The sequence below is a fragment of the Streptomyces sp. NPDC031210 genome (assembly GCF_055570395.1).
The window spans coordinates 748,265-804,203 of sequence record NZ_JBVIHH010000001.1 but is presented as its reverse complement, the minus strand read 5'-3'; the positions used below and the strand labels follow the sequence as shown (position 1 = coordinate 804,203).

At 68.9% G+C, this 55,939-nt stretch carries 52 protein-coding genes and 7 pseudogenes (1 of these 59 only partly in view); 26 read left to right on the top strand and 33 right to left on the bottom strand.

The window, feature by feature from the left end:
* The 5 genes from ACZ45Z_RS03790 to ACZ45Z_RS03770 form a co-directional block, all read left to right on the top strand.
* Positions 1–1,018 carry the 3' portion of a DUF1727 domain-containing protein gene (locus ACZ45Z_RS03790; RefSeq protein WP_468355458.1) on the top strand. 221 nt of this gene lie to the left of the window's left edge, so 1,018 of the gene's 1,239 nt are visible here — the last part of the coding sequence; its start codon lies off the left edge, out of view; it ends in the stop codon at positions 1,016–1,018.
* Positions 1,019–1,044: 26 nt separating this feature from the next.
* On the top strand, positions 1,045–1,773 hold the full coding sequence (locus ACZ45Z_RS03785; RefSeq protein WP_468355455.1) for a type 1 glutamine amidotransferase: 729 nt from the start codon (positions 1,045–1,047) through the stop codon (positions 1,771–1,773).
* 173 nt (positions 1,774–1,946) lie between these two features.
* A complete protein-coding gene (locus ACZ45Z_RS03780; protein WP_468355452.1) occupies positions 1,947–2,972 on the top strand; it encodes a 6-phosphofructokinase in 1,026 nt (341 codons plus the stop codon).
* Between the two features lie 106 nt (positions 2,973–3,078).
* Positions 3,079–4,026, top strand: a complete 948-nt coding sequence (locus tag ACZ45Z_RS03775) for a cytochrome c oxidase assembly protein (protein WP_468355449.1) — start codon at positions 3,079–3,081, stop codon at positions 4,024–4,026.
* A gap of 113 nt (positions 4,027–4,139) precedes the next feature.
* Entirely contained in the window at positions 4,140–4,298 is a 159-nt protein-coding gene (locus ACZ45Z_RS03770; protein ID WP_468355446.1) for a hypothetical protein, read from the top strand.
* Between the two features lie 15 nt (positions 4,299–4,313).
* Here ACZ45Z_RS03770 and ACZ45Z_RS03765 read toward each other — a convergent pair whose 3' ends face one another.
* Both ACZ45Z_RS03765 and ACZ45Z_RS03760 read right to left on the bottom strand, forming a co-directional pair.
* Positions 4,314–4,733, bottom strand: coding sequence for an SSI family serine proteinase inhibitor (locus tag ACZ45Z_RS03765; RefSeq protein WP_468355443.1), 420 nt, complete (start codon positions 4,731–4,733; stop codon positions 4,314–4,316).
* 189 nt (positions 4,734–4,922) lie between these two features.
* Positions 4,923–5,702: an SDR family oxidoreductase gene (locus ACZ45Z_RS03760; protein ID WP_468355585.1), complete on the bottom strand. Its 780-nt coding sequence runs from the start codon at positions 5,700–5,702 to the stop codon at positions 4,923–4,925.
* Positions 5,703–6,017: 315 nt separating this feature from the next.
* Between ACZ45Z_RS03760 and ACZ45Z_RS03755 the strand changes: the two genes are divergently transcribed.
* Entirely contained in the window at positions 6,018–6,842 is an 825-nt protein-coding gene (locus ACZ45Z_RS03755) for a TIGR02452 family protein (RefSeq protein WP_468355440.1), read from the top strand.
* Between the two features lie 90 nt (positions 6,843–6,932).
* On the opposite strand, the gene ACZ45Z_RS03750 is transcribed toward ACZ45Z_RS03755, so the two are convergent.
* Positions 6,933–8,570 (bottom strand): alpha/beta hydrolase, encoded by a 1,638-nt coding sequence (locus ACZ45Z_RS03750; RefSeq protein WP_468355437.1) that lies wholly within the window; start codon positions 8,568–8,570, stop codon positions 6,933–6,935.
* A gap of 405 nt (positions 8,571–8,975) precedes the next feature.
* Between ACZ45Z_RS03750 and ACZ45Z_RS03745 the strand changes: the two genes are divergently transcribed.
* From ACZ45Z_RS03745 to ACZ45Z_RS03730, 4 genes are all read left to right on the top strand, one after another.
* A complete protein-coding gene (locus ACZ45Z_RS03745; RefSeq protein WP_468355434.1) occupies positions 8,976–9,359 on the top strand; it encodes a hypothetical protein in 384 nt (127 codons plus the stop codon).
* Positions 9,360–9,364: 5 nt separating this feature from the next.
* Complete coding sequence (locus ACZ45Z_RS03740) at positions 9,365–10,237, top strand: hypothetical protein (protein ID WP_468355431.1); 873 nt, start codon at positions 9,365–9,367, stop codon at positions 10,235–10,237.
* Positions 10,238–10,298: 61 nt separating this feature from the next.
* Positions 10,299–10,679 carry a roadblock/LC7 domain-containing protein gene (locus tag ACZ45Z_RS03735; RefSeq protein ID WP_468355428.1) on the top strand — a complete coding sequence of 127 codons (381 nt, stop codon included), beginning with the start codon at positions 10,299–10,301 and terminating at the stop codon, positions 10,677–10,679.
* Between the two features lie 142 nt (positions 10,680–10,821).
* Positions 10,822–11,196 carry a roadblock/LC7 domain-containing protein gene (locus tag ACZ45Z_RS03730; protein WP_468355425.1) on the top strand — a complete coding sequence of 125 codons (375 nt, stop codon included), beginning with the start codon at positions 10,822–10,824 and terminating at the stop codon, positions 11,194–11,196.
* A 40-nt stretch (positions 11,197–11,236) separates the two neighbouring features.
* Here ACZ45Z_RS03730 and ACZ45Z_RS03725 read toward each other — a convergent pair whose 3' ends face one another.
* From ACZ45Z_RS03725 to ACZ45Z_RS03700, 6 genes are all read right to left on the bottom strand, one after another.
* Positions 11,237–12,082: an urease accessory protein UreD gene (locus ACZ45Z_RS03725; RefSeq protein ID WP_468355422.1), complete on the bottom strand. Its 846-nt coding sequence runs from the start codon at positions 12,080–12,082 to the stop codon at positions 11,237–11,239.
* Complete coding sequence (ureG, locus tag ACZ45Z_RS03720; RefSeq protein WP_468355419.1) at positions 12,079–12,774, bottom strand: urease accessory protein UreG; 696 nt, start codon at positions 12,772–12,774, stop codon at positions 12,079–12,081. Before ureG ends, ACZ45Z_RS03725 begins: the two co-directional genes overlap by 4 nt.
* A gap of 77 nt (positions 12,775–12,851) precedes the next feature.
* On the bottom strand, positions 12,852–13,526 hold the full coding sequence (locus ACZ45Z_RS03715) for an urease accessory protein UreF (RefSeq protein ID WP_468355416.1): 675 nt from the start codon (positions 13,524–13,526) through the stop codon (positions 12,852–12,854).
* 42 nt (positions 13,527–13,568) lie between these two features.
* Positions 13,569–15,290: an urease subunit alpha gene (locus ACZ45Z_RS03710; RefSeq protein ID WP_468355413.1), complete on the bottom strand. Its 1,722-nt coding sequence runs from the start codon at positions 15,288–15,290 to the stop codon at positions 13,569–13,571.
* Positions 15,283–15,594, bottom strand: coding sequence for an urease subunit beta (locus ACZ45Z_RS03705; protein WP_468355410.1), 312 nt, complete (start codon positions 15,592–15,594; stop codon positions 15,283–15,285). The genes ACZ45Z_RS03710 and ACZ45Z_RS03705 overlap by 8 nt, the downstream gene beginning before the upstream one ends.
* A 17-nt stretch (positions 15,595–15,611) precedes the next feature.
* On the bottom strand, positions 15,612–15,914 hold the full coding sequence (locus tag ACZ45Z_RS03700) for an urease subunit gamma (protein ID WP_468355406.1): 303 nt from the start codon (positions 15,912–15,914) through the stop codon (positions 15,612–15,614).
* A gap of 425 nt (positions 15,915–16,339) precedes the next feature.
* On the opposite strand from ACZ45Z_RS03700, the gene ACZ45Z_RS03695 reads away from it, so the two are divergent.
* Positions 16,340–17,287: a M28 family metallopeptidase gene (locus ACZ45Z_RS03695; RefSeq protein ID WP_468355403.1), complete on the top strand. Its 948-nt coding sequence runs from the start codon at positions 16,340–16,342 to the stop codon at positions 17,285–17,287.
* Between the two features lie 39 nt (positions 17,288–17,326).
* Here ACZ45Z_RS03695 and ACZ45Z_RS03690 read toward each other — a convergent pair whose 3' ends face one another.
* Positions 17,327–17,641 (bottom strand): type II toxin-antitoxin system Phd/YefM family antitoxin, encoded by a 315-nt coding sequence (locus tag ACZ45Z_RS03690; RefSeq protein ID WP_468355400.1) that lies wholly within the window; start codon positions 17,639–17,641, stop codon positions 17,327–17,329.
* Between the two features lie 342 nt (positions 17,642–17,983).
* On the opposite strand from ACZ45Z_RS03690, the gene ACZ45Z_RS03685 reads away from it, so the two are divergent.
* Both ACZ45Z_RS03685 and ACZ45Z_RS03680 read left to right on the top strand, forming a co-directional pair.
* Positions 17,984–18,127, top strand: a complete 144-nt coding sequence (locus tag ACZ45Z_RS03685; RefSeq protein WP_468355396.1) for a hypothetical protein — start codon at positions 17,984–17,986, stop codon at positions 18,125–18,127.
* Positions 18,106–19,510 (top strand): annotated as a pseudogene (locus ACZ45Z_RS03680) (SulP family inorganic anion transporter). The gene ACZ45Z_RS03685 and the pseudogene ACZ45Z_RS03680 overlap by 22 nt, the downstream one beginning before the upstream one ends.
* A gap of 97 nt (positions 19,511–19,607) precedes the next feature.
* Here ACZ45Z_RS03680 and ACZ45Z_RS03675 read toward each other — a convergent pair.
* A complete protein-coding gene (locus tag ACZ45Z_RS03675; RefSeq protein ID WP_468355393.1) occupies positions 19,608–19,772 on the bottom strand; it encodes a hypothetical protein in 165 nt (54 codons plus the stop codon).
* 35 nt (positions 19,773–19,807) lie between these two features.
* Positions 19,808–20,029, bottom strand: coding sequence for a hypothetical protein (locus tag ACZ45Z_RS03670; RefSeq protein WP_468355390.1), 222 nt, complete (start codon positions 20,027–20,029; stop codon positions 19,808–19,810).
* Between the two features lie 31 nt (positions 20,030–20,060).
* Here ACZ45Z_RS03670 and ACZ45Z_RS03665 point away from each other — a divergent pair.
* Positions 20,061–20,285: pseudogene (locus ACZ45Z_RS03665) on the top strand (IS5/IS1182 family transposase); the annotation flags it as partial.
* A 146-nt stretch (positions 20,286–20,431) separates the two neighbouring features.
* Here ACZ45Z_RS03665 and ACZ45Z_RS03660 read toward each other — a convergent pair.
* The 5 genes from ACZ45Z_RS03660 to ACZ45Z_RS03640 form a co-directional block, all read right to left on the bottom strand.
* Positions 20,432–20,773: a hypothetical protein gene (locus ACZ45Z_RS03660; RefSeq protein ID WP_468355387.1), complete on the bottom strand. Its 342-nt coding sequence runs from the start codon at positions 20,771–20,773 to the stop codon at positions 20,432–20,434.
* A 232-nt stretch (positions 20,774–21,005) separates the two neighbouring features.
* Positions 21,006–21,770 (bottom strand): barstar family protein, encoded by a 765-nt coding sequence (locus ACZ45Z_RS03655; RefSeq protein ID WP_468355384.1) that lies wholly within the window; start codon positions 21,768–21,770, stop codon positions 21,006–21,008.
* Positions 21,771–21,839: 69 nt separating this feature from the next.
* A complete protein-coding gene (locus ACZ45Z_RS03650) occupies positions 21,840–25,691 on the bottom strand; it encodes a polymorphic toxin-type HINT domain-containing protein (protein ID WP_468355381.1) in 3,852 nt (1,283 codons plus the stop codon).
* A 135-nt stretch (positions 25,692–25,826) separates the two neighbouring features.
* Entirely contained in the window at positions 25,827–27,920 is a 2,094-nt protein-coding gene (locus ACZ45Z_RS03645) for a glycerophosphodiester phosphodiesterase family protein (RefSeq protein WP_468355582.1), read from the bottom strand.
* Positions 27,921–28,081: 161 nt separating this feature from the next.
* Positions 28,082–30,499 carry a LamG-like jellyroll fold domain-containing protein gene (locus ACZ45Z_RS03640; RefSeq protein ID WP_468355378.1) on the bottom strand — a complete coding sequence of 806 codons (2,418 nt, stop codon included), beginning with the start codon at positions 30,497–30,499 and terminating at the stop codon, positions 28,082–28,084.
* A 244-nt stretch (positions 30,500–30,743) separates the two neighbouring features.
* Between ACZ45Z_RS03640 and ACZ45Z_RS03635 the strand changes: the two genes are divergently transcribed.
* Positions 30,744–30,893: a hypothetical protein gene (locus ACZ45Z_RS03635; protein ID WP_468355375.1), complete on the top strand. Its 150-nt coding sequence runs from the start codon at positions 30,744–30,746 to the stop codon at positions 30,891–30,893.
* A gap of 480 nt (positions 30,894–31,373) precedes the next feature.
* On the opposite strand, the gene ACZ45Z_RS03630 is transcribed toward ACZ45Z_RS03635, so the two are convergent.
* Positions 31,374–32,633 (bottom strand): hypothetical protein, encoded by a 1,260-nt coding sequence (locus tag ACZ45Z_RS03630; protein WP_468355372.1) that lies wholly within the window; start codon positions 32,631–32,633, stop codon positions 31,374–31,376.
* Positions 32,634–33,131: 498 nt separating this feature from the next.
* Between ACZ45Z_RS03630 and ACZ45Z_RS03625 the strand changes: the two genes are divergently transcribed.
* The 3 genes and pseudogenes from ACZ45Z_RS03625 to ACZ45Z_RS03615 all read left to right on the top strand — a co-directional run.
* Positions 33,132–34,012, top strand: a protein-coding gene (locus tag ACZ45Z_RS03625; protein ID WP_468355579.1) for an IS5 family transposase whose coding sequence is annotated in 2 segments (ribosomal slippage) — positions 33,132–33,492 and positions 33,492–34,012 — 882 coding nt in all. Because the reading frame shifts where the segments join, the coding sequence is not laid out codon by codon here.
* 123 nt (positions 34,013–34,135) lie between these two features.
* Positions 34,136–34,642 (top strand): DUF6624 domain-containing protein, encoded by a 507-nt coding sequence (locus ACZ45Z_RS03620; protein WP_468355369.1) that lies wholly within the window; start codon positions 34,136–34,138, stop codon positions 34,640–34,642.
* Positions 34,643–35,968: 1,326 nt separating this feature from the next.
* Positions 35,969–36,256 (top strand): annotated as a pseudogene (locus ACZ45Z_RS03615) (helix-turn-helix domain-containing protein); the annotation flags it as partial.
* Positions 36,257–36,695: 439 nt separating this feature from the next.
* On the opposite strand, the gene ACZ45Z_RS03610 reads toward ACZ45Z_RS03615, so the two are convergent.
* Entirely contained in the window at positions 36,696–37,046 is a 351-nt protein-coding gene (locus ACZ45Z_RS03610) for a DUF4333 domain-containing protein (protein WP_468355366.1), read from the bottom strand.
* A gap of 815 nt (positions 37,047–37,861) precedes the next feature.
* Between ACZ45Z_RS03610 and ACZ45Z_RS03605 the strand changes: the two are divergent.
* Positions 37,862–38,496 (top strand): annotated as a pseudogene (locus tag ACZ45Z_RS03605) (TetR/AcrR family transcriptional regulator); the annotation flags it as partial.
* A gap of 77 nt (positions 38,497–38,573) precedes the next feature.
* Here the strand turns inward: ACZ45Z_RS03605 and ACZ45Z_RS03600 are convergent.
* Together ACZ45Z_RS03600 and ACZ45Z_RS03595 are read right to left on the bottom strand one after the other, a co-directional pair.
* Positions 38,574–39,491: a transposase gene (locus ACZ45Z_RS03600; RefSeq protein ID WP_468355363.1), complete on the bottom strand. Its 918-nt coding sequence runs from the start codon at positions 39,489–39,491 to the stop codon at positions 38,574–38,576.
* Between the two features lie 130 nt (positions 39,492–39,621).
* Positions 39,622–40,164, bottom strand: coding sequence for a GNAT family N-acetyltransferase (locus ACZ45Z_RS03595; protein WP_468355576.1), 543 nt, complete (start codon positions 40,162–40,164; stop codon positions 39,622–39,624).
* 585 nt (positions 40,165–40,749) lie between these two features.
* On the opposite strand from ACZ45Z_RS03595, the gene ACZ45Z_RS03590 reads away from it, so the two are divergent.
* The 3 genes from ACZ45Z_RS03590 to ACZ45Z_RS03580 are packed head-to-tail and all read left to right on the top strand — an operon-like array spanning position 40,750 to position 42,872.
* Entirely contained in the window at positions 40,750–41,082 is a 333-nt protein-coding gene (locus tag ACZ45Z_RS03590) for a hypothetical protein (RefSeq protein ID WP_468355360.1), read from the top strand.
* 13 nt (positions 41,083–41,095) lie between these two features.
* Positions 41,096–42,340, top strand: coding sequence for a putative T7SS-secreted protein (locus tag ACZ45Z_RS03585; RefSeq protein ID WP_468355357.1), 1,245 nt, complete (start codon positions 41,096–41,098; stop codon positions 42,338–42,340).
* A 40-nt stretch (positions 42,341–42,380) separates the two neighbouring features.
* Positions 42,381–42,872 carry a hypothetical protein gene (locus ACZ45Z_RS03580; RefSeq protein ID WP_468355355.1) on the top strand — a complete coding sequence of 164 codons (492 nt, stop codon included), beginning with the start codon at positions 42,381–42,383 and terminating at the stop codon, positions 42,870–42,872.
* A 91-nt stretch (positions 42,873–42,963) separates the two neighbouring features.
* Here the strand turns inward: ACZ45Z_RS03580 and ACZ45Z_RS03575 are convergent, their stop codons facing one another.
* The 10 genes and pseudogenes from ACZ45Z_RS03575 to ACZ45Z_RS03530 all read right to left on the bottom strand — a co-directional run bounded on the left by ACZ45Z_RS03575 (position 42,964) and on the right by ACZ45Z_RS03530 (position 51,620).
* The gene (locus tag ACZ45Z_RS03575; RefSeq protein ID WP_468355591.1) at positions 42,964–43,677 is read right to left on the bottom strand and encodes a hypothetical protein; all 714 of its coding nucleotides are present in this window, start codon (positions 43,675–43,677) and stop codon (positions 42,964–42,966) included.
* Positions 43,678–43,809: 132 nt separating this feature from the next.
* Positions 43,810–44,021, bottom strand: a pseudogene (locus ACZ45Z_RS03570) (DUF389 domain-containing protein); the annotation flags it as partial.
* 932 nt (positions 44,022–44,953) lie between these two features.
* Positions 44,954–45,466: a TniQ family protein gene (locus ACZ45Z_RS03565; protein ID WP_468355353.1), complete on the bottom strand. Its 513-nt coding sequence runs from the start codon at positions 45,464–45,466 to the stop codon at positions 44,954–44,956.
* Positions 45,463–46,203, bottom strand: a pseudogene (locus ACZ45Z_RS03560) (ATP-binding protein); the annotation flags it as partial. The gene ACZ45Z_RS03565 and the pseudogene ACZ45Z_RS03560, both read right to left, overlap by 4 nt.
* A 15-nt stretch (positions 46,204–46,218) precedes the next feature.
* A complete protein-coding gene (locus tag ACZ45Z_RS03555) occupies positions 46,219–46,518 on the bottom strand; it encodes a hypothetical protein (protein WP_468355351.1) in 300 nt (99 codons plus the stop codon).
* Positions 46,515–48,551 (bottom strand): transposase, encoded by a 2,037-nt coding sequence (locus ACZ45Z_RS03550; RefSeq protein WP_468355348.1) that lies wholly within the window; start codon positions 48,549–48,551, stop codon positions 46,515–46,517. The genes ACZ45Z_RS03555 and ACZ45Z_RS03550 overlap by 4 nt, the downstream gene beginning before the upstream one ends.
* A 37-nt stretch (positions 48,552–48,588) precedes the next feature.
* Complete coding sequence (locus ACZ45Z_RS03545) at positions 48,589–49,347, bottom strand: TnsA-like heteromeric transposase endonuclease subunit (RefSeq protein ID WP_468355345.1); 759 nt, start codon at positions 49,345–49,347, stop codon at positions 48,589–48,591.
* 835 nt (positions 49,348–50,182) lie between these two features.
* Positions 50,183–50,310 (bottom strand): annotated as a pseudogene (locus ACZ45Z_RS03540) (IS21-like element helper ATPase IstB); the annotation flags it as partial.
* Between the two features lie 47 nt (positions 50,311–50,357).
* Positions 50,358–50,960, bottom strand: a complete 603-nt coding sequence (locus ACZ45Z_RS03535) for a hypothetical protein (RefSeq protein WP_468355342.1) — start codon at positions 50,958–50,960, stop codon at positions 50,358–50,360.
* Positions 50,961–51,125: 165 nt separating this feature from the next.
* Positions 51,126–51,620 carry a hypothetical protein gene (locus tag ACZ45Z_RS03530; protein WP_468355339.1) on the bottom strand — a complete coding sequence of 165 codons (495 nt, stop codon included), beginning with the start codon at positions 51,618–51,620 and terminating at the stop codon, positions 51,126–51,128.
* A 13-nt stretch (positions 51,621–51,633) separates the two neighbouring features.
* Here ACZ45Z_RS03530 and ACZ45Z_RS03525 point away from each other — a divergent pair, with 13 nt between their 5' ends.
* The 4 genes from ACZ45Z_RS03525 (at position 51,634) to ACZ45Z_RS03510 (ending at position 54,079) form a co-directional block, all read left to right on the top strand.
* Positions 51,634–52,089 carry a hypothetical protein gene (locus ACZ45Z_RS03525; RefSeq protein ID WP_468355336.1) on the top strand — a complete coding sequence of 152 codons (456 nt, stop codon included), beginning with the start codon at positions 51,634–51,636 and terminating at the stop codon, positions 52,087–52,089.
* An 85-nt stretch (positions 52,090–52,174) separates the two neighbouring features.
* On the top strand, positions 52,175–52,810 hold the full coding sequence (locus tag ACZ45Z_RS03520) for an ATP-dependent Clp protease proteolytic subunit (RefSeq protein WP_468355333.1): 636 nt from the start codon (positions 52,175–52,177) through the stop codon (positions 52,808–52,810).
* 6 nt (positions 52,811–52,816) lie between these two features.
* The gene (locus tag ACZ45Z_RS03515) at positions 52,817–53,122 is read left to right on the top strand and encodes a hypothetical protein (protein ID WP_468355330.1); all 306 of its coding nucleotides are present in this window, start codon (positions 52,817–52,819) and stop codon (positions 53,120–53,122) included.
* Positions 53,123–53,605: 483 nt separating this feature from the next.
* Positions 53,606–54,079 (top strand): C40 family peptidase, encoded by a 474-nt coding sequence (locus ACZ45Z_RS03510; protein ID WP_468355327.1) that lies wholly within the window; start codon positions 53,606–53,608, stop codon positions 54,077–54,079.
* A 94-nt stretch (positions 54,080–54,173) separates the two neighbouring features.
* On the opposite strand, the gene ACZ45Z_RS03505 is transcribed toward ACZ45Z_RS03510, so the two are convergent.
* Together ACZ45Z_RS03505 and ACZ45Z_RS03500 are read right to left on the bottom strand one after the other, a co-directional pair.
* Positions 54,174–54,602 (bottom strand): ATP-binding protein, encoded by a 429-nt coding sequence (locus ACZ45Z_RS03505; protein WP_468355324.1) that lies wholly within the window; start codon positions 54,600–54,602, stop codon positions 54,174–54,176.
* A 222-nt stretch (positions 54,603–54,824) separates the two neighbouring features.
* Positions 54,825–55,939: 8-amino-7-oxononanoate synthase (locus tag ACZ45Z_RS03500; RefSeq protein ID WP_468355321.1), on the bottom strand; the 1,115-nt coding region annotated here is incomplete at its 5' end.

Below are 55,939 nucleotides of genomic sequence, written 5' to 3'. Positions count from 1 at the left end.
GATCGCGGAGGCGCTGCGGGCCAGCGGCCCGGTCGTCTCCAACGCGCTCGGCGCGAACATGCCGGCGGGCATCACCTCCGCGCTGGCCGGCGGCTCCGACGCCCGGTACGGCGTCATCGAGGTGGACGAGAAGTACCTCGCCGGCGTGGCACGGGACGTGACGCCGAAGGCCATAGCGCTGCTGAACCTCTCCCGCGACCAGCTCGACCGGGCCGCGGAGACCCGCATGCTGGCCGAGCACTGGCGCGAGGGCCTGGCCGGCTCCAAGGCCCTGATCATCGCCAACGCGGACGACCCGCTGATCGTGTGGGCGGCCTCGTCGTCCGCGAACGTGGTGTGGGTCGCGGCCGGGCAGGAGTGGAAGGACGACGCCTGGTCCTGCCCCTCGTGCGGTGGTGTGATGCAGCGGCCGGGCGAGGACTGGTTCTGCGGTGAGTGCGGCTTCCGCCGCCCCCTGCCCAGTTGGGCGCTGTCCGGCGATCACGTCCTGGACCCGCACGGCAGCGCGTGGCCGATCAAGCTCCAGTTGCCGGGCCGCGCCAACAAGGCCAACGCCACGACCTCGGCCGCGGTCGCCGCCGCGTTCGGGGTGCCGCCGCAGGTCGCGCTGGAGCGGATGTACGCGGTGCAGGCGGTCGCCGGCCGCTATGACGTCGTCACCTTCATGGAGCGGGAGCTGCGGCTGCTGCTGGCGAAGAACCCGGCCGGCTGGCTGGAGACGTTCTCGCTGATCGACCCGCCGCCGACCCCGGTGATCATGTCGGTGAACGCGCGCGGCGCGGACGGTACGGACACCTCCTGGCTCTGGGACGTCGACTACACCCGGCTCGCCGGGCACCCGATCTTCGTGCTGGGCGACCGCAGGCTGGACCTGGCGGTACGGCTGGAGGTCGCCGGGCTCGACTTCGAGGTGTGCGAAAGTCTCGACGAGGCGGTGCGGATGGCGCCGCCCGGCCGGATCGAGGTCATCGCCAACTACACGGCGTTCCAGGACCTGCGCCGACGGGTGGGCAACTGACGATGCGCGGACAAGGACGAGCGAGCATGAGTGACAACAGCCTGCGGCTGGTGTGGATCTACCCGGACCTGCTGAGCACGTACGGCGACCAGGGCAACGCCCTGGTGGTGGAGCGGCGGGCGCGTCAGCGCGGCCTGGACGTGCAGCGCCTGGACGTCCGCTCCGACCAGCAGATCCCCACCTCCGGTGACATCTACCTGATCGGCGGCGGCGAGGACCGGCCGCAGCGGCTGGCGTCCGAGCGGCTGATCCGCGACGGCGGCCTGAGCCGCGCGGTCTCCAACGGCGCGATCGTGTTCTCGGTGTGCGCCGGCTACCAGATCCTGGGGCACGAGTTCATCAACGACCTCGGCGAGCGCCAGCAGGGCCTGGGGCTGCTCGACGTGGTGAGCAGCCGCGGCGAGGGCGAGCGGTGCGTCGGCGACGTATTGGCCGACATCGACCCGCAGCTCGGCCTGCCGCCGCTGACCGGCTTCGAGAACCACCAGGGCGTGACGCATCTGGGGCAGACCGCCCGGCCGTTCGCGAAGGTGCGGTTCGGCAAGGGCAACGGCGTCGGCGACGGCTACGAGGGCGCGTACAACGACACCGTCTTCGGCACCTACATGCACGGCCCGGTGATGGCCCGCAACCCGCACATCGCGGACCTGCTGATCAAGCTGGCACTCGATGTGAACGCGCTGCCGCCGGCCGACGACCGGTGGTACGAGGCGCTGCGCCAGGAGCGGATCGCCGCGGCGACGCAGCCCGCCTGATCCCGCTCGCGGGCCCGGCGCACCCTGGTCCGTTATCTCCCGTTTCCGTACGCCCGCGGTCTTGCACCGCGGGCGTACGTGTGCCCGGAGGCCGCGCGCTTGTAGGGTGAGCGGGATCCAACCGGACGACGGGGTCCGGGCATCCGGTTGAGTTGCAGAAAGTCTGACGATCCATGCGCATTGGTGTGCTCACCTCCGGCGGCGACTGCCCCGGTCTGAACGCCGTCATCCGGTCCGTCGTCCACCGCGCCACCGCCGATCACGGCGATGAGGTGATCGGCTTCCGTGATGGCTGGAAGGGCCTGCTGGAGGCCGACTACCGCAAGCTCGACCTCGACGCCGTCGGCGGCATCCTGGCGCTCGGCGGCACGATCCTGGGCTCCTCCCGGGTGCAGCCCGCGCATCTGCGCGACGGCGTGGAGCGGGCCCGCGGCCACGTCGCCGAGCTGGGCCTGGACGCGATCATCCCGATCGGCGGCGAGGGCACGCTGAAGGCGGCGCGGCTGCTGTCCGACGCCGGGCTGCCGATCGTCGGCGTGCCGAAGACGATCGACAACGACATCGCCGTCACGGACGTGACGTTCGGTTTCGACACCGCGGTGGGTGTCGCGACCGAGGCGCTGGACCGCCTGAAGACGACCGCCGAATCGCACCAGCGGGTGATGATCGTCGAGGTGATGGGGCGGCACACCGGCTGGATCGCGCTGCATTCGGGGATGGCGGCGGGCGCGCACGCGATCGTCGTGCCGGAGCGCCCGTTCGACATCGAGGAGTTGACGGCGCGGGTCGCCGCACGCTTCTCGGCCGGCAAGAAGTTCGCGATCGTGGTGGTCGCGGAGGGTGCCAAGCCGCGCGAGGGCACCATGGCGTTCGACATCGGCGGCAAGGACATGTACGGCCACGAGCGGTTCGCCGGCGTGGCCCGGCAGCTCTCGGTGGAGCTGGAGGACCGCCTGGGCAAGGAGGCCCGGCCGGTCATCCTCGGCCATGTGCAGCGCGGCGGTACGCCGACCGCCTACGACCGGGTGCTGGCCACCCGTTTCGGCTGGCACGCCGTCGAGGCCGCGCACCGCGGTGAGTTCGGCATGATGACCGCGCTGCGCGGCACCGACATCACGCTGGTCCCGCTGGCCGAGGCCGTCGAGACGCTCAAGACCGTCCCCACCGAGCGCTACGCCGAGGCCGAGTGCGTGCTGTGATCCGGGGCCGCTAGTCCCTCCGTACGAACCGCCCCCGGCCGCGTCCTCGGCCGGGGGCGGCTCTAGTCTGGTCGCCGGAGCATTGGTACGAATCAGGAGCGAGCGGATGGATCACAGCGGGCACGGCATGAACATGGATCTGCCGCCGTTCACGCTGGGGCGGGGGCTGGAGTTCGGCGGAGATCCGTTCTTCTTGGTCGGCTGCCTGCTGGGGCTGGGCCTGTACGGCTGGGCGGTGCTGCGGCTGCGGCGGCGCGGCGACCGCTGGCCGGCGGGCCGGATCGTCGCCTGGGTCGTGGGGGTCCTGACCGTCGCGCTGGTGATGTGCACCAAGCTCAACGACTACGGCATGGCGATGTTCAGCGTGCACATGGTGCAGCACATGGTCATCAGCATGCTGTCGCCGATCCTGCTGCTGCTGGGCGCGCCGGTGACGCTGGCGCTGCGGGCGCTGCCGACCGCCGGGCGCGGCCGCAAGGGACCGCGCGAGCTGCTGGTGGCGCTGCTGCACAGCCGCTACCTGCGGATCATCTCGCATCCGGCGTTCACCATCCCGCTGTTCATCGCGAGCCTGTACGCGCTGTATTTCTCGCCGCTGTTCGACTTCCTGATGGGGTCGCGGACCGGGCACATCGCGATGATGGTGCACTTCCTCGCCGTCGGCCTGGTGTTCTTCTGGCCGATCATGGGCGTCGACCCGGGGCCGCACCGCCCCGGCTATGTGATGCGGATGCTGGAGCTGTTCGCGGGCATGCCCTTCCACGCGTTCTTCGGCATCGCCCTGATGATGGCGTCCGAGCCGATGGTCGGCACGTACACCCATCCCCCGGCCTCCCTGGGCATCGAGGCGCTGGCCGACCAGACGTCCGCGGGCGGGATCGCCTGGGCGTTCAGCGAGATCCCGTCGGTCGTGGTGCTGATCGCTCTGGTCTTCCAGTGGTACAAGTCCGAGGAGCGCCAGTCGCAGCGTTCGGACCGGGCCGCGGACCGCGACGGGGACAAGGATCTGGCGGACTACAACGCCTATCTCGCCTCGCTCAACGCCCGGGGGTAGCGGCACGGGGGACGCGCGGAGTCTGGCGGTACGGGCCGCGGCCGGGGACGATGGTCCCATGGCCGCGGCCCGTGGCGTGGGATGTCGCGGGCTGCCGTGAGGAGGTTGCGGGTATGCCCGGATCTGCTAGGACGATGGCCGTGTGCACGGTGGGCGGGCTGGTCGTCGCCACCGCCTACACCGTGGCGCTGGGCGGCAACGGCTGGCTCTGGTTCTCGTGGGTGGTGCTGGCGCTGGTCACCGTCGGCGTGCTGGCGGCGCGGCAGGTGTGACGCCGGGCCGCGGGCTCAGAAGCGGAAGACGGGCCCGGTGGCGGCGTCCATGGTGCAGGCGCTGGGGAAGTCCTTGTGCCATTCCACGGGTGTGCCGCGCCAGGTGCCGGTCGCGGTGACGGTGACCGGGTCGTATTCCTTGGTGCAGGCGTGCGGCTCGCCGCGCAGCGCGTCGAAGTTCCCCCTGGCCCAGGTCAGCGCGTCGCAGGCGGCGGTGCCGAACGGGTGGCTGCCGCCGGTGTCGGGGCAGGTGAGCCGGACGCCCCGGATCCAGGTGTTCTGGCCGCCGGAGACGGTGAGGAACAGGCCGCGGTCCTCGTCGGTCTGGGCGGCGCCGGCCGGGGTGGCGGCGGAGGCCGGCGCGGTCAGGGCGGTCAGCAGGGCCGCGGCGGCGGGTGCGGTGCGGGCGAAGGGGCGGGTACGGCTCACAGGCATCGCTGTCTCCTGGGTACGGCTGGTGTGGGCGCCCGTGCGGAGATCCGGCTGAGCCCCGCGGCACCCGGCGGCCCCAGGCCACTCCGCCGGACGGCGGCGGGCAAGGGGCCACGCCGTGGAGTCACCCGAACGGGCCCCGGAGGGCCCTGACGACCCGGTTCGCCCTTGACGGAGGGCCAGGGCCCGTCCTCAGGGTCGCCGCCACGCGTCGTCCGTGAGGTGCGAGCCGGCCTGCGGCCCCATCCTCAGCATGCCGCCGTCGACCGCCCAGGAGGCGCCGGTGACGTAGCTCGCGTGCGGACCGGCCAGGAACGCGATGACCGCGGCCACTTCGCGGGCGTCACCGGGCCGGCCCAGCGGGACGCCGGGCCGGCTCTCGGTGGACACGTCCGTGTCCTCCTGACCGGTCATCGGCGTCGCGATCTCCCCCGGCGCGACGGCGTTGACACGGATGCCGTGCTCGGCGAGCTCCAGCGCCATCACCTGGGTGAGCAGGCCCAGTCCGCCCTTGGCCGCGCAATAGGGGGCGGCGCCGACCCGGGGCTGGTGTTCGTGGACGCTGGTGACGTTGACGATCCGGCCGCCGCCGCCCTGGGCGATCATGCGGCGGGCGGCGAGCTGCGAGCAGAGGAACGGGCCGGTCAGGTCGACGTCGATGACCTGCCGGAAGGTGTCGAGGTCCAGGTCGAGGAAGGGTGTGGCGGTTCCCGTTCCGGCGTTGTTGACCAGGACGTCGATCCTGCCGAGCCGTTCGGCGAGACGCTCGACGGCCTGCGTCGCTTCCGGCAGGCGGGTGAGGTCCAGGTGCTCGATCTCGGCCCGCCGTCCGGCGGCCCGCACCTCGTCGGCCGTCCCTTCGGCGCCCGCGTGGTCGGTGTGCCAGGTGATGCCGATATCCATGCCGAGTTGGGCCAGGCGTACGGCGGTGGCCCGTCCGATGCCGGAATCCGCGCCGGTGATCACGGCCACGGGGTGTGCTGTTTCCTGGCTGCCTTCGTTCGCGTTCACGGGTGCCTCCGCAAGGGGACGTGCTGTGGGCCGCATTGGCGGGGTGCCGGACCGGCTCCCGGTGGTCGTGCGCCACCTGACGCCTACCCGGCAGCAGGGACGCTACTTTCGCGCCCGGCGCTCGCCGGCGAGGCGCGCGGGGGGCTCGCGCGCCTGCCCGCGCGGTGACCGGGACGGCCCAGACGCGTCCGGCCCGCTTGCCGATAATCCGTCGCGGCCGGTCCGGGTGGCACGTAGCGTGATCGTCGTGAGAGGACGGATACGGGGGTGCCGGCGATGAGTGCCCGGCTGCGGGAGATGGCGCGGGAGACGGAGCGGATCGTGGCGGCGGGCGGGTATCGCGCGCCGGGCGGGCGGCTGGTGGAGATCGGGGAGGCCGTGGCCCGGGCGCGGGCCGGGACCCGGTTGTACGGGCCGGAGCCGGTGGCCGTCCCGGGGGCGAGCGGGGGCTTGCGGACGGTGTTCGAGGTGACGGGGGAAGGCAGCCTCGCGGCCGGCCGTCGGGTCGCGGCGGACGGCGGCGGGCCGCCCGCGGTGCTGAACTTCGCCTCCGCCCGCAATCCCGGCGGTGGCTATCTCAACGGGGCGCAGGCCCAGGAGGAGGCGCTGTGCCGCGGGTCGGCGCTGTACACCTGTGTGCGCGAGGCGCCGGAGTTCTACGCCGCGCACCGGGCCGATCCGAGCCCGTTCTACAGCGACCGGGTGATCCTCTCGCCCGCCGTTCCGGTCTTCCGTGACGACCGGGGCACGCTGCTGGGGGTGCCGTACGAGGCGGGGTTCCTGACCGCCGCGGCGCCGAACGCCGGGGTCATCGCGCGGCAGCGGCCGGCGGAGACGGGCCGGGTGGCGGCGGCGCTGGTGACCCGCGCGGAACGCGTGCTGGAGGTCGCGGCGGCCGGCGGGCACCGTCAGCTCGTGCTCGGCGCCTGGGGGTGCGGGGTGTTCCGTAACGAACCGGCCGAGGTGGCGGGGGCGTTCGCGGCGCACCTGCTGGACGGCGGGCGCTTCGCCGGCTGCTTCCACCGGGTGGTCTTCGCGGTGCTGGACCGCCGGGAGGACTCCCCCACCCGGGCCGCCTTCGCCCGCCTTTTCGGGGGCTGACGCGACACGGGCGGCCGGGAGGAGTCCCGGCCGCCCGTGCGCGGCGGCTGACGAGGCGTCGCGACCGGTGCGGGCGCCTCACTCAGTTTTTCAGGGGGCGGCCGGAAGGTCGGCCGCACTCTTGGCGGCGGCCTTCACACTCGCCTTGGCCGGCTCGGGCGTGGCGTGCGGGGCGCAGGTCACGTCCTTCGTGTCGGTCTTGCCGGTCAGGAAGTAGGTGTCGACCCGCTCGTTGATGCAGGGGTTCACCTGGCCGGTGACACCGTGCGAACCGGCGTCCCGCTCGGTGATGAGGCGGGAGCCCTTGAGCCGCCGGTGCAGCTCGACGGCACCGTCGTAGGGGGTGGCGGCGTCGCGGGTGCTCTGCACGATCAGGACGCTGGGCAGGCCCTTGCCGGTCTTGACGTCCACCGGTCGCTGCTGCTTGGCCGACCAGGTGGCGCACGGCAGGTTCATCCAGGCGTTCGCCCAGGTCATGAACGGCGCCTTGGCGTGGATGCGGGTGTTGTCGCGGTCCCATGTGCGCCAGTTGGTGGGCCACTTGGCGTCGGTGCACTCGACGGCGGTGTAGACGGCGTTGCCGTTCTCGGAGGCGATGTTGCCCGCGGTGTTCTTGAGGTCCGGCCCGGCGTTCTCCACCAGCGGCTTCTCGTCACCGGCGAGGTAGGCGCTCCAGACCTCGGCGACCGAGGTCCACATGGAGTCGTAGTAGGGCGCGTTCTGGAAGAAACCGGTCAGCTCGGCGGGGCCGACGACGCCACCGATGGGGTTCTTCTTGGCCGTCGCGCGCAGCTTGTCCCACGCCGCCTGGACCTTCTGCGGGGTGTCGCCGATGTGGTAGGCCGCGTCGTGCTTGGCGACCCACCGCTTCCAGTCGCCCCAGCGCGTCTCGAAGGCGAGGTCCTGGTCGAGGTTGGCCTCGTACCAGATCTTCTCGCGGGAGGGGTTGACGACGCTGTCGACGAGCATCCGGCGTACGTGGTCGGGGAAGAGCGTGGCGTAGACGGCGCCGAGGTAGGTGCCGTAGGAGACGCCGAGGAAGTTGAGCTTCTTCTCGCCGAGCGCGGCGCGCACCACGTCCAGGTCACGGGCGGTGTTGGGCGTCGTCATGTACGGCAGGAGGTCGCCGCTGCGCTCGGCGCAGCCGTCGGCGTACTCCTTGGCGAGCTTGCGCTGGGCGCGCTTGTCCGCCTCGTTGTCGGGCACCGGGTCGGCCTTGGGCGCCTTGACGAACTCCTGCGGGTCGACGCAGGAGATCGGGGCGGAGTGGCCGACGCCGCGGGGGTCGAAGCCGACGAAGTCGTAGGCCTTGGCGGTCTTGGCCCACAGCGGGCTCTTGTTGGTGATGCGGGTCGGGAAGCGCATGCCCGACCCGCCGGGGCCGCCGGGGTTGTAGAGGAGGGAGCCCTGGTGCTCCTCCTTGCCGCCGGTGCTGAGGGCACGGTCGACGGCGATTTTGATGGTGCGTCCGTCGGGCTTGGCGTAGTCGACGGGGACGGTGACGTATCCGCACTGGATGGGCGCCTTGAAGCCCCAGTCCGCGGGACAGTCCTGCCAGTCGATGCCCTTCTTGGCCGCGCGCGCGGCGGCGGTCTGTACGCCGCGTGCTTCGGCCTGTCCGCGCGGGTGGTGTTCGCCCGCGCTGGCGGGTGTGGCGGCTATCGCTCCGGCGAGGAGCGTGCCGGTCACCAGGGTGCCGGCGGCGCCGAGTGCTGCTGTTCTTCTCACGTGGTGGTTCCCCCTGCTGGGTGCGCCGCTCGTGGCAGCGGTGATCACAGAGCTACAGAGGGATCCTGTCGTCTCTTGTCGCTTCCTGAATAGGTTTGACCACCATTTCTTTACCAACCCGTAGGATTCGGCACTCCGATGGATGCCTGTGAGGTATGTGGGTGACGGGCCCCCTCCCGGGCGACCGCGGGCGACAACGGGCCGCCGAGGGGCGATAACACGTCAATTGCCGTACACATGCCCTTCAGGCATGTGCCAGTCGCATCGCGTTCAGTAACCTTCCGTGCGGGCTCTCCCACTGGCTGCCACGAGGGGGGCCTCGGCGTTTTCGTCTTCGCGCGGTGGTTCGTACGAGCCGGATCCGCTCCGGCAGCCCCGTCCGAGCCGTGCAGAAGGAGTACCGAAGTGCCGGGTATCGATCAGGTGTTGTCCCAAGCGATGGGCATTCCCGGCGTTCTGGGTGCCGGGCTGATCGACTGGACCAGCGGCCTGACGCTCGGCACCGCCGGACGAGGCCCGCACGGCGACCACGAAGCGGCCGCCGCGGACACGGCCGAGGTGGTGCAGGCGGTGGCGCGCAACGCCACGTTCGACACCGCGGACACCGCCGGCTCCGGCCTGGAGGACCTCATCATCACCGCCGCGGACAGCTACCACCTGATCCGCTTCGTCCACCCGGCGTTCGACAGCCAGACCTACCTCTACCTGTGGCTGGACCGCACGCGGGCCAATCTCGCCGTGGCCCGGCTGCGGCTGCGCGATCTGGCGGACGGGCTGGTCGCGGCCTGAGCGCCATGGGCCTGCCCACACCACCGCGCCCGCCCGCCCGGGCCCAACCGGGCCGGGCCGAACCACTCGACCGGTTGGCCGCCGACCGGGTCACCGGCGCCCTGCACGGCCCGGGCTGCTGCTTCTACCTCGTCGACGGCGCGGTGAGCTGGGTCGAGGGCCCCGTCGCGCCGGGCATCGAGGCGCGGCTCGCCCTGGCCGGAAGAGTGCCCCCCAAGCACTGGCGGGCCGCCCGCGAAACGGCCGGCCCCCGCCACCCGGGCGCCCGATTACTGGTGGAGCAGGGCTGGCTGACGCAGAGCGAGCTGGAGATCTGCCACCTCGGCGCCCTTTTGGACGCCGCCTTCTTCGCCCTGCCCCTGCTGCCGGAAACGACGTCGTTCACCCCCGGCGCGGTGCACTGGCTGGGCGTCGTCCGCCACGTCGGCGTCACCGCGCTGCGGCGGGCGACGGACCGCCGCCGGGCGCTGCTCGACCGCCTCTCCCCGTGGGCGGCGGCCGACACCTCCCCCGTCGTCCCGCTCGCCGCGGCGTCCTCGGCCGCCGCCCCCGTCACGGCCCGGCAACGGCGGCTGCTCGCGCACGCCGACGGACGGCACACCCCCCAGGAACTCGCCCGCGCGCTGGGCCGGTCGGCGTTCGTGACGCTGCTCGATGTGCGCCGGCTGGCCGCGGCCGGCCTGATCCGGCTGCCCGAGGGGGCCGCGGGGCTGCCACGGCGGCGGCCCGGGGCGTGCCTGGAGGAGCGTGCGGCCGCTCCGGCGGGCCGGTGGCACCCACCGACGTGGCAACTCCCGGTCCCGGACGTGACGAAGACCGCCGATCCGGACGTTGCCCTCCTGGTCCGACTGCGTACGGCGCTGGAGGAACACCTGTGAACCCTTGTGCGGCCCGCCCATGAGGCACGCCATACGAAAGCGTGTCGTGAAAAGGAGACTGATGACGATCGAACCCCGGATACGGGAGGAACTGCACGCGCTGCGCGACCAAGTACGCCACCTCCAGGGCGCGATGGTGGCCAGCGCGGACGGCATGGTCATCGCCCACGACCTGCGCGACATCGAACCGGACGGCCTCGCGGCCCTCACCGCCGCGGCCATCGGCGTCGCCAGGCGCCTCACCGAGGCGACCGGGCAGGGCGTCTTCGAGGAGTCCCTGACACGCGGGGCGGGCGGCTACGTCGCGGCGTACTCGGCCGGGAACCGCGCGGTCCTCACCGCGGTGGCGAGCCCGGACACCAACGTGGGCCGCCTCCACCTCCAGGCCCGCCGGGCCGCGGCGCGCATCGGCACCCTGGTGGACACCGCACCGCGCCGGTGACCCACGCCCCGTCCCGCGCTCCCCCGCCCACGCGCCCCGCACCCACCTCACCCGTCACGAAGACACGCGCGCGGATTCCCCGCGTATCCATCCAACCGAATCCATGCAAGCGCATCCCTGCAACGAAAGGTCCGAAACCGCCATGGCACACATGGAAACCGCACTCGCCGACGCGATGTCGACCATCGAGGGCGCCATCGGCGTCGCCCTCGTCGACTACACCAGCGGCATGGCCCTGGCCACCCTCGGCGACCACAGCACCTTCGATCTCAATGTCGCGGCGGCCGGCAACACCGACGTCGTACGCGCCAAGCTGCGCACCATGGAGATGCTCGAACTCCAGGGCGCCATCGAGGACATGCTCATCACGCTGACCTCGCAGTACCACCTGATCCGCCCGGTGACGGGCAAGAGCGGCAACGGTCTGTTCCTCTATCTGGTCCTGGACCGCAAGCGCGCCAATCTGGCACTGGCGCGCCACCGCTTAGCCCGGCTCGAAGGCGATCTGGAGGTGTGAGCGGGAGGGGGCGTCGGACCGGCGCCCTCACCCGGCGCCCTCACCCGGCGGCCACGCTGCGGGCCGCCTCGTCCATCAGCCGCCGCAGCCGCAGCCCGTCCGGGGCGACGGCCGTGGCCAGGGCGGCGGGCCCGGCGAGCGGCGCCAGCACGCCCTGCCCCTCACCCGTCCGCGCGCCCGCCCCGGACCGCTCGCCCGCCGCGTCCCCCAGCAGCCGGACCTCGGCGGGCGCGTCCTCGAACTCCGGGGTGACGACGAGGAGTTGACCCAGGGCGCGCTGCCCGTCCAGCACCGCTGAGGTGTCCCAGCCGGGGATGCCGGGCCCGTACGCCGTCTCCTGGTCCAGGAGGGTGCGGCCGGCGCGGCGGACCGTCAGCCGGCTGCGCAGCGTGCCCGGCCGCTCGCCGCTGCGGCCCAGGACCTGTTCCTCCCGCAGGACCAGGCGCGCGGTGGGTGCCAGGTCGACGGTGGTGGTCATCCGCAGATCGCTGCCCGCCGCGGAGATGAGCGGTTCCGGCAGCCACTCCAACCGCGCGCCGTCGCCCACCGTCAGACGCACGTCGTACGTGGCGTGATCGGCGGTGCGGCCGGGCAGGGCGACGGTCGCCGCGGCGGCCGTGAGCCGCAGACGCGCGCCCTCCTCCAGGGTGGCCTCCAGGCACAGCCGGTCACCGCCGAGCGGGGCGCTCATGGCGCCGACCACGCACACCCGGGCCTGGTTTCCACAAGCGCGGACGCGGCGCAGCGCGAACGGTCCGGCGCCGTCGAGGACGGGCAGGCGGGTGACGCCGTGCGCGTCGGTCCGCGCGAGGACGCGGGCGGTGGCCCGCAGGCCCGCCACCGGCGCGGCGACGGTCGTGGCGGGGGCGAGGGGCGCGAGGGTCATGCCGGGGCCGTGGTCCAGTCGGACAGCCGCGCGCGGACCCAGTCGGAGACGGGCATGACGCCGCCGGGCGACTTCAGGGCGGTGAAGGCGACGGGGAGTTCGCCGCGCTGGGCCTTGGCGTCGCGTGCCATGCCCTCCAGGTCGACTCCCACGTGGGGCGCGAGGTCGGTCTTGTTGATGACGAGCAGGTCGGACGACGTGACGCCGGGGCCGCCCTTGCGGGGGATGTCGTCGCCGCCCGCCACGTCGATGACGAAGATCTGCGCGTCGACCAGGCCCTTGGAGAACGTCGCGGTGAGGTTGTCGCCGCCGGATTCGACCAGGACGAGATCGAGCGGTCCGCAGTCCTCCTCCAGGTCCTCGACGGCTTCGAGGTTGGCGGAGATGTCGTCGCGGATGGCGGTGTGCGGGCAGGCGCCGGTCTCGACGGCGGTGATGCGCTCGGCGGGCAGGACCGCCTCGCGGAGCAGGAATTCGGCGTCCTCGCGGGTGTAGATGTCGTTGGTGACGACGGCGAGGGAGAACTCCTCGCGCAGTTCGCGGCAGAGCGCGGCGACGGTGGCGGTCTTGCCGGTGCCGACCGGGCCGCCGAGGCCGATGCGCAGCGCCCGCCGGGTGCCGTCCGGGCGGCGGGTGCCGGCGGCGCTGTAGGTGTGGCGCTCGGGGAAGGTGTCGTGGTGGTCGAGGTGCACGGTGACTCCGGTGGCTGGGGTGGGGGCGGGCGGCCGGGTGGTCGTGGGCGGTGCCGGGGTGGTCGTGGGTGAGCGGGTCAGGAGGCGAAGAGGCGGACCGGCCAGGCGGCGTGCTGCTGGGCGGTGATGTCGAGCAGCGGGGCCGAGGCGGCGGGCAGCGCGTCGGGGCCTTCGGTGACGGCGCGCCGGGCGGCTTCCGTCGCGCGCGCCGCCACGTCGTCGAGGTCGGCGGCCAGGGTGGCGAGGACGGCGGTGGCGTCGAAGGGGTCCAGGCTCAGCAGCCGGACGGCGGCGGTGGCCGGGCCGCTGATGTTCTCGTAGGCGACGGCGTAGGCGGCGTCCAGTGGTTCGAGGCCGGCGGACCGGGCGGCGAGGCCGAGGACGACGGGTTGGTGGGCGCCGCGCGGGCGGGCCGCGGCGAGCGCGTCGAGCGCGGGGTCGGGCCAGGTGGCGCGGGCCGCCCGCATCATCTGCCGGCCGAGGCGGCGGGCGACCTGCCGCAGGGCCGGCACCGGCGTACGGGCGTCGGCGGCGTCGTCCAGGAGGAGCGGGTCGCAGCCGGCGGCGGCCGCGGCGGCGAGGCCCGCGGCGACCAGGCCCGCGGTGTGCAGCCGGCCCCGGCAGAAGTCCTCCAGGGTGGCGGCGTCCTTCACGCGCCCCGCCGTTACGGCCGGTTCGGCGCCGCCGGAGTGGGCGTGTCCTCCGGCGGGGAACCGGCCGTCGGCGAGGACGAGCAGTGCCGCGCGGCTCATCGGGGGTCCGTGGCTTTCGTCGGGGTGGTCATCGGCGTCGCGTCAGAAGAGGAAGTAGCGCTGGGCCATGGGCAGTTCGGCGGCGGGCGCCGGTTCGACCACGTCGCCGTCGATGGTCACCGTGAAGGTGTCGGGGTCGACGTGGACGCGCGGCAGGGCGTCGTTGCCCCGCATGTCGGCCTTGGTGACGCCCCGGGTACTGCGGATGGCCTCGAAGGACTTGGCCAGCGCCAGCCGCTCGGGCAGGTCGTCGTCGAGGGCCTGCTGGGAGACGAAATTGAGGGAGTTGCTGCCGGGTGCCCTGCCGGTCGCGCCGAACATCGGGCGGGGCAGCACCGGCTGCGGGGTGGGGATGGAGGCGTTGGCGTCGCCCATCTGCGCGTACGCGATCTGGCCGCCCTTGATGACCAGTTGGGGTTTGACGCCGAAGAAGGCGGGATTCCACAGGACGAGGTCGGCGAGTTTGCCGGCCTCGACGGAGCCGACGACGTGGTCGATGCCCTGGGCGATGGCGGCGTTGACGGTGTACTTCGCGACGTAGCGGCGGGCCCGGTGGTTGTCGGCGCCGCCGTCCCCGGCGAGCGCGCCACGGCGCCGCTTCATGACGTGCGCGGTCTGCCACGTACGCAGCACGACCTCGCCGACGCGGCCCATGGCCTGGGCGTCGGAGGCCATGATCGAGATGGCGCCGAGGTCGTGCAGGATGTCCTCGGCGGCGATGGTGGAGGGCCTGATCCGGGACTCGGCGAAGGCGAGGTCCTCGGGGACGGCGGGGTTGAGGTGGTGGCAGACCATCAGCATGTCGAGGTGTTCCTCGACGGTGTTGACGGTGTGCGGCCGCGTGGGGTTGGTGGACGCGGGCAGGACGTTCGGCTCGGAGACCATCGCGATCATGTCGGGGGCGTGGCCGCCGCCGGCCCCTTCGACGTGGAAGGCGTGGACGGAGCGGCCGGCGATGGCGGCGAGGGTGTCGCCGAGGAATCCGGCCTCGTTGAGGGTGTCGGTGTGGATGGCGAGCTGCGCGCCGCTCTCCTCGCAGACGCCCAGGCAGGCGTCGAGGACGGCGGGGGTCGCGCCCCAGTCCTCGTGGATCTTGAAGCCGAGGACGCCGGCGCGCAGTTGGGCGCGCATCGAGGCGACGGAGGTGGTGTTGCCCTTGCCGAGCAGCCCGATGTTGACGGGGAAGGAGTCCATGGACTCCAGGAGCCGGGCGACGTGCCAGGCGCCGGGGGTGATGGTGGTGGCCTTGCTGCCCTCGGCGGGTCCGGTGCCACCGCCGATGAGCGTGGTGACGCCCGCCGCCAGGGCCTCGTCCACCTGCTGGGGGCAGATGAAGTGGACGTGGGTGTCGATGGCGCCGGCGGTGAGGATCTTGCCGTTGCCGGCGATGATCTCGGTCTCGGGGCCGATGACCAGGTCGGGGTGGACGCCGTCCATGGTGTCGGGGTTGCCGGCCTTGCCCAGTGCGGTGATCCGGCCGTCGCGGATGCCGATGTCGGCCTTGACGACGCCCCAGTGGTCCAGGACGACGGCGCCGGTGATGACGGTGTCGGGGGTGCCCTCGGCGCGGGTGGCGCGGGACTGGCCCATCGATTCGCGGATCACCTTGCCGCCGCCGAACACCGCCTCGTCGCCGGCCCGGCCGGGGCCGCCGCAGTAGTCCTCGGTGATCTCGATGAGGAGGTCGGTGTCGGCGAGCCGGATGCGGTCGCCGACGGTGGGGCCGAAGAGATCGGCGTACTCCTGGCGGGTCAGCTCAGCCATCGACGGGGCCTCCGGTCTCGCCGCGCAGGCCCACGACGACGCGCTTGCCCGCGAGGGGCACGAGGTGGACTTCGGTGGGGATGCCGGGCTCGAAGCGCACGGCGGAGCCGGCGGCGACGTCGAGTCGCTTGCCGTGCGCGGCCGCGCGGTCGAAGTCGAGGCCGGGGTTGGCCTCGGCGAAGTGGTAGTGGGAGCCGACCTGGACGGGTCGGTCGGCGGCGTTGAGGACGGTCAGGCGGGTGCGCGGGAGGCCCTCGTTGAGGCGGACCGGCTCGTCGGCGGGGAAGATCTGTCCCGGGATCATCTGCGGCTCTCCCCGGTTCAGTCGATGGGTTCGTGGACGGTGACGAGCTTGGTGCCGTCGGGGAAGGTGGCCTCGACCTGCACGTCGTGGATCATCTCGGGCACGCCTTCCATCACCTCGTCGCGGGTGAGGACCTTGCGCCCGGAGGACATGAGCTCGGCGACCGTACGGCCGTCCCGGGCGCCTTCGAGGATGTGGACGGTCAACAGGGCGATGGACTCCGGGTGGTTCAGCTTCAGTCCACGAGAACGTCGCTTTTCGGCCACGTCTGCCGCCACATGAATCATCAGACGTTCCTGCTCATGCGGGGTCAGTTGCATACGTTCCACCTCACAGTCTTGCCACCCGGAAGCATTTGCCCAGGTCACAGGCGTGCGCACACCCCATGACGGTAGATGTATCACACAGTCATTAAAGAAGGAGCAAACCGGTTTCCACCGCCCGCCCATCAATAACCCATGAGTTGGAGGCTAGTTCGGCTCGATTTCCACCGCGTTACACGCGCGGTCCTTTATGCACCTCTGCTTACGCCCCACGTAACACGACGGCCATCCGGGGCTCGGCGCCGGAAACGACGCGCCCCTCCCGCCCGCGTGACACATCGCCGCAAACCGGAAAACACTCCGCTGGGCGAAGATCACAGTCCGATATGCGCTCTTGACGAAGGGCCGGAACGCTGGCAATCCTCATGTGCGCGTCAAAAGCAGCTCCGCACCACCCCCCACACCAGTATCGGAGCCACACCGTGACTCGCTCAGTCCGTACCCGCCGCGCCGTCCTGGCCGCCGGCGCCTGCACCGCCGTCGCCGCCCTGCTGGGCACCGCGGCGGTCGCCCAGGCCACCGCCCCCACACCCCTCGCCGCCCCCGACATCCCCATAGCCGGGGTCAAGGGCCACCTTGACCAGCTCCAGTCCATAGCCGACGCCAACGGCGGCAACCGCGCCCACGGCAAGCCCGGTTACAAGGCATCCATCGACTACATCAAGGGCAAGCTGGACGCGGCCGGCTTCACCACCAAGGTCCAGGAGTTCGACTACAGCGGCACCAAGGGCTACAACCTCGTCGCCGACTGGCCGGGCGGGGCCGAGGACAAGACCGTCATGGCCGGAGCCCACCTGGACTCGGTCGAGGACGGCCCCGGCATCAACGACAACGGCTCCGGCTCCGCCGGCATCCTGGAGACCGCCCTCGCGGTCTCCCGGGAGGGCCTCAAGCCCACCAAGCACCTGCGGTTCGGCTGGTGGGGCGCCGAGGAGTACGGGATGGTCGGCTCCCAGCACTACGTCGAGAGCCTCGGCGCCGACAAGTCGAAGATCGACTCGTATCTGAACTTCGACATGATCGGCTCGCCGAACCCCGGCTACTTCGTCTACGACGACGACCCGCGCCTGGAGAAGGTCTTCAAGGACTGGTTCGCGACCAAGAACATCGCCACCGAGATCGAGACCGAGGGCGACGGCCGCTCCGACCACGCCTCCTTCAAGGACGCCGGCATCCCCGTCGGCGGCCTGTTCTCCGGCGCCGACTACATCAAGACCGAGAAGCAGGCCAAGGATTGGGGCGGCACGGCGGGCAAGGCGTTCGACGCCTGCTACCACGCCTCCTGCGACACCTCGAAGAACATCGACGACACCGCGCTGGACAACAACAGCGACGCCATCGCCCACGCCCTGTGGGAGCTCAGCTCCTGACCCCTGGGCCGCTCCTGACCCCCAGGACGCGGTGAAGTCTCAGCTCTCGCGACCCGGTCGCCGGTCTCCGGCGGCCGGGTCGCGGTGTTCCGCCGCGATCCCGAAGCGCCGCCGTTCGCCCGCAGCGGACGGCAGCGGCCGCACGGTGGAGACCGTGCTGATCACCGACTCCTCCTCCGCGCCCTCCTCGCGCCGCCTCAATTCGTCAAGACGTTGCAGGTCAGCCGCCGATACCAGCCCGACCAAGGGCTTGCCGTGCCGCGTCACGACCACGCGCTCACCGCCGTAGACGACGCGGTTGATCAGATCCGCGAGCTCTGCCCGGGCTTGCGTCACCGGAATTTCGTAGGCCATGCTCCTAGCCTATGTGCCGTCCATCTGGTCCACCGTGGTCCGTGGCGACAGCGGATATCCAGGTCAGAGGCTCTCGCGCGCTCCCGTGCGCTCTCGTATGTGAGAGATGCGTGAGACGAAGAGCTGTCTGGTCGCACTGAATCCTGGCAGGTCTCCGGGGCGGCGGAACGCCCCGCGCCACCGGCCCCACACGGAGCTCCGGCCGGGCGGGTGCCTGCCCGTCGGCGCACCGGAGGCTGGGCGGATCCGCCCAGCCTCCACATCGGCAAGCTGTGGTAAGTACCACGCGCGGCGGTGTGATCCCGGCCGTTTGCCTCGCCCATCGTCTCAGGAATCCGCGACGTGCGGACCGTCGAGGTCACCCACACCGGCATCAATGCCGCCAAGACCCGGCTGCCGGCCGCCCGAAGCCCCGCCTCGCTCGGCGACCTGACGGGCCTGGACGTGCTGCTCGTCGAGGACACTTGGTCGTCGCCCTCGCGCTGATCCCCGAGGCGATCTCGTTCTCGATCATCGCCGGCGTGGATCCGGCGGTCGGCCTGTTCGCCTCGTTCACCATGGCCGTGGTCATCTCGATCGTCGGTGGCCGTCGCGCGATGATCTCCGCCGCCACCGGCGCAATCGCTCTCGTCATCGCCCCACTCAACCGTGAGCACGGTCTCGGCTACCTGATCGCCGCCGTCATCCTCGCCGGGATCATCCAGGTCGCCCTCGGCGCGCTCGGGGTGGCGAAGCTGATGCGGTTCGTCCCGCGTTCGGTGATGGTCGGCTTCGTCAACGCCCTCGCCATCCTGATCTTCATGGCCCCAGGTCCCCGAGATGCACGACGTGCCCTGGCCCGTGTATCCGCTGATCGCGGCCGGTCTGGCCCTGATGGTGTTCTTCCCGAAGGCCACCACGGTGATCCCGGCGCCGCTGGTTTCCATCGTCATCCTCACGGTGATCACGGTGGCCGCAGGGATCGCGGTCCCGACGGTGGGCGACAAGGGCACCCTGCCCTCCTCCCTTCCGGTGCCCGGCCTGCCCGACGTGCCGTTCACCATGGACACCCTGACCACCATCGCCCCGTACGCGTTCGCGATGGCGCTGGTCGGCCTGATGGAGTCGCTGATGACGGCCAAGCTGGTCGACGACATCCCCGACACCCACTCCTCGAAGACCCGCGAGTCCATCGGCCAGGGCATCGCGAACATCGTCACCGGATTCTTCGGCGGCATGGGCGGCTGCGCGACGATCGGCCAGACGATGATCAACGTGAAGGTCTCCGGCGCCCGCACGCGCCTGTCCACGTTCCTGGCCGGTGTGTTCCTGATGGTGCTGTGCATCGTCTTCGGGCCGGTCGTCTCCGACATCCCGATGGCCTCGCTCGTCGCCGTCATGGTCATGGTGTCGTTCGCAACCTTCGACTGGCACTCCATCGCCCCCAAGACCCTCAAGCGGATGCCCGCCGGCGAGATCGCCGTCATGGTCATCACCGTGAACTGCGTCGTCGCCACCGACAATCTCGCCATCGGCGTCGTAGTCGGCTCCGTCACCGCGATGGTCATCTTCGCCAAGCGCGTCGCCCACCTCGCCAACGTCACCGCCGTCACCGACCCCGACGGCACCACGGTCGTGTACTCCGTGACCGGCGAGCTGTTCTTCGCCTCCTCCAACGACCTCGTCGGCCAGTTCAACTATGCAGGCGACCCCGGCAAGGTCGTCATCGACCTGTCCGCCGCCCACATCTGGGATGCCTCCTCGGTGGCCGCCCTGGACGCGATCGAGACCAAGTACGCGCAGCGCGGCAAGAGCGTGGAGATCATCGGCCTCAACGACCCCAGCGCCGACCTCCACGGCAAACTCACCGGCGAGCTCACCAGCCACTGACCCATCCCGCGAAACCCGAGAGGACCCCGGCCGACCGCCGGGGTCCTTCGCCGTTCTCACAGAGCGGGCCCAGAAAACCCGATACGCCGGTGAGGCATCACTGGTGGCCGGCGGCGGCCATGACCAGGCCGGTGGCCAGCAGCGCCATGCCGTTGACCAGGACCGGGAAACCCGGGCCGGGCAGGACGTACATCAACGCCCCGGCCAGGGTGAGCGGAGCTCCGACGGCCGCCAGCACGGTCCCGATGCGACGTTCAGACATGGGCTGCTCCTGGGTGCTGCTGCGGGTGGGGATCATCAGTTGTCCCTGCCGGTCAGGGATGCGGTCAGGGCGCCGGCGAGGAGGGCCCAGGCGACGGCGGCCCACCCGGCCTGGCTCCAGCCGATGGCCGCCACGACCACGCCTGCGGCTGCGATCGCCCGCCGGCTGGTCGTGAAGGCCCATTGGCGGCGGGCGCTGCCCGGGTGCCGGATCTCTGCGAACGCGGTACGGATGACGAGAGCCGCGACGATGATCACGGGCGCCAGCAGCGATGCCTCGCCGCTGCCCATCCCCGAGCCGAGGAACCAGCAGGCCAACCGACTGCGGCGTGGCAGCCGAGGCGGTCGGCCCACCGGCTTCGACGAGGCCCACTATGCCCGCAGGAACGAAGTGGAACGGCTGATCGGGAAGTTGAAGATCAACCGGGCGGTTGCCACAAGGTTCGACAAGCGGGCTTATGTCTTTCACGGCACCGTGACCGTTGCCGCCATTCGCCTGCGGCTTCGTGCATGACCGTCAGACAGCACCTAGCCGCCGGTGAGCACCTGGTCGCGCCGAGCGTGTCCGGCGAGTCGCTACGACCCATCGGACAGCACACCTAGAGCGTTCTCCCTGTTCAGGAAAGCATGAGACACCCCGCTCCACCGCGAGGCGGGGCATCACTTGGCATTTGGGAGGACCGTGGCGCGGCCGACGCTCATGTAGGTGAAGCCGGCAGAGGCCATCGCGTGGGGGTCGAGGACGTTCCGGCCGTCGAAGAGGAGCCGGCGGCGCATGCAGCGGCCCGCTGCGGACCAGTCGACGGTCTTGAGTTCCGGCCACTCCGTCACCACAGGCTTCCTTCGGGATGCGGGAGGACAGCTTGCCTGCAGCGAACCACGGGTGGAGCGTTGGACCGTGTCAGCGATGGCGCGGGCCCGGTCGGCGGCGCCCTTCATCGGGACGCTGCCGCCCTCGCAGAAGTCCTTCTGCACATCGACGAGGATCAGAGCACGGCGCACAGCGCAATTCTCCCTCCGCCTCCAGCGCAACGCCATCGGCCTCCTCAGCCACGCCCTCCGCAACCCCGCCGACATCACCGCCGTGCCCGACGACGGCGACGAACCACCGCTCTGCGCAGTCCCCGTCCGCTGACGTTGCCGTCAACTGCTGCCGTCACCCCACCCAGACGTCCCGTCAGACAATGCCTGGCGGGACGTCAAATTCACTTGCGCACATACCAACAATCCGGAATCAGCAAGTGACAAACTCAACGCGAAATTCACGCATCACTCCCGCGACCGAATCCAGAAAGGCTCTGTCCAGAATCTCTTGAGACGCCTGAAAGTTTCGCCAAACAATCCTCTCCGGAGGCCCCTCGCCAAAACTCGAAGAAATACAGTCCGCAAGAGCGTCAAGATTCGACCCAAAGTATCCGCCCGGACCATTGACTGCCTCGCCCAATGCGCAGAAGAATCCCGACTTTGTAGAGATATGCGCACCGTCCAAATAGGCGACGTCATCCACTCCGTAGCGGGCTGCCCTACGATTCGAAGTAAACCACGAATTCTGAACAACGTGCAGCCACGCACTCTGATAACTCACCGGCCATCGAAGCCATTCCCCCTTCTCCAGGGTGATTCCCGATGCCCAACGTCGCCAAATCTTCTCCGCTTCAGGATATTCGCAGCGATTACCAAAGAACTGGTACGCGACTCGTGAAATATATCCGCCTGACACCTCTACGCCCGTATCGCCGAGCACAACCCGTCCAATGAAGTACTCGCCAACCTTCTCCCGTTGACGATTCATGACCTCCAGCACTGTATCCTCGGCCCTTCGTCTACCCCTTTCGAACTCGTGAACTCTCTGGAAGGCCACTTCCGAGAACTCTTCTTCTGGGGCGACAAAAAAACCCTCTACCCCTTCGGCCGCAACGAGTACAGCCCCAGACCCTTCATCCACTACCACATACAACGGAAAATCCACCGCAACCGTCACAGGCACTTCGCCAGGCATATCCCATCCCCAAACCGGAAACTGGTGCAGCGAAGAACGATCGGTCGCTGCACCAGTTAACCAATAAAGCTACTGATTCCACCCCGAGTCAGGGAAGTGGGGTGCACTGAAGCGTTGAATCTTCGTGTAATGCGTGGACGTCCAGCCGTACACCTTAACGCCGTTCGACAACTCCTTTTCCAGGATTCTGTCACTTTCCGGCCTACCAGGCACCCGGTACTCCTTAGAACCTGCCCACCACGAATGCTCATGGCCTGAATAGGTGTCGTGCGACGGAATCCGTCCCGCCTTCACGTCATCGTAGGCCGAAGCGATTTTGTTATTCATCCCCCTGGGCAGGGGGTCCGACAGATTCCCGCAGTTGCTGTTGTGAACGAGGACCGATGTGTCGCCCGCCAAAACATAGTACGTGTGCAGGTCGGCGACCGTCAGGTTGTGGACGCGCTGCCGGGACGTGGTCCACGACTTCGTCGCGTCGATCCGTGCCTGGCTTCCGGCGTCGGTCAGCAGCCGTTCACCCGGCTTGAGTTGCTCGGCATCGAGCCAGGCATACCTGCCGCCCGCCGCCCAGAAGGGGTGCCTGCCGGTGGCGGTCACCGTGCCCGAAGACCGTGCACCGGGGCCGGTGACGGTGACTCGCACGAGATCCTTACGGCCGAAGCCGGTGATGGTCGCCTGAACAGGCTTCGCTGCGGTGCGGCCGGTCCGCGGGTCCGTGGCGATGACCCGGTCGCCGGTGCGGATGTCCTCGATACGCTTGGTCCGGTGACCGGCCATCAGTACGCGGGTGCCGGGGACGAAGCTGTTCTTCTCGCACGGCTTGCCCTTCTTCAGGATCTTGAGCTTGAGAGCACTGAGGGCGAGGCCCTTGAGACAGGAGAGTTTCTTCGTCTGGAGGCACTGTTCGATCTCTTCCGCGCCCACATACCAGGCGATCAGGCGGTCGAGGTAGGTGCTGCTCGTGCAGCTCATCCCGCCCGCTCCGTCGGCCGCGCAGACCAGGATCACCTGGCCGGGCTTCAGTCCTCCGCTTCCCAGGAGGCTTCTGCGGTACTCAATCAGCCGCTTGTCGAGGGTCTTGCGCATCTCGCTGTCGGACAGGGGCTTGTTCTTCTCCAGGAGCTCGTCCTGGATTTGCTTCTTCATCTCCGAGAGCAGCAGGTCGGCCGCGGTCTTCATGGCCTCGGTCGAGGCCTTGGCCGCCGCGGTGGCGTCCTTCCCCGCGGCCTGAGCGGAGACGCTCGCCTCGTAGGCGGCAGAGTTGGCTTGCAGGGAGTAGGAGGACGCGATGCCCGCGGAGTGCTCGGCCCGTTCCGCTGAGCGGGTCGCCGCCTGGGCGTCCTTGCGGGCGGACGCCGCGGCGCTGTTGGCCTTCCTGGCGGACTCCGCTGCACTCTTGGCCGACTCGGCGGCCTGGTCGGCGGACTTGTCGGCCTGCTTGGCGTAGGTTTCCGCCTTCTCAGCGGACTTGCGCGCCTTGTCGGCCCACTTGACGGCCTCTGTGGCCTCGTCGCGGGCGTCGGCGGCGACGCGCTGTGCCTGGGCGGCGTCCTTGTGGGCGAGCGCCGCGGACCGGTCCGCCCCCGCCAACAGGATGTCGATCTCAGCGGTGTGGGCAGCGGTATTGGCGTCGCGCTGCCGCGCCCGGTGGAGCCCGATCTGCAGGAAGTCGTGCAGCTCGGACGGCGGAGCCGACAGCGCCGCCTGGGCCGCTGCCTTGACCTCGGAGCCGCCGGCCTCCATGGCCTGGGAGACCGCGACCCTTTCGTCCTCCTCCCGCGCCTTGTACTGCCCGGTCTCCAGGAACTGGTGCAGGTCGGCGGCGGTGCCGTCCAGGGCCTTGTTGGCCGCGGCCTTCACCCCCGGGCCGCCCGCCTCCATGATCCGGGAGACCGCGATACGGTCGTCGTGCTCCTTGCCCGGGTAGGCCCGGGTGCGCAGGAACTCCCGCACCTGGTCGGCCGGCTTGTCCAGCACAGCCAGAGCGGCCGCCTGCTGCGCCGGGCTGTCGCTCGTGGCGGCGATGTGCCCCGCGCTGGCCCGGTCGTCCTGCTCGGTGGCCACTGTCAGCCCCGCGCGTACGAACTCGACCACTTCCGCGTCGGTCCCCATCAAGGCCTGCTCAGCAGCCTCAACAACCCATGGGCCGCCGCTGGAGGCGAGGTTGACCGCGAGCTGCCGCCCCTTGGCCGCGGTGACCTGGGGGTCGGACGCCGCGGTGGCCTCCTCGCGAATTTGCTGGGTCGCGGTGTTGAACTGCTGGACCCGCCCGGCCTGCCACTGGGCGGCGGCGACGCTCGAGTCGTGCTCCTTCTTGGTCTCCTCGGCGGCGAGGACGTTCTCCTCCTGCTGCTCGGTCAGCCGCTCGGCGTCGGCCTTGCGGGCCAGTTCGGCCACGGTCCTGGCCTGACCTGCTGCCGTTTGCGCGTCGTTGGCGGCCTTCGTGGCGGCGTCCGCCGCGGCCGTGGACTCCTTGGCCGCGTCCACCGCCTGACCCGCCTCGTCCGCGGCCTTGTCCGCCGCCTTCGCCGCGGCCTCGGCATGCTTCGCTGCGTCGTTGGCGGCGTTGCGCGACTGCCGCGCGGCCACCGCGGCCTGACGGGCATTGGTCTGCGCCGCCTCAGCCGCACGCGTGGCCTGGCCCGCCAGCCGCCGGGCCCGGGCAGCCGCCGCCTTCGCCTCGGCCTCCTTCGCACCGGCCTCACCGGCCCAGCGCCCCGCCTCGGCGGCCGAGGTGGCCGCCGCGGCCGCATTGGCGCCCGCACTGGCCGCGGCACCCGCCGCCTTCGCCGCGTTGTCCGCGGCAATACCGGCCTGATCAGCGGCGTCCGCCGCCTTCTTCGCCCCGGCCGCCGCATCACGCGCCTTCTGCGCCGCCAGCCGGGCCTCCTTGGCCCTGGACGCATCACCGGCCGCCGCCGCGGCAGCCGACCGGGCCGAGGACGCCGCGCTCCCCGCCCGGCCGGCGGCATACGCCGCCTGCGCGGCAGCCGTCGCGGCCACCCGTGCCACCCGGTTCGCCGCAGCAGCCGCCGACACCGCAGTACGCGCCGCCTGCGCCGCCCGGTCGGCCGCAGCAGCCGCCCGCGACGCCGCTGCCGCCGCCTTATGAGCCGACGACTTGGCCCCCTCCGCCTCCTTCGCCGCGACCTGTGCCGCCTCCTTGGCCCGCTGCGTCGCCTTCTCTGCCTTGGCCGCCTCCTCCTTGGCCTCCTCGGTCAGCTCCTTGGCCTTCTTCTGCGCCCGGTCAGCAAGTGCGGCCAACTGCGAGACAGTCAGGGCCTCCTGATCCCGCGCGGCAGCGACCTGCCACCCCTCGTCCAGGAACTCCTGCACATCCTCCGGAGAACCATCGAGAGCCTGCTGCGCGACGTTCTTCACATTCGGGCCACCCGCGGTCATCAACTGAGCGACCTGAACCCGGTTGTCCTCCTCCCGCGCCCGGAACTGCCCGTCATCGATGAACCGGCGCCACTCGTCGGCCGACCCGTTCAACGCCTTGCCGGCCGCCTCCTTCACACCCCGCCCACCGGCGGCCATGACTTGTGACACCTCGACGCGCAGATCGGCGTCATAGGGCTCAACGAGCCCGCCGTTCAGGAACGCCTGCAACTCCTGGACTCCGCCGTCCAGCGCCTTGTTCGCGGCCTCCCGCACGCCCGGCCCGCCTATGGCCATGACCTGCGCCACCTGAACCCGCAGGTCGTCTTCCTTGACCGACGGCAGTTCCTTTTGCATGAACGTGTCGACGTTCTGGTCCGGCCCCAGCAGGACGGCCTCGGCCGCCTTGCGTACCCCCGGGCCGCCGGTCCGCCATTCCTGGAGAACGTCGGATCTGTCATACGCCGGCGGCGCCTCATCAGCCGTGGCGGGACGTAAGTCCGCGCCCGCTATCAGCGCCATGGCCAGCAGCGTCGCCACGACGCCGCGCCGACCGAAGGCGCTCCGTAATCCTGCTACCACAACGCTTCTCCTTGTGAGTGAGTGAACGGTTCTCATGGACAACCGGGCGGTGCGCCTCGGGCGGCACGGCCCGAGGCGCGCCGGGAGTCCGCGTCACCTTTCGGCGCAGTGCGCATCCCGCCACTGGACGAAGTGATCAGCGCGGTTGGTGATCACGCCGTCGACGCCCCATGCCGTCGTGGTCTGCCACTGGGCCTCGGTGTCGACCGTCCAGACGAACACCTCGACACCGGCAGCCCGGAGCTTGTCCACGGCCGCCGGACGAGCCGACAGACCACTGAACTTGACCGCATACGCGCTGAGCGAGAACTGCCGGGCGGTAGCCACGGGATCGGCATCCAGGACCGACCGGAGCAGCGCCACCTTCGTCCGGTGCGGGGAGGCGGACGCGTCCCGCACCACCTGCTCGTCGAAGGACTGGAGCAGCGTGCGGTCGGTCATCTTCGCCTCGGAGACGAGCGCGAGGGCCCGGTCGACCGCAGCGGACGACTGCGGTCCCTTGATCTCCAGGAGGAGCCGGGCCGGCCTGTCCTTGAGCGAGGCCAGCACCTGTTCGAGCGTCGGAACCCGGCCTCCGCCCTTGACCGTCACCCGGGATATCTCCTCGGCGGTGAGCTCGTCGACCCGTCCGGTGCCATCGGTCGTCCGGTCCACGGTCGCGTCGTGCATGATGACCGGCCGGCCGTCCTTGGTGAACTGCACATCGGTCTCGACCCAGTCCGCACCACGGTCGGCCGCGGCCTCCAAGGCGGCCAGCGTATTCTCCGGGGCGATCTCCGGCGCGCCGCGGTGCCCGATGGCATTCACGCGCGAGCAGCCGACCCGGACGGTCTCGTCCCAGATGCGGATGTTGTCGATGGTCCCGGCGAAATATTCCTGGAAGGTGCCCTGGTAGTGGAGGCGGCCGATCTGGAAGGCACCACTGGCCCGCCAGGGGGTGGTGAAGTCGGCTGCGGTCTGGGGCTTGCCGTTGACGAAGAGCTGGATCTTCTTCGTGGCGCTGTCGTAGACGCCGGTGAGGTGGGTCCAGACACCGGTCTGGGCGGTGTCGGTGCTGGTGGAGCGGACGATCGTCGTGTTGTCGCTGTCCGTGGTGTGCCGGTTGAAGACCCACTTGTCGTAGGCCTTCGAGTAGTAGAGCTGGAACCCGCTGGCGTGGTTGCCGGCCTGAGAAAGGAACGTGCGGTTCCTGTCCTTGGCGTCAAGCTTGACCCATGCGGATACGGAGAAGGACTTGGTGGTGTCTGTGACGGGTCCGGCGGTGGCCGCGTAGGCGGTGGTGCCGTTCAGTTTCAGAGCGGTGCCGACCTTGCCGGCTGCGCCGAGCTGAGCGCCGCCTCCGGCGAGGGTGGCGACGGGGCCGGCGCCCATGCCTCCGCTGACCTGGGTCGCCCCCGCGCTTTCGTCCAGCGGGAAGGAGGCCAGTTCCTGCAGGTGCTCGGGGAGGCGGCCGGTGGAGAGCGCCGTGGCGTCGGCCTGTGTCACCGGCGACTGCACCGTGCGTATCTCATCGATCGCACCGGCGGCATTCTCCTTCCAGGCGCCGTGCGAGCGCAGCCGGCCGATCTGAAGACCGCCGATGGCCCGCCACACGGGGGCGGCCTGCACCGACTGTTGGAGCCGACCGTTCACGAACAGCGACAGCGAGCGCTTGTCCGCGTCATAGGAACCGGTCAGATGGGTCCACTCATCCGGCTGCGCCGCCTCCCTGCTCACTGCGCGCACGAGGTCCGGGGCGTCGGTGTCGGCGGTGTGCTGATTGAAGACCCACTTGTCGTAAGCCTTCGAGTAGTAGAGCTGGAATCCGCTGGCGTGGTTGCCGGCCTGGGAGAGGAACGTCTGGTTCTTGTCTTTGTTGTCGAGCTTGACCCATGCGGCTATGGCGAAGGATTTGGTGGTGTCGATGAGGGGTCCGGCGGTGGCCGCGTAGGCAGTGGTGCCGTTGAGCTTGAGTGCGGTGCCGACCTTGCCGACCGCCCCCGGCTCGGCTCCACCGACCAGCTCCGCTGTGAACTCCCGCGCCACACCGCCCAGCACCCGCCGCGAACCCGCGCCCTCGTCCAGGGAAAAGGCCGCGTCCTCGGCCACGCCGGCCGACCGGGCGGAGGGGATCCGCCCTGCCGGTGAAGCCGCGAGCGGATCGCTCGACGCCATCGCCGGGGCACCGGTGGCCAGTACAGCTGCCACTGTCAAGGGCAGCACTAATCCGCTGTGAAGTCTCAATTCTGATCCTTGTTCATCAAGCGATGGCGCATACGGAGAGCGCGTCTCCGTGCCTGCGGAAACCGGGGCCCGGACCGGTGCGAATATCCGGACGAGGCCCCGGTGGGGAATGACGTGGGATTCCGCTAATTCTTGCTCTGAATCCCGTCGTTGAAGATCTCGTCCACGCCGATGGCCCGATCCCAGATGCGGATGTTGTCGATGGTCCCGGCGAAATATTCCTGGAAGGTGCCCTGGTAGTGGAGGCGGCCGATCTGGAAGGCACCACTGGCCCGCCAGGGGGTGGTGAAGTCGGCTGCCGCCTGGGGCTTGCCATTGACGAAGAGCTGGACCCTCTTCGCGGCACCGTCATAGACACCGGTCAGGTGGGTCCAGACCCCGGTCTGCGCGACGTCCGTACTGATGGACCGAGCAATAGTGGTGTCGTCAGTGTCCGCGGTGTGCCGGTTGAAGACCCACTTGTCATAGTTCTTCGAGTAGTACAGCTGGAAACCACTGGCACGACTACCCGCCTGAGACAGGAACGTGCGGTTCTTGTCCTTGGCATCGAGCTTCACCCATGCGGAAATGGCAAACGACTTGGTGGTGTCGATGACAGGCCCGGCGGTGGCCGCATAGGCGGAGGTACCGTTCAGCTTCAGGGCGGTGCCGACCTTGCCGGGTACGCCCATCTGGGCGCCGCCTCCAGCCACCGTGGCGACGGGGCCGGCGCCCATGCCTCCGCTGACGTGCGTCGCCCCCGCGCTTTCATCCAGCGGGAAGGAAGCCAATTCCTGCAAGTGCGCGGGGAACTGTCCGGTGGAGAGCGCCGTGGCGTCAGCCTGTGTCACAGCAGACTGCACCGTGCGAACCTCATCGATCGCGCCGGCCGCATTCTCCTGCCAGGTGTTCTGCCACCGCAGGCGGCCGATCTGGAAGGCACCACTGGCTCGCCAGGGGGTGGTGAAGTCGGCTGCCGCCTGGGGCTTGCCATTGACGAAGAGCTGGATCTTCTTCGCGGCACCGTCATAGACACCGGTCAGGTGGGTCCAGACCCCGGTCTGCGCGGCGTCCGTACTGATGGACCGAGCAATAGTGGTGTCGTCAGTGTCCGCGGTGTGCCGGTTGAAGACCCACTCGTCATAGTTCTTCGAGTAGTACAGCTGGAAACCACTGGCACGATTACCCGCCTGAGACACGAACGTCTGGTTCTTGTCTTTGTTATCGAGCTTGACCCATGCGGATATAGCGAAGGATTTGGTGGTGTCGATGACGGGTCCGGCGGTGGCCGCGTAGGCGGAGGTACCGTTCAGTTTCAGGGCGGTGCCGACCTTGCCGATCGCCCCCGGCTCGGCTCCACCGACCAGCTCCGCCGTGAACTCCCGCGCCACACCGCCCAGCACCCGCCGCGAACCCGCGCCCTCATCCAGAGGGAAGGCGGCCTTGCCGTTGAAGGCACTGCCCGTGAGCCACGAGACGATGTTGTCGGTACGCGCAGCGGTGGAGCCGTCACCGTCTCCGGACTGGCCCAGGCAGCCGGCGTGGGCCGCGAGACTCTGGACCGCCGTGATGCGCCCGTTCCCGTCGAGGACCGGCCCCCCGGCATCGCCCTTGCAGATTCTGCCGCCCGTCAGCGCAATGGTGGTGTCCGTGGCGCTGCTCCGGGTCACGTTGCCGCTGTGCGGACCGGCGGGCACCCACGCCGTGCCGGTGCGCCCGTATCCGGCCGCGACCAGCGCCGCCCCGTCGCCGGGAGAGCTGCCCGCGACCCTGGCAGGAGCGATGTCGGTCAGCGGAGCGGCCAACCGGGCCAGCAGCACGTCACGGTCGTCGCGCGGCACCACGTAGTTGATCCTCACCGGTGCCTTGCCCGCGAAAGCGGCCGTCGCTTCACGCGGCGGCGCGCCCGCAGGCACCGGCTTGGCCGGGTCATCGGAGAAGCAGCTCGCCGCCGTGAGAACCCAGGTCCGGTCGACGAGGGCGCCACTACAACCCTTGCCCCCCTGCTGCCCGGGCCGGCCCACGGTCACCCGGGCCAGCCACGGGCGAGCGGAGTCTCCGGTCACCACGGGCGTCTTGCCCTCACCCACGCTGAGTTCCAGCACGGTGGAATCGAGAGCGGGGTCGAGCCCCTCGCCCAGCGACTTCCAGGCACCGGGTTCGAGGGCGACTTCCTCGACCTTGCTCTCGTTGGTGGCGGGATTCTCCGTCCGCACCGTCGCCGTAACGCCTTCCCGGCTGTCGGACTTGGCCAGGTAGGAGCGCTTGATCTCCAGAGCCAGGTACCCCACCGGCCCGGAGACCGCGAAACACGCGTCGCCGCTGGTACGGCTGTTGACCCGCACCAGATCGCTGCCACCGGAGGCACAGTCGACGAGAGTGATGTGGCCGTCTCCTGAGACCAGCTTCAAACCCTTCTCCGCGAGCAGCTTGTCCCGGTCGGGGTAAGCGAAATCCTCCACCAGAGAATCCGATCCATCACCAGGCGCCGCCGACGACACTCCGGCCATGGGGCCTGTGCCCCAGGCGGTCACCGCGGTCAGCACGGCCAATGTCACTGACATCGGCCGCCCCAGCGCAACACGCCACCGCATACGAACTCCCCCCATACATGAATGTCAAAGACCCAGCCATGCGGAACGCCGATGCGATCAGAGATGTCGGTCGGCTCGGTACGCGTCGCGGCAGATCGGGCGCGCGGTTCCGTAGTCATGCCCTGCGGAGATGGTCCCGGCATGGTCAGGTCAATCTATCTTCACTCGACCATCACAACCTTCACAGACGCATCACGGCCAATTTCTGGCACAGATGACCGAAACCGGTACATCGGGCCCTGGGCGAGGTGTGCGGGCGGGAGGCTTCCGCTGGTCGCTGACTGTCGACCGCGCCGAAGGCGACACCCTGCGCCAGCTCGCCGCCGGCTGCGAGAGCACCGACGTGGAGTTCGAGCGGGTGTAAGCCACGCGTCGCGTCCTGCTGGATTCTTTCCGGCTGTTTGCTGGCCCCGAAGCGGAATCACGGGGCCAGCAGCATGGGCAGGGGACGCGTTCGCGGTCCTGAGCGGGACGCAGCGGTGCGCCGCAGGCACGGGCCTGCGGCACACCGTGTGACCGGTGAGCGGCACAGCTCACCGGCCGGTTGAGGGCGATGTCGGTGTCAGAGGCTCCTGCGAACGCGTCGAGCCTCAGGAAGTGGCGGGCGACGGTGAGCCCGAGGATAAGCACGAGATCCCTGTACGTGAGGCGTGCGTACACCCGCGGGGAACGGGCCAGGGGTGAAGCGGGAGATCTGCCTCCCCTCCGATTTCTCACGAGCCAGAACCCAGCGCGCGGGAACATCAACCGGTATACCCGTCCCTGTCCCCGAACGGACCTTTACGGCCAGCTGAAGCCATGACCGTACATACCGTTCGCACGTTGGACTCCCTGCCCGTCCCCGCTATCCGTTGGCGTGTTCCTCGGCGCAAAGCTTGTGGGCCGGTTTCGCGTCGTCGTCGAGAAGGCTGGCGGGTTTCCCGCAGTGCCAGCAAGCCTGCGGTTCGGGCAGGAAGCGGGCGGGGTCACTCCAATCGACTATCCGTTGTCTCGGCACCAGGTTCGACGGCGACGGCTGGGGACGCGCTCGGTCCTGCAAGGCGCGCTGCTTCGGGATGGCCGGGAGGGCGTTGGTCTCGATGGTGATGCCAAGCTCGACGCTGTCGATGCCACGGCGCTGCAGGGGCGCACTGGGAGTCCAGGTCTGATCGCCGAATTGGCAGATGCTGTTGGCATCGTTGCCGGAGAAGTGCAGGTCGTGATCCGCCGGAGTTGGTTCGGGCTCGTCGTATGTGACCCCGTCTTGGTAGTCGGACCACGTGGCGTGGTCGTCGACGGGGACCCACATGAAACTTCCGGTCCGGTGGTCTTTGCGGCTGGGCAGGAAGATGGGCACGACGCTGCCGGTGGCGGCGCCGATAATGGTGCGGCCGACGGTGACGCCGAGCCGATCGCCTCGGTCGCCGGTGTAGCCGCTCACGATTCCGTCGGAGGCGCGTGGGGTCTCCCAGAACAGGTGGCGTTTGCCGCATCCGGTCTTCGACTTGCCGGTCGGGCATGGTCGCACGGCTGCCGCGGTGCAGAGCCACTCGGCGAGGACGCGGAATCCTCCGATGAGGGGGAGGTCGGCGGCGTTGTCGATCTCGCGCCAGGTAACGTCGCGGATCAGCATCCACTGGGCCCGGTCGACGAGATGGAAGGTGTCGTCGTGGGTGATCCAGTTGGATACGAGCCCTGCCTCGGACTGGGCCTTGGCGCGGCGCGGGACCGTGCTGGGGCTTGCGTTATATAACTGGGCCTCGCAGCCGAGGTTGACACCACCGTGACCGTAGATGGTGACGTCGGGGCGGGCGGCCCGGCTCTTCGTGGCCTTCTCCACCGTCGTTCTCAGACCCGCGCTCTGGCCGGTGCGGCCGAGGAACTCCTTCATCGCCTTGTGCCGGTCGCTTTCCTCCTGCGTCATCTCGTGTGCGGTGGGCAGGTGTGCGGCTCGTAATCGCAAGACACCGTCGGGGCCGCGGTGCCGGCGGGCGTACATGTGTGGGCTCTTGACGCCAGACATCTCGGCCTTACATTTGCGGTTCTGGGCCTTCTCCGCGCAGATGAGGAGGTCTCGTCTTCTGGTGGCGACCGGCTGGAGCAGTTCCTCGATCAGGGCGGTCACGCTGATGACGCTGTTCGAGAGTCCAAGGTCCGGCTTATCGAGTTCGAGGACACACTTCAATTCGGAGTGCCACACGCCGTTCGCCACAAATCCCCCTGCCTAGCCGCCAGTTGGGTTTTCACGGTAGAACGCACTACTGACAATTCCCGCTGACCTGCGCATTCATGCCAGGCCGGACGACGTCGACTTGGAGTACCGGAGCGTCAGGAAGGCACTGATTCCAGAACGAGCTACCGACCGATGTGATGGAGGCGGGGCCCAACTGGCCGACGATGTTCGCGCCGTACGACGCGATGGCCCGCGCCAGCGGCGCCGGCCGGGAGGCGTACGGGTGCCATTGGGGATCAATCTGGGTTTGCTCGTTCATCCTGCTTGACTTCAGTTCTGCAGAGTCTGCGACGTGCTCCGCAGGTGCCCAGGACCCCGGCATTGTCGTCCATGGCTAGGCCCTGTCCGGCGGATCATGTGACCGTTCCGATTCGGCTCGCTGGCATGGACATGGCGATGGGGAATCTGACGAACTCGGAATGGGCGCGGCTGCGCCCGCATCTGCCGAAGTCCGGTCAGCGCGGTGGACGTTGGGTCAGCCATCGCAGGGTGATAAACGGGATCCTCTTTCGGCAGCGCACCGGGGTGCCGTGGCGGGATCTGCCTGCGCGTTTCGGCAAGTGGAAGACCGTGTACGAGAGGCACAGACGCTGGTCGGCGGACGGCACGTGGGACAAGGTCTTCGCGGCCGTCCTGGCCGACGCCGACGCGGAGGGCCGTATCGACTGGTCGATGGTGAGCGTGGATTCCACCTCCTGCCGGGCCCACCAGCATGCGGCCGGAGCACGCAGGAGATCCCCGCGGGTGCCGGGAAAAGAACAACGCCCCGGCGGCACCGCCCCGATGAGGGGCTGGGACGCTCCCGGGGCGGCCTGACCTGCAAGATCCACCTTGCCGGGGAAGGCGGACGCCGGCCCCTGGCCCTGCAGATCACTCCGGGCCAGTGGCGTGATGCCCCACAGCTCATCCCTGTCATGGAACGCATCCGGGTCGGCCGACTCGGCGGTGGACGCCCGCGTACCCGGCCGGACCATCTCAGCGGCGATAAGGCGTACTCCTCCCGCCGCAACCGCTGCTACCTGCGACGACGGCAGATCCAGCACACCATCCCCGAGCCGAAGAGCCAGCGGGCCAACCGCAAGCGCCGCGGGAGCCACGGCGGGCGGCCCGCCGGCTTCGACAAGACGATCTACAAGCGCAGGAACGAAGCGGAGCGGACGATCAACGCCCTCAAGAACTTCCGGGCCGCGGCCAGGAGATTCGACAAGCGTGCCTACGTCTTCCAGGGCACCGTGACCGTCGCAGCGATCCGGCTCTGGCTGCGGGCATAGATCCATTATCCAGGTTCGGAGAGGCACCTGTCACCGTTCTCCGGAACGATCTTTGTGCCGGATATGCGCCTTTAGGGTTGCGGTCGACGAGCACAACGCACCGACGTAACCAGGGAGTCGAGAGTGGAGCACGACGTTGCCGCGCTGACGGTGGAACTCAAGGACATCGCCGTGGCAGATCACCAGTCCTCAGTCCGCGCGAACAGCGATGACCCGGCGGAGCAGTTGGCGTGGCGGCGGCTGACCGCACGGCACGGCGACCGACTCGGCGAGATCATGGATGAGTACGGCTGGCCGACGGCAGAAATGGTCGGCGAGAAGGCCGCACGCGCGGCGTGGCTGATTGCCCAGCACGCCGACCGGCAGCTCGACGTCCAGCGGCGCGCCCTCCATCTGATGGAGCAGGCGGTGTCGGCGGGCTCGGCCAGCCCGCGAGAGCTGGCCTTTCTGCGCGACCGCGCGCTGGTCAATGAGGGCCGCAAGCAGGTCTACGGCACTCAGATCGCCGACGTGAAGGACGGGTCACCCGTTCCGTGGCCTTGTGAAGAGCCCGAGCGCATGGACGAACTCCGTGCGGCAGTCGGCATCGAGCCCTTTGACGAGTACATTGCCAAGTTCGCAATGACCTGACAACCAGTCCCCAGTCGCGTCCCGCGAATCATTGACCAAGGCTGACCTGCCGTGGCAATGATCCGCCGGACAGACCCTAGGTACGGCGATGCTGCTGCCCACCGGTCTAGTGCTCGTCATCACCTTCGCCGGTCCGTTCGCCGTACGGCGCGCGAGGAACAAAACGGAAGACGGCGCGAGGACGGACGTGGAGGGGACAGCACGGGACGGTGCTCGAGCGAGCGCGTGACCGGACGATGCCGCTCCTCTTCGCACTCGCTGCCGCCTTGGCACTGTGCGGCTGCCATGGGGCTGCCTGCGACAGGCCAGGACATCGAGGGCCGCTCGTCAAGGACAGGGACGAACTGCCAGGGCCCTCGGCCGCTGACCTGAAGTCTGGTGCGCGACTCAGCATTCACCCGTATAACCCGGACCAGGACGGCGAGCGGCTGCTTGCGGCCTGCGGTCTCGACCACCTCGGCCAGCTCCAACAACGCTACCGGGGACGCCCCTTCGTGAGGGAGGAGCTCTGGGCCGGAAAGATCGCCCGCGCCCTGCGCGCACAACCCGACCGATGAGGAGGAGCTTGCCGATGTGCCGGGCCTGAACTTCATCCAGATCGAGCACACCCTGACTTTGGAGAGCGAACGCTTCCTGCGGGAGCAAACCCCTCAGAGCGAACGTGAAGGACCAGAGGGAGATGTCGGCACGCACACCGCAAGGGCTGTGCTGACCCCGCGGCTGGCCTTCGGGCTACCAACATGGTCGGTTGCTGGCTCGACACCCATGCCGCAGCCAGCATCGGCGGGGCAGCGACGACGAACAGCGTCGGCCTATTGGCGGCCTGCAGGGCGCTGGTGTCGAGGCCGAACGGCGCGGGCAGGTGGAGCGGGACGCCGTAGGGACAGCGGGTGGTGCGTTTCCTCGGCCAGACCAGGGACGGTGATGGGGACCGGTGTTGCAGGGTCGCCGTCGACGAACAGATCGTCCACCTGCCACCCCAGGCCACGAAGGGCATCAACGGCTCCACGTGCATCGCCCAGCCGCAAGGCAGACAGATCCGCTCCGCAGAGGTTGCCGACGCCGCCACGTGCCGCCCGGATGGCCACCACCACAGCGACGAGCTACGCGTCGGGGCCGGGAAGGCCCAGCGAGGCCACGTAGTTCAACAGCGCGCGTGCCGCTTCACCCTGGTGGGACGTCAAGAGGAAGGGCAAGCCACTTACCTGCACCTTCACTTGACAGCACTAGATAGCCAGCGGACGGTCCGGGTGGGGTCACCTCCGCAATGGCGCCATTGTTGGGTGATGGGGAACGGTTCGCGTGCGGAGTTCGAGGGTCGTCGGCCTGGCAACGCATGTGATTGCTGAACTCGTCGCCTAGGTAGGCCCGTTGTGGGGCTCGCAACGCGAGAGGCGTCTTCGTTCACGGCCCCGACAGCGAGCGGCCGGGGCCGGCGCCCGGTGCAGGCCGGTCTTCGTCGACCGGCTGTTGGCCACCCTGATCCATCTGCGGCACGGGGTCACGCACGACGTGCTCGCCTGCTGGTTCGGTGTGGCCCGTCCCACTATCACCTGGGCGATCGGCGAGGCGCGGCTGCTGCTGGCCCAACGCGGCTGCATGGTCGCGCCGGATACCTGGCTGAACGCCGACCGAGGTCACCGAGTGCCTCGGGACAAGCGGACGGACCGCGATCACCGATACCACCGAGCGCGCACGCTGCGGCGTTGATCTTCGAGCACGTGGTGCTGAATCGGCCCCGCCTCTCCCTCACTTGCCTTACTTGACTGAATAACTGCCAGCGCATGTACCTGCAGAGTTGCTTGACAGCACTAGATAACGAGCGGCACGCACAGACCTCGGCAGCAGCTCCGATCAACGGCGCGAGGTACGCGCACTTACACCGGCACCCGAATAACAGGCGCTGGCCAGGTCCGCTATGAGCACGACGCTCTCAGCCGCCTCACCCTTCGCCAGAAGACCCGACTGTCGCGCAAACCCGCCACCTGGCGCTACACCTGGGGCCCGCCTGCCGAAACCACCCGACCAGGCGCCCTCCTCGATCAGATCGCCCTCACGGCGTAGGCGTGTTGTCGGCCTTGACGTTGAAGTTGATCTGGGATCCAGCGACTGAGGACACGGTGACCGACACTCCCAAGGTGCTGCCGTCGTCCGCTGTGAGCTTGCACCGGGTGGTGGTGCCTACCTTGCCGACGAGGTCCTCAGGACATGTGATGTGTGGCGTTGGCTGACCCGTTGCGGCGGCGAGCTTTTTAGCGACTGTCGTGGCCAGCTTGTCCGCGGACAGTTTTGGCCTGGGCTCTCCCCCGTGGTTCGACGAAGAGACCGAGCAGCCGACAAGCAGCACGCCGGCGGCTAGCGTTGAGACGATTGAAGCTGCTGCGGACAACCGGGTTATGGGCATGGTGGACTCCGGTCCAGGTGATCAAGGCAGGAAGGACGCGGGAAGCATACTGGCAGGCTGCTCCGGGCAAGATGGGGGCTTCCTCTGGGCATGAGCGCGGCGGAAGGCTCAGAGGGAACGCGCGGGCAGAGCGCTTCGATGCATTCCTTGCACGCGAGATGCTGATGTGAAGGCTGGTCCACCGATCGCTGAGTCGGCCTGGACGGCCTCCCGCCGGGCCGGCCGAGTTCAGGGATCTGCTGTTCCTCGACGCGATCCTGCCGTGTCGACTGTCTTGGCGCGACGGCGGGAGAATGCCTCAACGCTCCTGCCAGTTGCCTGCGGCGTTCGGACGCGCGGCGACTTGCAGTTGCCCACGTGGCAGCCTCCGTTGGCGGGGTTTCCGCGCTGGCCCGACCGGGAGCTGGCGTAGGTCCATCTGTCACTGGACTTCTGGATCGGTCCCGGCTCCGGTCGATCCGTTCGGAGACTTGCAACTTCGACAGCAGGGGTCTCCTGTTGCCCGGATGGCTTGGCAGCCACGACCTGCTCGGGAAGCCCTGCCTTCATGGCCGGACCACCGGAGGATCAACTGACCGGGAACCCTGGTTCGACCGTCAGGTGGACCACTCGATACGACAACGGCTTCTCAGCCTGCAGCTCCAGCCGTTGGCGCCGGCCACGGTGTCCGGGCTGAAGAAGAAGTTGTGTACGCCGATGCCGAGGTCGCCGATCGGGTAGCTGCCGTCGGCGATGCGGGACGGTAAGGCGGCCCCTGGCCGGTGACAAGACTCGTGCAGGGGGAGAATCGCCGGACGACGATCGAGGAAGGTCCGGTGGCGGCCGGAGCGAAGCAGCCCACCGGTAGATACAGCGGCAGAACCGCTGGTGAACGACGTGCGGAGCGTCGGCAGCGGCTGCTCGACGCCGGACTGCAACTCTTCAGTGGCGACCCTGGATACCGCGCTACCTCGGTGAGCGCCCTGTGCGAGGAAGCGGGTCTGTCCACCCGACAGTTGGTATGAGGCGTTCAGCAACCTCGAAGCAGCGCTCGCCGCGCTCCACATGCTCATCAACAAGTGGGCGGAGGAGGCCGCGATCACCGTGCTTGCGGCGATGCCGGAGGACGGCGTCGAGGAGCGCGCGGCCGCCGCGTTCCCTGCGTACGCGAAGAGCGCGACCTGCGACCGGCGGCGGATCAGGATCGCCTTTGTCGAGGTCGTCGGCGTCAGCCCACATTCGAAGCGCAGCGGCTGGCGCGGGCCGCGTGCGGTGGGCCGAGGTTATGCTGCACGAGCTGAAGCGGGCTGCCGGCAGGGGCGAGGCGGCGGAGCGGGTGGCAGCGACGGCCTTCATCGGCGCGGTCAACGGGCCGCTGCACGACTGGACCGCGGGCGCGATCGACGCCTCACCGGACGAGATCGTCGAGGAGCTGCTGCTGATGCTGATCGGGGTGCTGCGGCCCACCGGGGTAGCGGGCGGCGTCTTACGACGATGTTCGCAGTTGAGGTTGGGGCGTGTTGGCCTGGCGGGTTGTCGGGTGGGTGATCAGCGGCGGGCCGCCCGATCGGAGGCCAGGGACACGATGGCATCGATGGTCTGGGCCAGGTGCTCACGCTTGCCGTGGTAGCGCTCGAGGACTCTCCAGGTTTTGGTCTCGGCGATGGCGTGCTCGACGCAGATCCGTTCGGATGACTGATGCCGGCGCGCACGCTGGTAGACGGCGGTCTCGTCCGCAGAGGCGGCTTTGCCGGGCTTGGGCGGCGGGACCACGATCCGCTTCGGGTCGAGCTTGGCCACGCCCCGGTAGCCGGAGTCCAGGGACAGTTCGACGTGGGGGGACTGGGCGAGCAGGTCCTCGATGCCTTCGGTCTTGAGCGCGGTCTGGTCGTGCATCCTGCCTGGCCGATGGGCGCCGATCCACAGCGGGCGGCCCTCGCTGTCGGAAGCGACGGTGCACTTGTGGGTGTTCTGCCGCCGCTTGCCTGAGACGAACCGGCGCCTTCCGGGCCGGTGGGCGGCGGGTCGGCGGACCTGGATCTCGGTGCCGTCCAACCGCAGGCGCACGCCCTCGGCCTGGGCATAGGCGAAGAGGTCGGCCAGGGTGCGCAGGCGGAACCCGGTGGGGGTAGCGAAGCCGCGGGCGGCCAGCAGCGGCCTGATCTCTCCGATGGCCTTGGTCACGGTGCACCGGTCGACGTCGAACAGCTCGGCCAGGGCCGCGTGGGTGAGGTCCAGCCGCAGGTGCGCGAGGGTGACCAGGACCCGGTCTACGAAGACCAGCCCGTGCTGACGGCCCGCACCTGCGGCCCGAAGGCGTTCACCGTGGCGTCGCTCGTGCAGTCGGCTCTCGCGTTGAGCTGACCAAGGCCCGGCCAACTCCTCGATCAAGTTGTCGAGATGTGCACGGGACAGGCCCGTGAAAGCAGAATGAGACAGGGCAGTACGGGCCCATTGAGACGACACGTCCAATGAACCCTACGGCCCTGTTCACGTTACGGCCCGACGCCTCGCTGATCGCCCGCAACCGACGACGAGCTGGACATCGCCACTGTGATGGTTCTGGGGATCAGGTCGAGTGCCTGCGGGTAGCCACTCATGCCTCGAGGTCGCGCAGGCCGACGCAGTCAAAGTCCCAAAAAACCTCTGAGTAGACGAAGGTGCCCGTCATCCACGGCTCGTGAGCGGACAACCGGGCGACCTGGAACGCGGTTTCAGGAATACGCAGCGACGGCGAACGGAAGCCCACCGCGCTGGCACCCTCGAAACCGCGCGGGCCGTAGTAGCGCGGCGAACCCTCCAGGAATACCAACGGCACACCCTGGCTGTCGGCCACCGCGAGGGCGTACGCGATGAGCTGAGTACCGATGCCCTGACGCTGGAACTCCGGGACCACGCCCAGCGGTGACAGGGACAGGACGTCCACGATCCGGCGCGGAGCGTCCAACCGCGTCGCGCTCAGCAGAACATGCCCGACGACCCGGTCATCAACGGTGGCGACGAAGGACATCGGCGCCAACGCAGCCTCCGCAACGCGAAGTGCCTCCACGAGTCCGGGCACCCGCTCGCTGTCACCGAAGGCGCGCGTATGAACCTCGCGCACGTCTCGGTGATCGTCAGCGGTCTCTTGCCGGATCACGAGCCCGGCACCACCGGGAGCGATCCGAGAGCCTTCAGGCGCATCGTGTGACGTCATGGCCGCGAGGGTAGATCGCGGGGCGGCTCGTGCGCGAGGCAATTGCGCAGCAGGTCGTTAGGGCGGCCAGGGCGGTTGCATCGGCGGACATGGGGGGCTCGGCGCCCGGGCCAGTGGCACCTGACCGACCCTCATACTCCGTGTCGTCCCCTGATTTCCGATAACGATGAGCGGGCGTCAGCATGCCATTGAAGAGGTTGGTGAAGGTGGGGTGGATGCCTCCAGGAATCGTCAGTGGCGGGGCGGGGTAATTGTCCTACGCGGTCGCGATGAGGGAATTGTTCCAACTTCCCTGCGCTTTCCTCTACTTGAATGCCGCCGCCTCCCAACCTGTTCATACCGAGGCGCCGACCGGGACAAATCGACGATAGGCCGATCTGTGCAACTAGCGGGATTAATAGGGCGAGTTGCGGACGGATGGATCGAACCCCCCGGCGGCCTGACGGGTCCACAGATGGTGATAGATTCGCCCGAACGACAGTGCCAACCTGCCTGTCATTAGCGCGTGTTCACGGGGGTGGTTCGAGGGTGTCCAGTAGTCGCGAGGACTTTAAAGCCGATCCGGATGAGATCAGGGCTGGGGCTTCGGATGTACTGAAGTCTCTTAACCCGGCCAAGCGTGCCGATTTCGGAGCGCTGAACGAGGACTTTGATGGGTCCGGTCAGGGTGACAAGATCCTCGCCGATAAGTTCGAAGCTTTTTGCGATACATGGAACGTGGCCTATCTCGTTCTCGGTGACCACGCAGGAGATATATCGGACAAGCTAAAAAGCCAAGCGGACACTTACGAGCAAAACGAATCCCATACCGACGAATATATAAAATATATAAATCAGAATAAGAATGGTTCGGGACTGTAACAACGGGGGCGGCATGACGGAAGAGTTGGGCGAAACAAAAGACCCCAAGGGGCTCATCCCTGGCAACGCAGGGGACGTCGAGGGCGTCGCGCGGGCACTGGAGAAGCAATCCGGCAAATTCGAGACCGTCGCGCATTCACTGGGCGCCGTACGAATATCCGGCTGGAGCGGCAAGGCCAGCGACGAGTTCTGGGAAAAGCTTTCCGGCGAGAGGAAGAACTGGCTGTACGCCTCCGATGCGCTGTCCGACGCGGCTGCGGCAATCAGTAGGTACGCCACGGCGTTGAGCGCGGCACAGGGGCAGGCGCGGGAGGCAATCGAGCTGTGGGACGGCGGCGATGAAAGCCAGGCCCAGCTGATTCTGAAGACCGCCCGACAGCACGTGCGGGACGAAGCTGATTCGGCGGCGGGGAAGCTGGAAGACGCGGCCGGCGGCGCTTCCGACGCGCCGTCCTGGCTGCAAAGGGCAGGCAAGACCGCCGAACAGCAAAAGGAATCGGGAAAGGTCACCGCCAGCCTCAGGGAGCTCTACGAATCCAGCCCACTGACCGACAAGCCGAATAGCAAGAAGAAGTACTACGGCGCGGCGGGGCCCGAGGATCCCAATGCCAAGAAGCCCCGAGCCTCCGAGGTCAAGCTGTGGGAGCGGAAGGCCGAGGTAAGTGCCTGGGAGAAGGAGGCGGAAGGCGAGTCGCAGTTCGGAGACGACGGGAAGGTATCCGGGAAGGCCGGTGTCAAACTTCTCGGAGCGGAAGGCACAGCGGCTGCGTCCGTGACCGACGGCAGACTCCAGGCCGGAGCCAGCGGTAAGGCGTACCTGGCGCAGGCATCCGCGGAGGGCGGCGTCGAGTACGGCCTCGCCGCGGCCAAGGGGGACGCCTCGGCGTTCGTCGGGGCTGAAGGGGCAGTGAACGCATCCGTGGGCAAGGACGGAGTGCACGCGGGCGCCGAGGCTTTCGCGGGCGCCAAGGCGACTGCGAGCGCCCACGCGGATGTGGGCGGTATCGGGGCCGGTGCCACCGCTGAAGGGTGGGCCGGAGTCGGAGCTGCGGCCCATGCGGATGTTGGCATGAAGGGCGGAAAGTTCGTTATCGGTGCCGATGTGGGCGTCGGACTCGGACTCGGGGGCAAGATCGGCTTCCAGGCCGAGATCGACCCGCAAAAGGTCGCGGACACGGTCAGCGACATTGGGGACAAGGTGGGTGACGGCCTCGACGCGGTGGGCGAAGGACTGGATGCCATCAACCCCTTCGGATGACACTGGCCTCGCATTTCGCACACTAGGGAGTTGATCCACGATGGCGACCACGCTACCGGTAAAGATCGAATTTTCGCTGCCGGAAGGCTGGCAGCCGGCGCCCCCCGATGAGGTGGGCGCTCCCGGAGTGGCTTTCATTGCCCTCCACCCCGAGTCGCAGGACAAGTTCACCGCAAATATCACCATCGCCGGTAAAATCCGGGACGAGTTCGACCTGGTGACACTCGCGCACGAGTCGGTCCAGCGGCTGCGCGAGGGGGCGACGGTGACCGTCGCCAAGCAGGCCCAAGGTGGGACCCCGGAAATGCCTGCGCTGACCCAAACCCTGCGCATCTCCACCACATTGCGCGGGCTGCCCGTGGAGTTGGTCCAGAGCCAGGTCTACCTGCTCATGCATGATGTGCACGACCCGGCCAAACACGCGGTGATCGAGCTGGCATTGACAGCCAAGCAGTCCCAGCTGGATCAGGTCGCGGACGACTTCGAGGAGTTTGTCCGGTCCATTCGCCCGTCGGGCCCTGACGCCACGTAAGTCCTGTGCGCCTCGGCGCTCATGGGTGAGCCCCTCGCGATCCGTATCTGCGAGGGGCTCACTCGTCCGCATCTGTCCTTAGGGCCGCGTGTTACGCCTGCGCCGGCTGGTGGTCCAGGACGTCACACAGATAGTTCAGCTTGTGCTCGATCTGTTCCGCCCGGAGCCGCCCCCGATGCCAGGTGAGCAGATCGTTTCCCTGGAACCGGAGAGGCTCGCCCTTGGCCCGGGCATCGGACATGAGGAACTGCGCCAAGGAGCCAGTCAGGACACCGCGCGCGAACTCTTCGTCGTTGGCGATCACGCGAAATGCCTCGTCGAATTCGGGGACGCCCAGCTCCATCACTTTGCCGCCGCCGAACAGGGCGCCCGCGCGCGCGTTCAGCTTGTCCAGGGCCCGGGGCCGTTTAATGACCATCCGAGGTACGGACGTCGCCGACGTTACGGCGTACACCGTGGAGCACTGCACCGTGTTCGGGCCGTCCGCGTCCATTCCGCGTGAGTGGTACTCGAAGCAGCAGATGGCGCGACCTCGGAATTCGCCGACGATTTGGTCCCGTATGGGGATATTGGTGCCCTGTCCTGGCAGCGGCTCCCCCCCGCAGTAGCGGTCTCCCCCGCCGGGGACCCAATCGGTGTGGCTCCAGCCCCGGCTCTCCACCAACTGGAGCAGCTCTTCCATCTGTTGGGGGCTTCGGTCATCCCTCTTCTTCACGTACCGCGAGGCCCAGATGAAGAACCAGAAAAAAGCGGCCATGAACAGGATCATGCCGACAAGAATGAGTACTTCCCATGCCTCGTTCATGCGGCACAAGTATGTCGGACGGTGCAACGAACGCACGTACCGGGGACGGGCGGCGGGTGGGTCGACCCCGTTTGCCCCGCTTCGCAGATGACCCTTCGGGCATGCAGCCGCGGGGACCTCGGCCGGTCCCGCTCGTCTCGCCGCCGCTGCCCGGCCCCAGAGGGCTTTCTGAGCCAGCATGGTGGCCACTCCGGCCAGCACGATCCCGGCGAGGTTGAGCAGCGGCTGCTCAGACGAGCCGCGGGCCTGCTGTACTGCCCGTAGCTGAGGGCGACCGCGGCGTCGGCGGCGGCCCGGACGATGGCCACCCAGATCGCCACGCCGACCAGCGCGCCGGACTTCGCAACGTCGGCTCGGTTTCGTCGAGGAGGGTCGAGCTTCCACCCAGAGCGCCGATGCCGCTGCTGCCGGTCCGGCAGCAGCGACGGGCCTGTTCCAGTTGAACCCGGAGCAGGCCCTGCGGCTTCTGTGGTCGGGTAGCCGGAGACCATTGCTGGTCTCCGGCTACCCGACCACAGCTTCTCGCAGGGAAATCAGGAGCTTAAGGAGACTGACACAGAAGAACTTGACAGGGAACACTCCTGTGACGACGACGTCGTACTCCTGATGATCGGCAAGCATGATGTCCATCCTGCTCCATGTCGGCGGGCATCAGATATGGCGGGTAGACCGGGCACCGCGGCGAAGTGGGGCGGGTCGGCGGCTGCTTCGGCTTGCTTCGGTCCGTGGGTGCAGGGCTGGTACATCCGATGCCTGTCCGTTCTCAACGAGGTTCGCTGACTTCAGGTCTCTGATCTGGGAGTTGTCATCTTGGAGTGACACGGGTCCGTCCGCTGGAGTGTCACGTGCCATGCGGGATGATCAGCCGGGCCCTGATGTGTCATCGAGCGTTGTGAGGGTTGGTTCGCTGAGCTGTGATTTGTCGGTCTCGCTGATACTGGCCGTGCGCGTTTCTCGCCGAACTTGGCAGTTTCCGGAAGAGGTTGAGGTCGCTGTCTGCGGCTCTGACTCCGAGCCTCCGTGCGGTCTCTTGGGGGAACTTCTGATGTGCGAGCCAGTGTGGCAAGGCGAGCAAGGCCGTGAGCTTGACTGTCTCGGGGTAGGTCGCGAGTTCAATCCGGGGCGGCGAGGGACGGCGGGGGTCTCCATAGGGGTCCTCGCCGAGAAGGTCGATGCGGTCGGTCCAGCGTTGTTGCAGGTCGGACGGTTCTCCGTCCTGGAACCAGTCCAGGAGGCAGTCGCGGGCGATGGCGTAGTCCCGCGCGATGGAGGACGCTCAGGTTCGGCGGGCGAGCCGGCGGTGCCGCCGGCTGGCCTGTTGCACTTCAGGCAGGGCGTGAAGGCGATACTGCTCGTCGCCGAGGAGCCATAGATGGTGCCGCAGACAGACGGCTTCGTGAGGTGGAACGTTGCGGATCACGAGCCCGCGAACTCCTCGTCGGGCTATGCAACGGCGGCAGGCCGGACGTCGGAGCACTTCGTCGGCCTGGTCACTCACGGGCCGCAGGGTGCTCTCGGTCTGTTCACCGATCACGGCGAGGGTCGGCATCGCGTGAGACAACTCGGCAGGAGTTCTCCCCGCCAGGGCGGAGAGCCGGAGCAGGGTCTCGGGAGTCCAGTGACCGGTGCGGTTGTCGTCGCGACGGGGGTGCTGGTTGTGCCCGAGCAGGATGGACAGAAACCGGACTGGCAGGCGGTTGGCGTCGGCGAGCCGGTTCAGATAAGAGCCGGTCGTTTCACCGTGTATGGGCGGCGGTGTGACCGGCAGTGTCCGCAGACGCATACTCATCCGGCCTTCCTCGCCGGGGCCGACGGTCGGCGTCGGGGACGGGTCCGTTTGACGCCTCTGTCCAGTTCAACCGCGTCGAGTCCGGCTCGTGTGATCTTCTCGGTGCCGTCGAGGATGGCGTCCAGTGCGGCTTCCCGGATCAGATGGGACAGGCTTCCGATCATGCCTGCGGTGCGGTCGTGGAGGTAGGCGCTCAGCTTCAGCAGGGTGTCCGGACGGTGAGCGTGCAGACGCAGGGCGCCCTCCAGCGTCGACACCAGGGACTGCCATGATTCTCTGTCCCGGGTGGTCCTGTGAGGGAACGAGCTGGTGGTGATTTCGGTGTAGCGGCTGGCGATCTGCCCACCGCGGCGTCCTGTGAACAGCCCGGTGTCCTCGACATCCACGCCGGCCAGGACGAACGTCGCCGGGATGCGCTCGGACAGGTACTTGATCTGGTCGGAGGCTTCCGCCCCCATCTTGGTACGGATGTCGAGATTGTGCAGTTCGTCGATCAGCACGAGACGGCAACCCCTGCTGCAGAGCAGGTCGCAAACCCGATTGGTGATCTCAACCTGGCTGAAGCGGCTGGGCAGTGGCAGACCGATGAAGCGGGCCAGCTCAACCGCCAGCATCTTGGGCGTCGCTGCCGGCGGGACAGTGACATAGACGACAGGCAACGCCTGGCGGGCGACCTCTCCCCGGCGCCGGGCGAGGAGTTCATAGTTCTTCCCGAGTTGGGTGATCGCGGTGGTCTTCCCGGTGCCGGCGGCTCACGTGACGATCAGTCCGCGACGGGCCGACTGCTGGTGGCGGTTGAGCAGGATCCGCTTGCGCCCGATGGCGGTGATGTGCTGGATCGTGGGAGTACGAAAGATGACCAGTCGTGAGTGATAGCCCTCGCGTTCCCGCTCGCGTGCGGCCCGCTGGGCGTGATCCAGCCGCTGGATTGCGGCCGGTGGCAGCAGTTCGGGAGCGACGACTTCCTCGGCGACGAATCGCGTCCAGCCCTCTTTCGTGCTCAGCGGATGGACCTCCTCGGCTCCCTCGTGGGCCTCCGGGGTGAAACTCACGGACGGCTCCCGTCGGTGAAGGCGTCGAAGACGCCGAACGGAATGACTTTGCCGGCCGGCTCATCCTCGTCGTCCTGCGGATCGTCGACGATGGTGGGACGGAGACTGGGCAGGACAGCGTGGTCGGTCGCCGCACGGGTCCGGGCCGCGACCTTGCGGTCCGAGCCGCGCTGGGCCCGTGTCAGCAGGTCCTCCATGACGACGGCGATCGCGCCTTCGTCGGTGTCATCTGCACCCTGGGCGGCCAGGATGGAGCGGGCATGCCGCCAGGTGAAGTCGGCGAAGGGGGCGGAGACCGAGTCCATCCGGGTCCATGGAACGGTAATCCAGCCGCCTGCCCGGTGGTCGCGGACCCAGACGTGGGACAGGTCGTAGGGGTCGTAGTGGACTTCCCAGAGGCCGCCCTTGAGGTCGACTCCGGACGGCTGCCTCCGGTAAGGCGCCAGCTCGCGGCAGTCGTAGGTGCGGTAGTCCATGACGATGCCGTAGTCGTTGATCTTCCGCCATTCCGCGGGCAGCAGCTCGATGTAGTCGTCGCCGGTCAGACAGACCGGCAGATGTCCGCCTCGGGCCACGAGCATGGCGTAGACCTCGTTGGGCGACAGAGCCCGGCCTGGCAGGAACGGGCTGCGGAGACTGTCATGGGGCCGGGTCTGCCACCGGGCCACGACCCACTCGTCGAACAGGTCGGCGATTTCCCTCAGGGTCCAGACCGCTTGAACGTCCTCCCCGCGGTGGGAGGAGCTGGAGCCGATATAGCCGGCGACGTGCTGGCAGAACAGCGTGTTGATCAAGGCGTAGGTGCGTTCCACCACGCCCTTGTCCGTCGGGGTGGCAGGCCGGGCCGGCTGGACGGAGATGCCCAGAGACTGGCAGGCCGTCACGAAGGTCTCGGAGATGAACACCTTCCCGTGATCGACCACGATCGTGTCCGGCACGATCACCGGCTTCGCCGCCGCATGCTCCAGCCGGGCATCCACGCTCATCAGCCGCGCGTGCGGAATCAGGGAGGCGGACATCCGCAGGGCTTCGTGCCAGCCCGGCCGCATCGGTTCCGGGACCAGAGTGCGGGCCAGCAGCAACGCCGCGTCCACCGCCTTGGTGCCTGCGGGCCGCACAACTGCCGCGCAGATCGTCCGTGTGGCGACATCGACCGCGATCGACAGCTCGATCCGGCCCGTCACTCCGTCGTCCAGGACGGCCAGGACGTCCAGCGGAGTTGTGTCGATCTGCACGACTTCGCCGGGGCGGGCGGCTTGCGTCGGAGTGAACGCCCCCTGCGGCCTTCGGGCCTGGGAACGTCGGGCTGTGGCGGTGCCGAAGGAGTGCATGCCCTCCGACAGGGATCTCACCAGCCGGTAGAGAGTCGACCGTGATGGCAGAGGAACGGCACCTTCACCATGATGCTCGACCAGCAGCCGTTCGGCCTGCCGCAGCACCCGGCTCCGCGTTCCGGTCGACAGCTTCTCTTGCCCGGCCAGGGCCTCCCGGATCGCGTCGACCAGCCGCGGGTCCGCGTGTCCCGTCGGCTTCGAGCCCCGTGTCGCCCGTCGGTCCACCAGCCCCCAAAGGCCCTGCTCGCGCCAGCACCCCCGCAACCGGAACAAAGTCCGCGCGGTCATGGGTGTGCCCATCGCGGTCAGTTCCTCGGCCTTCGTGGCCAGGCGGTCATTCACCGTGTGCCACTTCGGGTCGTACTCCGGCCGGACCGACGCGTTCGGTCCCGCGTCGGGCGAGACCCCGGTCTCCGCCTCGACCAAGTGTCGCTCCAGGAACCTGGCCTTCCGCAGAGCAAGTTCCGGCACGGTGTCCAGCAGCCCGAACGACGGTAGTCCCGGCGCAGTGGGCAACGAGTCGAGCAACTCGAAACCGTCCGACGCCAGCAGATGAGAGAACAGCACCAGCGACGCCCAGCCAGCCTCGTCCTGCAACCGCACCGTCGTGCCCGCCAGACCGGCCACCACCTGGACCTGCCCGTCGAACCGGACCCGGTCACCAACACGCAGCACCCCACGGGGTCCGGTGCCCGTCACTGCCGCGGCTCCTGGGCCATCACCACAGTGCGATCGCTCAGCCGACGGGCAGATCCGCCCGCAACACACCGCACCACAGCAGATGAAAGACCACCGGCAACACCTCGATCGGATCACCCACCGTCGCCGCCTGCCCCAGCAGCGGCCCGGGGACCACGAAAGCCGACCGGACCGCCGCCGTCACCCCCTGAGACACCGCGAAGCGAGGATGGCGATAACCCGCCAGCCAGCGCAGATTCGCTGCCCTCACAGGCTCGATGTCACCGACGACGCGGTAGGCCCACCCCACCGCCTCACACGCCTCCCGCATCCGCGCAAACGACTCCGCCGCCCTCGCATCCATCCGGTCCGCCGGACGGCAGTCGACCACCAACCCGGCTGCGTCGACAGCCCGCGCGAAGTAATCCGGGGCATGCGAACGACTACGGCCCGACTCCCTGTCCCTCCAACTCAGCCAGAAGGGCTGGGAGGCCAGCCCCTTCACAAGCGGATCGAAGTCCAAGAGCATCGCGTGGTCACGCTCCAGCCAGGACTCGAACCCCACATGCCGACCCGTCGTCGCCGCCCAGTACAGGCCCGGGAAATGGCGCTGCCCGCGGTGGGACGGAAAGTCCCGCACCGGCGATGCATCCTCGAACGCGACATCCCCGGCCTCGGCCAAGGGCCGACGCCTCTCCTCACCGCCGGCCGTCGCCCATGCGATCTCGTAGTCCGTCGCGTCGGCGTACGCGGAAACGTGCTCAGCCCCGCGTCCCCTGACCGACGCCGCCGCGGGCATCGTGCGAACCCCACTCATGGGACGACCATGCCGGGTTCATTGACACAGACCAGATCAGATGAGACGCAAACCGCCCTGAAGAGGGAAACCGGGCCTCGCTCCACACGGCTCACCGAGAACAACCGCTGTGATCCCCACCTTGCCTGAGAACACCAAGCTCCGCTGGCACGGGACAGATGCCTGGCCTGCGACGACTGGGGTCGTTGACACAGAACGCTATTCGACTGCCTTCGGTGACACGACGACTGACTTGGATGACGACGGACACCGGCATCACTCGTCGTCCGGAGAGCGCGTGAATGTCGGTGAGAAGTAAGAGCACTCAATGTGCTGCGGGGCGCTCGTTGATCACGTGCAGGGGCAGCTCGGTCCGTGGCAGGATGACGGGATGTTGATCCGAAAGGCCGATGCCGCGTAGGCGTCCCAAGGCTGTCCGCGCTGAGCGATGGCGGCCACGTTAGATATTTCCGGTGCAACGGATCCATGGCCTCTCCGCCCTTACTCGTGCTGCCGTTCGGCGCCTGGAAGACGAGCGGATGGAGCGGGGGTACTGTCGCGCTTTGAGTGGGCGTTCAAGCAGCCAGGTCGCTACTTGAACGCTTCTCAGGTGTGGGAGTCCGGCCTGGAGGTCGAGGCTGCGCGTGACACCTTGGACGAGGCCATGCGTCACCTGCCTCGCGGTGCCGGCATGCTCTGGGCCGGCTGGTGCAGCGAATAGACGCCGAGTTCGAGCGTCGTACTCTGCCGGACCCTGGCCGAATGAGCGAGTGGACGGCGGGCCGCTGGTGGTGGCGAATCCGAGAGCGCTGACTGATGGGGACTCCCGACTCGTCCACGCTCACGGGAACTGCGCTCACTCGGCGGCGGCTTGTTGTTCGGCTCGGGCTCGGGTGGTGGCGAGGCGGTAGGAGAGCCGGTGACGGTCTCGATGATGTTGCCGCTGAAGATGAGGCGGTCGGCGATGGCAGCGCACAGCCGGGGAGCCGGCCGTCGGACGCCGGCGACGCCGCGCGTGAACTGCGTGCAGTTCAGTCGTCCTTCATTGACCGCAGAAGTCGTGCTCGTACGTCAGCCCTTCGGTTTCTTTCGACCGTGTCGTCCGGCTCCGGGATGGAGTGAGAGGTGGACTCTTCGGGCATTGTGCCAGCATGGGCTAGCAATGCCTCGTCGATCATCTTGCTGGAGCGGATGACTACGGACTCCGCCGGCTCTTGCGGCCAGACGGCAATGAGGTAGTCCTCGACCGGCTCGTCGCTGACCCCGTCCGGGTTGAACGAGCGCCCCCGGGCATGGACGCGCATTCGATACCGGCCCGGTCCTTGGGGATTGAGCACGGGAAGGTCGTCGGGCGTAATTTTGTAACCGGAGTTGATGCGCAGATCGCCTTGAACTGACTGCACGCTGATCTCTACGACCTCCTCCCAGTCAGTCGCCTCTACTGGCGGCGCGGCATCGAGGGACTGAGCCCTGACTCGCACAAGGCCGGTGTTGATGCCGGTGAGGATCCACGCTCCGTAGTCCATCGGAGCGGCGAGGCCGTTCGACCATCGCACCGTATCCATGGGCACTTGGGCGGCATCAGAGACGCCGAAGATCCCCTCGTTGACGAACATGACAGACGATGTGGTCACGTGTACGAGGCTACCCGGGGAGCAGGCACGGAGGCGGGCACTGCGGAGAATCCGCAGCGAGGAAAGCCATGTGCGCCTGGATTGTCTCTTCGGGATAGACGGCTAATGGTGGAGTCGGGTATTGGAACCCTCGGAATGCCTCGGCCGGGGCGCCCGAGACGCCGGTCACAGATAGTCGAAGAAGCGGGTCCACCACGTCGGGGGAGGCTCGGGCGGGTAGTAGGAGATGAGGTCGCTGACGCCGTCGTATCTCGTCCCGAGCAGGTGTTCTGAGATGGCGACGTAGCCGAGTGCTTCGAGCTCGCCGTCGACCCGGTGACGGTCGGTGGCCTGGAAGAGTTCGCGTTCCTCGTCCTCGTCGTAGCTTCCGGGATTGCCCAAGGTCACGGCTGTCAGGTTCCCGAAGTTGCTGACGGTCACGGTGATGTGATCCCCGCTGGTGGTGGCGGTCTGCGGGATGGTGATCGTCCCGTGGTGGCTTGCGTCCTGGACGTACCGATCAACGGAGCAGGTGCACTGGAATTGCTGGTCCAAGCGGGCTGCGAGTTGGTCAAACCGTGCTCGGACGGCGGCGTGATCGTAGCCGCGGGGGAACTCCATGTGCTCGGGGTCGTCGAGTTGCCGGAGCAGGGCCCAAGCACTCTGGTCATCGAGGGTCACGTACGTTTTCTCCTTGCTGTCGGCGTGTGGCTCGCTGGCCGACATCGGCGGCGTAGGCGCCCCAGTCTCCGGCCGATGCCTTCTGCCACTGGACGGCGACCTTGATCTGGGTGCCGAGCATCCGGGCGAGGATCGCGGCAGGCAGCTCGCTCGCGAGGGTGAACAGCGCAGCGGACCGATCCTGTTTGGATCGAATCCCGATGTTGTGGAGGCGCTTGCCGATCTGGCTGTCGGTGACAGGGCGCCCTGGATGACCGCCCGGGAACAGCCAAGGGACGTCGTCCGGGGTGCCGACCTCGGCCTTACCGCGGCGAGTCGCAACAAGCTCGCGGACCAGGCTGGTCAGTGGTGTGGGGAGGACGACTGGCGAGCTGCCGAATGTGATGGTGACGACGCCCCGGTCAATGTGGACGCCGGTGACCGTGATGTGAGATATGAGCCCTCACCAAGGAGCAAAAAGCCCCTCTGACCTGGGCATTTGACTTGATCACTAGAATCGAGTCCCATTCTAACGGGATGTACGTCCTGTACATTTTTTACGGAGAGGAGCAGCCATGCTGCGACCCACGGCCCGCTACGTCCTGCCGGAATTCACCGAGCGCACCTCCCACGGCGTCCAGACCCTCGACCCGTACTCCAAGCTGCTCGGCGAGCGCATCGTCTTCTTGGGCACGCCGCTCGACGACGCCGCGGCCAACGACGTGATGGCGCAGCTCATGTACCTCGAACACGCCGCCCCGGAGCGGGACATCTCGCTCTACATCAACTCCCCGGGCGGCTCGTTCACGGCGATGACCGCCATCTACGACACGATGCGCTACGTCTCCTGCGACGTGGAGACCGTGTGCCTGGGGCAGGCCGCCTCCGCCGCCGCGGTCCTGCTGGCCGCCGGCACGCCCGGAAAGCGGCTGGCGCTGCCCGGCGCCCGGGTGCTCATCCATCAGCCGTCGTTCGGCGAGCCGGTGCGGGGGCAGGCCACCGATCTCCAGATCCAGGCCGCGGAGCTGCTGCGCACCCGCGACCGGCTGGAGGAGATGCTGGCGCGGCACACCGGGCAGCCCCGCGAGCGGATCGCCGCGGACATCGAGCGCGACAAGATCCTCGACGCCCGCGCCGCCCAGGAGTACGGCCTGGTCGACGCCCTGACCCGTAACCGCAAGCGGTCCGCCGCCGCGCTCGGCGCGCGGTGAGGGCAGGTGCTGCCCCCCGAACTGCCCCCGCTGCCCGCGCTGACGCGGGCGGAGGGCGAGCTGATCGACCGTTATCTGGAGGTGCTGGATCTGCTGGGCCGGATCAATCCCGCGCGCCGCGACTCCACTTACGGCGGCCTGCGGGCCGCTCAGGCCCTGGTCGGCAAGGCCGCCGCGCTGCGCGACGCGCTGACGGTGATGCACGAGCGGGGCGAGAGCGAGCTGCACCGGGCGACGCTGGCGCGGGCGTTGCGGGTTCTCGACGGTGAACGCCGCTCCCGCCTCGCCGCCGTTCCGCCGCCCGAGGACTGACACGACACGCCCGAACCGGCCCGCTCGTACGGCGTAGCCCGCACGCCCGTCGCGGAGGGGTGACGAATTGCGCGGGGCGGGCGCGTTTCGGGCGGCGCGCGGGGCTTCGTCGCTGGTCCCGGCGTCGCGAACGCGCCGTGCACGCCGCAGAAGCGGGCATAACGCACCATTCAGCCCAAACGTGACTCATGTCACATATCGCGGTTTCAACTCGGAATTCGGGTGGAGAGTGCGTGAAGATCCCATCGACGACAAGACCCCGCCACAGCGGCGGGGCGGTCCGGACGGACGCCTAATCCTGCCGCCGTCCCGGATGTCCGGTCGACGCGGTTGGTTCGGCAGGAGCGGAGGACCCGAGCACGACGGGGCGCCGGCCATCGCGGCCGCGGGCCCCTTGGGGTGAAGCCGTACGCACGGCCGGGCATCTTCGCCTGCCCGAACCCGACAGGTCTTCCTTCGCAGGCGGCTGACGAAGGGTCGCGCATGACCATGCGCAGATATGTGCCGCATCTGCTGGCACGCGCCGGCATCATCTCCGCCCTGGCCCTGGTCACCGTCGGAGGCACCACGCTCGCCCCCGGCACGTCCGGGGACGCCGAGGCGGCCTCCGCCTCCACCAAAGCGCTGCGGATCGCCGCCTCCAAGAGGGGCTCGCCCTACCAGTACGGCGCCCAGGGACCGCACCGCTTCGACTGTTCGGGCCTGACGCTGTACTCCTTCAAACGCGCCGGCAAGGCGCTGCCCCGCACCGCCGCGGCGCAGTACCACCGCACCCGACGCGTCTCGCCGTCCGCCCGCAAGACCGGTGACCTGGTCTTCTTCCACTCCCGCCGCGGGATCTACCACGTCGGCATCTACGCGGGCCGGGGCCGGATCTGGCACGCGCCCAAGGCCGGGACGGTCGTCCGCCTGGAGCGGATCTGGACCGGCGCCATCTCCTACGGACGCGTGGGCTGACGCGCGGTATCTCCTACGGACGCGTGGGCGACGGTCCACCCCCGGTCCGGCGGTCGACGGCCCGGCGATCACGGCCGTCCCCCGCCCCAGGGGATCAGGGGACGGCGACCGGCCAGGGCATCGTGACCCAGACCGTCTTGCCGCCTTCCTCGGTGGGGACGACCGTGAGGCCGCCGCCGGATTCCGCGGCGAGGTAGCGGATGATGACCAGGCCCCGGCCGTTGTCCTGCTGCACCGCGGCCGGGAGCCGGCGCGGGCGGCGGGGGTGGCTGTCGGTGACGCCGACGCGCAGGTGCTCGTGGCGGTCGAGCCGCAGGTCGACGGTGAACGTCGGGGACCGGCCGAAGGTGTGCTGGACGGCGTTGGTGGTGAGTTCGGAGACGATCAGGCGGACGGAGTCGGCGGTCGGGCTGCCGGCCGGCAGCCCCCACTCGGCGAGCACGTCCATGACGTACCCGCGGGCGACGGGGACCGACGCCGGGACACTCGGCAGGGTGAGTGAGGATTCCTGGTGGTCCGCCATCGCGCCGTCCTTTTCCCACCGAGCCCCGGCTCCTGCGCACTGTCCAGGGAGCCGGGATGCCGATCGGGACACCGATACGGCCTCGGGCTGCTGCTGTGCGTCAGACTGCCACCCCGGCGGTCGGCATGCGGCCGATCCACCAAGATGCGGATATATCTATCGCCCGATGCGGTGAACTCTGCTCCGACAGCCCGTACACGTGGTGGCGTGACGGGTTGTCAGCTACGCCCGGGGGCCGGGCAGGGACAAACCCGCGGCGGTCGCGGTGGCGGGCGCCGTCGCGACGATCGTGGCGACGGCCAGGTCGATCTGGGCGTCCGTGAGGTCGGCGCGGGCGGTGAGCCGCAGCCGGGAGACGCCGTCGGGCACGGACGGTGGCCGGAAACAGCCGACGGCGAGCCCGGCGTCCCGGCAGTCGGCCGCCCAGCGGACCGCCTCCTGCGGGGACGGCGCCCGTACGGAGACCACCGCGGCGTCCGGCCTCACCGCCGCCAGACCGGCCGCGGTGAGCCTGGTGTGCAGCTCCCCGGCGACCTGCCCGGCCCGGCCGGCGCGGGCCGGTTCGCGGCGCAGCAGCCGCAGCGCGGCGAGGGCGCCGCCGACCGCCGCTGGCGCCAGTCCGGTGTCGAAGATGAAGGACCGGGCGGTGTTGACGAGGTGCTCGATGACGCGGGCGGGGCCGAGCACCGCGCCGCCCTGGGAGCCCAGCGACTTCGACAGCGTCACGGTGGCGACCACGTCCCGGTCGCCGGCGAGACCGGCGGCCGCGAGCGCGCCGCTACCCCCGGCGCCGAGGACGCCGAGCCCGTGCGCGTCGTCGACGAGGAGGGACGCGCCGTGTGCCCGGCAGGCCGCGGCGAGGGCCGGCAGCGGGGCCGCGTCGCCGTCGACGGAGAACACCGAGTCGGTGACGGCCAGCGCCCGGCCGTCGTGCCCGGCCAGGGCGGTGCGTACGGCTTCGGGGTCGGCGTGCGGGACCACGGTGGTGCGGGCCCGGGAGAGCCGGCAGCCGTCGATGAGCGAGGCGTGGTTGCCCGCGTCGGAGACGATGAGGGCACCGGGGCCGGTGAGCGCGGTGACGGCGGCGAGGTTCGCGGCGTAGCCGGAGGAGAGCACCAGGGCCGCTTCGAATCCGCAGAACGAGGCGAGTTCGCGCTCCAGCTCGGCGTGCAGCTCGGTGCTGCCGGTGACGAGCCGGGAGCCGGTCGCGCCGGCGCCCCAGCGGTGCGGGGGGGGGGGGGGGCCGTCGGTCGCCTCGGAGTGCTCGGACAGTCCGAGGTGGTCGTTTCCGGTCGGGTCGAGCGGAGGTGGGGTGGGGGGGCGGGGGCGACGAGTCC

Excerpts from the sequence above, each read along its gene's own strand:
- ACZ45Z_RS03785 (WP_468355455.1), top strand. The coding sequence starts at position 1,045 with ATGAGTGACAACAGCCTGCGGCTGGTGTGGATCTACCCGGACCTGCTG.
- ACZ45Z_RS03780 (WP_468355452.1), top strand. The coding sequence starts at position 1,947 with ATGCGCATTGGTGTGCTCACCTCCGGCGGCGACTGCCCCGGTCTGAAC.
- ACZ45Z_RS03775 (WP_468355449.1), top strand. The coding sequence starts at position 3,079 with ATGGATCACAGCGGGCACGGCATGAACATGGATCTGCCGCCGTTCACG.
- ACZ45Z_RS03770 (WP_468355446.1), top strand. The coding sequence starts at position 4,140 with ATGCCCGGATCTGCTAGGACGATGGCCGTGTGCACGGTGGGCGGGCTG.
- ACZ45Z_RS03765 (WP_468355443.1), bottom strand. The coding sequence starts at position 4,733 with ATGCCTGTGAGCCGTACCCGCCCCTTCGCCCGCACCGCACCCGCCGCC.
- ACZ45Z_RS03755 (WP_468355440.1), top strand. The coding sequence starts at position 6,018 with ATGAGTGCCCGGCTGCGGGAGATGGCGCGGGAGACGGAGCGGATCGTG.
- ACZ45Z_RS03740 (WP_468355431.1), top strand. The coding sequence starts at position 9,365 with ATGGGCCTGCCCACACCACCGCGCCCGCCCGCCCGGGCCCAACCGGGC.
- ACZ45Z_RS03735 (WP_468355428.1), top strand. The coding sequence starts at position 10,299 with ATGACGATCGAACCCCGGATACGGGAGGAACTGCACGCGCTGCGCGAC.
- ACZ45Z_RS03730 (WP_468355425.1), top strand. The coding sequence starts at position 10,822 with ATGGCACACATGGAAACCGCACTCGCCGACGCGATGTCGACCATCGAG.
- ACZ45Z_RS03725 (WP_468355422.1), bottom strand. The coding sequence starts at position 12,082 with ATGACCCTCGCGCCCCTCGCCCCCGCCACGACCGTCGCCGCGCCGGTG.
- ACZ45Z_RS03715 (WP_468355416.1), bottom strand. The coding sequence starts at position 13,526 with ATGAGCCGCGCGGCACTGCTCGTCCTCGCCGACGGCCGGTTCCCCGCC.
- ACZ45Z_RS03710 (WP_468355413.1), bottom strand. The coding sequence starts at position 15,290 with ATGGCTGAGCTGACCCGCCAGGAGTACGCCGATCTCTTCGGCCCCACC.
- ACZ45Z_RS03705 (WP_468355410.1), bottom strand. The coding sequence starts at position 15,594 with ATGATCCCGGGACAGATCTTCCCCGCCGACGAGCCGGTCCGCCTCAAC.
- ACZ45Z_RS03700 (WP_468355406.1), bottom strand. The coding sequence starts at position 15,914 with ATGCAACTGACCCCGCATGAGCAGGAACGTCTGATGATTCATGTGGCG.
- ACZ45Z_RS03690 (WP_468355400.1), bottom strand. The coding sequence starts at position 17,641 with ATGGCCTACGAAATTCCGGTGACGCAAGCCCGGGCAGAGCTCGCGGAT.
- ACZ45Z_RS03675 (WP_468355393.1), bottom strand. The coding sequence starts at position 19,772 with ATGTCTGAACGTCGCATCGGGACCGTGCTGGCGGCCGTCGGAGCTCCG.
- ACZ45Z_RS03655 (WP_468355384.1), bottom strand. The coding sequence starts at position 21,770 with ATGCCTGGCGAAGTGCCTGTGACGGTTGCGGTGGATTTTCCGTTGTAT.
- ACZ45Z_RS03640 (WP_468355378.1), bottom strand. The coding sequence starts at position 30,499 with ATGTCAGTGACATTGGCCGTGCTGACCGCGGTGACCGCCTGGGGCACA.
- ACZ45Z_RS03635 (WP_468355375.1), top strand. The coding sequence starts at position 30,744 with ATGACCGAAACCGGTACATCGGGCCCTGGGCGAGGTGTGCGGGCGGGA.
- ACZ45Z_RS03610 (WP_468355366.1), bottom strand. The coding sequence starts at position 37,046 with ATGCCCATAACCCGGTTGTCCGCAGCAGCTTCAATCGTCTCAACGCTA.
- ACZ45Z_RS03585 (WP_468355357.1), top strand. The coding sequence starts at position 41,096 with ATGACGGAAGAGTTGGGCGAAACAAAAGACCCCAAGGGGCTCATCCCT.
- ACZ45Z_RS03580 (WP_468355355.1), top strand. The coding sequence starts at position 42,381 with ATGGCGACCACGCTACCGGTAAAGATCGAATTTTCGCTGCCGGAAGGC.
- ACZ45Z_RS03575 (WP_468355591.1), bottom strand. The coding sequence starts at position 43,677 with ATGAACGAGGCATGGGAAGTACTCATTCTTGTCGGCATGATCCTGTTC.
- ACZ45Z_RS03565 (WP_468355353.1), bottom strand. The coding sequence starts at position 45,466 with ATGAGTATGCGTCTGCGGACACTGCCGGTCACACCGCCGCCCATACAC.
- ACZ45Z_RS03545 (WP_468355345.1), bottom strand. The coding sequence starts at position 49,347 with ATGAGTGGGGTTCGCACGATGCCCGCGGCGGCGTCGGTCAGGGGACGC.
- ACZ45Z_RS03520 (WP_468355333.1), top strand. The coding sequence starts at position 52,175 with ATGCTGCGACCCACGGCCCGCTACGTCCTGCCGGAATTCACCGAGCGC.
- ACZ45Z_RS03510 (WP_468355327.1), top strand. The coding sequence starts at position 53,606 with ATGACCATGCGCAGATATGTGCCGCATCTGCTGGCACGCGCCGGCATC.
- ACZ45Z_RS03505 (WP_468355324.1), bottom strand. The coding sequence starts at position 54,602 with ATGGCGGACCACCAGGAATCCTCACTCACCCTGCCGAGTGTCCCGGCG.